Consider the following 55,714-nt stretch of genomic DNA (forward strand, 5'->3'; position numbering starts at 1 on the left):
GCCGATGACTTCGGCACGCTGTTCGGCACGCGATTCTTCTAGGATGGCGCGGCGCGAGACAACGATGTTGCCGCGGCGGCGGTCCATCTTCAGGATCTGGAACGGCTGCTTCAGACCCATCAGCGGGCCGGCGTCGCGCACGGGGCGCACGTCGACCTGCGAACCGGGCAGGAACGCAACAGCGCCGCCCAGGTCGACAGTGAAGCCGCCTTTGACGCGGCCGAAGATCGCGCCTTCGACGCGCTGATCGTCTGCGTATGCTTTTTCCAGGCGGTCCCAGGCTTCTTCACGGCGGGCCATCTCACGCGAGATAACGGCTTCGCCGCGGGCGTTTTCAGCCGAGCGCAGGAAGACTTCCACTTCGTCGCCGACAGCGATTTCAGCAGCTTCACCGGGATTTGCGAATTCTTTCAGATCAACGCGGCCTTCCATTTTGTAGCCGACGTCGATGATGGCCTGACCGGCTTCGATTGCCAGTACTTTGCCTTTGACAACCGAACCCTCGTCCGGAGTGTCCATTTCGAAGCTTTCATTCAGGAGGGCTTCGAAGTCCTCCATTGATACGTTTTGAGCCATGAGGTCTCAGATTTCCTTTTCATACGGTTTTTCTGGCCATGCGGTTGTCTCCGCCGGTCTTGGTTCAGCCGCACAGGACGTGGCCCGAATCACATCTGATCAAACAAACACAAAGGGCCGAGGTGTGCCTCAGCCCTGCTCAGATGTGTCATCCGGACGTTGACCGCCCTTGTACCGACAGCGCGCGTATAGGCGGATTCCCGGTTACGTGCAAGGGGAAGCTGATCAGAGCTGCGGCAAGCGGCCTGGATTGCCGTTTGCCGCAGTGTTCACGCCTCAGGCGATCTCGGTCACGATGCTGTCGCGGGATTTGCGGACCTTTTTCATCGGCAAGAGCCAGTCGCCCTGTTCTTCCCGGGTGCCGAGCGGCAACAGCAGGACCGAGCGCAGGCCACGGTCCTTGAGACCCAGGATTTCATCGATTTTTTCCGGCGTGAAACCTTCCATCGGGGTGCTGTCGACCTCCAGTTCGGCGGCGGCGGCAAGGGCGAAGCCCACCGCGATATAGGCCTGGCGGGCAGCGTGGTCGTGGTTGGTGCGCTCTTCACGCGGCAGATAGGTCGCCTTGAGGTTATCATAGTACTGGTTCAGCATCGGAATCTCGCCGCGCTCTTCGGTCATCTGGCGGGTGACCGCGTCGATGCGGTCTTCCGAGTAGTTGTCCCAGGCGGCAAAAACCAAAAGATGCGAACCGTCGGTGATCTGGGCCTGATCCCAGGCATGCGGGCGGATCTGCGCGCGGATTTCAGGGTTGGTGATGACAAACACCTCAAACGGCTGGGTGCCGGAGGAGGTCGGCGCCATGCGGATCGCCTCGATAATCTGCTCGACTTTTTCCTGCGGCACCGGTTTTGCCGGGTCCATCTTCTTGGTTGCGTAGCGCCAGTTCAGTTTCTCGATCAGGGTGCTTTTGCTCATGTCTTGGATCCTTTCTCGGCAGGCTGCCAGGGGTGGTATATATTTGTGACTGGCTATTTAAGGGGTACCGGAAGGGGCGCAAGAAGGCACAGGTTTGAGCCCCGGTAACACGGAAGGAACCGCCATGGCAGACGCCGCCAAATGCCCGGACTGCAGCCGCATAAACGAGGTGCTGTCGCGGGTCGGGGACCGCTGGAGCGTGCTGGTGGTGATCTCGCTGGCGCAATACGGGGTGCTGCGGTTCAACGAGCTGAAGCGGAACCTGGGGATTTCCCAGCGGATGCTGAGCCTGACCCTGCGCAGCCTGGAACGCGACGGGCTGGTCAGCCGCACCTATTACCCGACGATCCCGCCCAAGGTGGAATACGCGCTGTCCCCGCTGGGAGAATCGTTCCGCGAGCCATTGCGCGCGCTGGGGCTTTGGGCACTGGAGCATTTGCCGGTGATCGATGCCGCACGGGCCGAGTTCGATGCGGCTGCGGAGGCGGAAAAGAAATCCGCCTGATGGCACTGAATGGCAGGGTGCCCGGATCAGTGCCAACCGCGAGGGCTTGCTATTTGCGGATGTTCCAGACCCCGGCATCGCGCCGCATTAGGGACTGTTCCGCGGCGTTCAGCCGGGTCGCGGCGGCACCGGGATCCTTGCTGCCGCCCGCATTGTTCCAGATCTTCAGGGCCGATGCCGGACTCCAAGGCAGGCAGGCAGAGGCCAGCCAGCGCCGCAGCCCGGGCGGCAGTGCGTCATAGGCCTGCATCGGGTCCCCTGCCCGGCGCCGGCGTTTCAAGCGGGAGTTCAGATTCCGGCCTGCCTTGCCGTCAGCCATTGCGGCGCCAGCCAGGGAAGGGATCGTCCAGCGCGTTCCAGGCGGGATCAAAGCCGCCCGGTGCCTCCGGCATCAGACAGCCATCCAGACAGGCGGTGATCGCGTCTTTATCCAGCCCCGCCCCGATAAACACCAGCTCCTGGCGGCGGTCACCCCAGGTTTCATCCCAGTTCTGCAGGAACTCGCGCCGGGCCTCGGGGTGGGCGGGCCAACGTTCTGTTGGCACTGCAGCCCACCACAGGCCCAGCGGGCGGACCGAGGAGATTGCCCCGGCCAACGAAAACTCCGCAGCCCATTCAGGGCGGGTTGCCAGCCAGAAATGCCCCTTGGCCCGGATCACGCCGGGCAGATCGCCGTTCAGCGCCGCATGGATCTGGGCGGGATCAAAGGGTCGCCGGGCGCGGTAGACAAAGGAGGAAATGCCGTATTCCTCTGTCTCCGGCACGTGGTGTTCAAACCCGTAAAGCTCCTTGGCCCAGAGAGGGTGCTCATGGGCGCGGTCGAAATCGAAACGGCCGGTGTTAAAGATCCTGTTGCCGTCCACCTTGGAATGATCCGCGTGGATAACTTCGGCATCCGGGTTCAGCGCCTTGATGACGGCCATGGCTGCGGCTGTCTGATCCGGCCCTGCGTCCGACACTTTGTTCAGGATGATAACATTGGCGAACTCGATCTGGTCGGTCAGCAGGTTGACCAATGTGCGGTCATCTTCCTCGCCCAGGCTTTCGCCGCGGTCGCTGAGGAAATCGTGGCTGCTGAAGTCCTGCAATAGGTTGACCGCATCGACCACCGTCACCATCGTATCCAGCCGGGCAACATCCGACAGGCTGGCGCCTTCGGCATCCCGGAAATCGAACGTTGCGGCCACCGGCAAGGGTTCGGCAATTCCGGTGCTTTCGATCAACAGATAGTCAAAGCGCCCCTCCCCCGCGAGGCGGCGCACTTCTTGCAGCAGGTCATCGCGCAGGGTGCAGCAGATGCAACCGTTGGTCATCTCAACCAGTTTTTCGTCCTGCCGCGACAGTTCGGACTCGCCGCGCACCAGGTCTGCGTCGATGTTCACTTCGCTCATGTCATTGACGATCACCGCAACCTTGCGGCCCGCGCGATTGTTTAGGACGTGGTTCAAGAGCGTGGTCTTGCCCGCCCCAAGAAAGCCGGACAGGACCGTAACCGGCAGCCTCTTATCTGTCATGCGGAATCTCCATATGTTATATCATAACAAAATTACGAACTGGGTAGCAGCCTGTATCGCAACCCGCAACCCTGGAACCAGCAGACGGGCTATGGCCTATGGGTGCATTCTGCTTTCCGGATAACGCAAAACGGCATTCAGCTGCTGTGTTTCGCTTGCAGTCTGGACCGGCAGTCAAGAGCAGGGGCACTATGAGCCAGCAACTGAATTTCCTTGCCATCATCTCCGGCGAGCACCGCAAGGATGCGATGGGTTGTGCTGGCCATCCGATTGTGAAAACCCGAACCCGGATGCGCTGGCCGCACGGCTTATGCGTTCAACCACACGCCGACGCCCGGCGAGCATGACCAGAAGCGCGAAGGATCGCCGCTGTAGTTCTTGCTGACGATCCGGCCTTTCCCTAGGCTTGTGAACGGGAGGGTCTGCAATGACACTGAACGAAGCGATCGCAAGCCAGCCGCTCTGGGTGCAAATCTGGGTCAACATTCTGTTCCTGGGTGCTTTTGTCCTGCCGCTGGCGCTGCTGATCTGGAAGCCCAGCCGGGTGGCCGGGCTGGCCACCGTGGTGGCCAGTGTATTGGCGGGGGCTGGAGTTTACTGGTTATACGGGCAGCTTGGATATGTACGCCTCTTGGGACTGCCGCATGTGGTCCTGTGGACACCTCTGCTGATCTGGCTGTGGCGGCAGCGGGCACAGCCTGGAATGCCCGTTTGGCCGCGGCGGATCATCCTGGCTGTCTGCACAGTGATCGCAATTTCGCTGGTCTTTGATTATGTGGATGCGGCGCGGTATCTGCTGGGAGAGCGGCAGCCGTATTGACCGCTGCCGCACACAAAAGTTTTGAAAAAACTTTTGTGTGCGCATAGAAGTCGATATCCTGCTCGCTGTCCGGTTCGCCGGCGCGAGACATTGGTCCGAGATATGCAGATACACTTTTTCAACCCAGGGCACGGCCTGCAGGTCCTCAAAAAAACCTGCGTTTGTCTTTTCCGAACATGAGCAGCGGAATTCAAAGTATTTACCCAAGGCCTGCAGGCGATGCGCCATGGCCCATAAAATAAGAATTGGCGGCATCCTTGGCCAGCGCGAAGTGGTTGATGGGCTTGGAGTTGAGCACCACCCAGCCTTCCTCGAAGATCCGGCGCATGAGCTTGGAGCCACCGCTGCCAATGGCTTCGCACAGCACCGCGATCAAGAGCGGTTGCGGCACACCACCGTCCATCACCGAATGCACCCGCGCGGTATGGCCGAGATTGCGCACGTAATTGCCGTATTGGCGGCCTCCTGCAGGCCCTTACCGAGACAACCGAACAGGGAGCGGGCGAACGGGCTGGCGCATTCTGGCACCCGGGCGGCGTTCGCCTCGTTGATATAGGTGGCGGGATCCGCCACGCGTTTCAGGGTCTCGAACGGGTGCGCGCCATCCATGAAGCGGCGCCTGGCGCAGGGGTCGCGGGTGGCGGCGCTTTTGGCGTGAGCGCCAAGGCCCAGCCGGTGTTTGCGGCCCGGCGTCTGACCCATTGTCTGGCCCGGCGCCCACAAGCAGGCCCGCTGTTCCTGCGCGTCCGCCCGTGCCCTTCCCGGCGGCTTCGGGGCGGCGGAAAGACGTCCGGGACAGCGGCCGCAGCCTGTCCAGATCCGCAAGTGCTGCCAGGAGCGTCAGGGTGTCCATCGGATAGGCGCCCAGATGCACAGGCCGGTTGCAGTAGGAAAACAGTTCGCCCAGGAATTGCCGCTGATGTGTTGCAGCTTGGCGACGATGCACGGCCCGGCCAGCAGCAGTTTGGCGGCGGTCAGACGCAGCGCTGCCAGTTCCTGCGCGGTCAGCTTGGTCTCGAAATGGGCGGCGTTTTCCTGCGCAACCGGCAAGACCGCTTGCAGCGCCGCCTGCCCCGGCGAGGCCATGCTCATCCGGTAGCCCAGGGAGTTGCGGACCTGGGAGCGCCGGTCCGTCACGTTAATTGACATTGCCACCTATATTGCCGAAAAAGGCCAGCTGTATTTCTGCGCGTGTGCCTGCGGGCCTTGTTCGGCCGGGCAACAGATCCGGCCGCACCGGCTGTTAAGCCGGTTATCACGCTTTCCTGCCCGGACATTATGTGTATATATATTGTCATTAAATTTTTTTAATCGAATTGGGAATCCGAATGCCAGCCCCCCGCGAAAACATGAGCTACAGGGACATCAAGCAGGTCGTTCTGGACCGGATCCAAAACAAGATCTGGGCGCCGGACAGTCTGCTGCCCAGCGAAACGGACCTGGCTGTTGAATTCTCAAGCACGCGCACCACTGTGAACCGGGCGCTGCGGGAGCTGGCCGAAGAAGGCTATCTGGAACGCAAACGGAAGGCCGGGACGCGGGTTTTGAATTCACCGGTCCGCAAAGCCCAGTTTTCCATCCCCCTGGTGCGGGATGAAATCGCTGAAACCGGCGCCGCCTACCGGTATTCCCTGGTGGAAAGCCGTATCATGCCCGCCCCGGCATGGCTGTCAGCCCGGCTTGATATCCCTCAAAAGCAGGAGGTTCTGCATATCAGATGCATGCATTATGCCGGCAATGCGCCGTTCCAGTATGAAGTGCGCTGGGTTGTGACAGACAGCATCCCCGACGTTCTGGAGGCGGATTTCACCCAATCCGGTCCGAATGACTGGCTGGTGCAAAAAGTACCCTTCACAAATCTTGAGCTGAGCTTCATGGCGACCAAGGCCGATCAGACAGTGTCCGAGTTTCTGGACGCCCCATTGGGGGATCCGTTGTTCACTGCGGAAAGGATTACTTGGCTGCGCACCAAGCCTGTAACGCTGGCAAAGCTGTTTTTTGCTCCCGGATATAAAATGACGACTCATCTGTAAGGTTTGCGCCGGCACGCTTGGCGGCCTGCGGTGCTGGCGCCAGGTTCGGAATTGGAAATGCCCAGCGCCTGCAACCGGCATCTTAAGGCCGCCAGACAGCATCCTGGCCTACACGGGTGATACTGGCGGACAGGGTCTTGAACTCGCTCCGGATATAGCCCGCGAACCGCTTGACGGAGGGCCGCATTGGCTGGGCTTCATAGCGTAAAATGCCCAAATGCCGGTCCGGATCGCCAATGCGGACCGGCAGGGCGCTGATTGATTTCTGGCGCCGCATCATGAACACCACGGAAAACGGCAGCACCGTCAGAGCGTCGGACCCCGTAAGGATACTGACCACCGCGCTGAGGGAGCCGCCGGAGAAACTGACCTTGAAGTCCTTCACTCCGATCCCTTCAAGCACCGCGCGCAGGTCATGGTAAAGCGGGCTGTCCGCCGGTGGCGCAATCCAGGAATACTGCGCAATTTCCGGCAGCTTCACTGCCCCGCGCCGGACCAGCGGATGCCCTGCCCGGCAGGCGATGACGTTGCGCCCGGGCAGGATCTGGTCAAAGGAAAACCCCTCAGGAATTGACGCCTGCCGCATCGGCAGAATGGCCAGGTCAAGGGTTCCCTCCTTCAGCTTCGGCATCAGATCGCCGGGGTAGCCATAACTCTGGTCGATGCGCACGTCCGGGTAGCCCATCTGAAACTCGGCGATCATGGGCGAGATCACCCCGTCGAGGAACACCGGCGTGCCGGCAACCCGCACTGCGCCGCTTTTGCCGCGCTGGAACTGTTCCAGAACCGCACCGCTGCGGCGCACTGCCAGAAAGACCTTTCTGCCCTCCTCTGCCAGGGCGAGGCCCAATTCGGTTGGCTGCAGCGGGCGCCTGCCCGGCTCAAACAAGGGGGCGCCGACGCGCTCCTCCAGCATCGCAAGCGATCGCGAAAGGCTTGGCTGCGACTTGCCAAGCAGCTCTGCCCCTTCGGTCAACCCGCCACGATCAACGATGGCAAACAGCATTTCAAGATGACGGGGATCCAGCTTCATATCACAAGGGTATATTAATGCCTTCAAGTTCGATCAAGTTCGAAAAATTATCCATCATACTGGTGTCACACCCGGTTTGGAGGCACCCGGCATGTTCGACACTGCAAAATACGGATCAGATCAGACCGTCATCTTTGAGGCGGGGCTGCACCGTACCCTGGACCGTCATGTTTCTGCGCTGGATGCCAACCGCGTTCTGGTGCTGACCACACCGCATCAATCGGATCTCGGACTTGAGCTGGCGGCGCAGCTGGGCGCCAAGGCGGCAGGTGTGTTCTGCCGCGCCGCAATGCATACGCCGGTCGAGGTGACCGAGGAAGCCCTGGCCCATCTGCAGGATGTCGGCGCGGACACTGTGCTGGCGGCCGGCGGCGGTTCGACCATCGGGCTTGGCAAGGCACTGGCCCTGCGCAGCGGCGTCACCCAGATTGCCCTGCCCACGACCTATGCCGGCAGCGAATGCACGCCGATCCTCGGCCAGACTGAAAACGGGGTGAAAACCACGGTAAATGAAAGCAATCTGCGCCCGGCCACCGTGCTTTATGACCCGGAACTGGTGGCAACCCTTCCGGTACCGATGACCGTGACAAGCACGCTCAATGCCATGGCCCATGCCGTCGAGGCGCTCTATGCGCAGGACCGCAATCCACGGTCGACTGAACTGGCGCTGACCGGGCTGCGTATCTTTGCCGGCGCCCTGCCGCGGGTGCTGGAGGATCCGGCCGGGCTGGAAGCGCGCCTTGCCACGCAGCAGGCTGCCTGGGCCTGCGGTACGGTACTGGGCCAGGTGGGCATGGCGCTGCATCACAAGCTTTGCCACACACTTGGCGGCAGCTTCGGTCTGCCGCACGCCGAAACCCATGCCATCGTGCTGCCGCATGCCGCCGCCTATAACGCTGCTGCCGTGCCCGGCCTGCTGGCCCCCGTTGGCGGAATCTTTGGAAGTTCCGATCCGGCGGCCGCTCTTTGGCAATTCGCCAAGGATCACGGCGCCCCGATGGCCCTGCGCGATCTGGGGCTGGCGGAGGCGGATCTGGACCGCGCTGCCGCTCTTGCAGTGCAGAACCCCTATTGGAACCCAAAGGAAATCACCCGGTCCGGCATTCGGGACCTGCTGGCGCGCGCCTGGGGAGGAGACGCGCCGGGAAACTGAACCATGAGCTGTCATCAGGAAGGAGACCCCATGATCAACCGCCGAACATTGCTGAAAACAGGCACCGCTGCCGGGCTGCTGAGCACAAGCGGACTCGCCGCGCCCGCCTTGGCACGGGGTGCAAAAATCAAGCTGGGCTACATCAGTCCGCAATCCGGCCCGCTCGCGGCCTTTTCCGAGGCGGACCGGTTCATCCTGGACGGCTTTGCTGCAACCGACGCGGGCCGGAATTTTGAGGTCATCGTCAAAGACAGCCAATCGAACCCGAACCGCGCTGCGGATGTGGCGCGCGAGCTGATCGTGGATGACGGCATCGACCTGATGCTTGTCGCCTCCACGCCGGAAACAACCAACCCGGTTGCCACAACCTGCGAGGCTGAGGAAATCCCCTGCATCTCCACCGTTGCCCCCTGGCAGCCCTGGTTCGCCGGGCAGCAGGGCAATTCCGGCGATCCGGGGTCGTGGGAGCGGTTTCACTATGCCTATCACTTCTTCTGGGGGCTGGAGGACATCATCGCGGTCTTCAATGCCATGTGGAGCCAGCTGGACACCAACAAATCTGTCGGCGCGCTGTACCCCAATGATGGCGACGGCAATGCCTGGGGCGACCCGGTGCTGGGCTTCCCGCCGGCACTGGAGCAGAGCGGCTACAGGCTGACCGACCCTGGGCGCTACCAGAACCTGACGGATGATTTCTCTGCCCAGATCAACGCCTTCAAACAGGCCGAAGCGGAGATCGTGACAGGCGTGCCGGTCCCGCCTGATTTCACCACATTCTGGACCCAGGCCAAACAGCAGGGCTTTGCGCCCAAGGCTGCCACCATCGGCAAGGCGGTCCTGTTTCCGCAGGCTGTCGAAACCCTGGGGGATGCAGGCCACAACCTCAGCTCTGAAGTCTGGTGGTCCCCGAACCATCCGTTCAGCTCCTCACTGACGGGCCAGTCCGCAGCCGGTCTGGCCCACGGCTTCACCGCCGCAACCGGGCGGCAGTGGACCCAGCCTATCGGCTTTGCCCATGCGCTGTTCGAGATGGCCGCTGATGTGATGGCCCGCGTGGATGATGCCGGTGATGCGGATACCGTGTCCGAAGCAATCGCCGCCACCGAGCTTGCTTCCATCGTCGGGCGCATCGCCTTTGACGGCACAGGCCTGCCGCCTTTTGCACAGGCAAACGTGGCCAAGACACCGCTGGTGGGCGGTCAATGGCGGCTGACGGAAAACGGCGGCTATGACCTTGTAATCGTTGACAGTTCCACCGCGCCCGAAGTGCCGGCGGGCGGTGTGATGGAACCCATTTCATGATGCTGAATGGAACCCGGATTTGCCCCATCGCTGCAATGGGATGGCCGGAGCCGCTGACATGACCCTTCTCTCATTGCAGAACGTGTCGAAAAGCTTTGGCCAGCTGAAAGTGGCTGATGACGTCACCTTGGAGGTTCCGGCGGGCCAGGCACTTGGCATCATCGGACCAAATGGCGCGGGGAAATCAACGCTTTTCAACCTCATCACCGGCAATCTGCGCAGCGACGTAGGATCCATCCGCTTTGACGGGCGCGACGTGACGGCGGCCCCCGCCATGCAGCGCTGTTTCGCGGGTGTCGGCCGCTCCTTCCAGGTGCCGCAGCCCTTCGGCAACATGACCGTCTTCGAGAACCTGCTGGTGGCCGCCACCCATGGCCGCAAGGCCTCCGAACGGGATGTGCAGGCCGATTGCGCCCGCATTCTAAGCCAATGCGGACTGCTGCAGGCGGCCAACCAACCGGCGGGCGGCCTCGCGCTTTTGCAACGCAAGCGGCTGGAAATGGCGCGTGCGCTGGCAACGGATCCCAAGCTGCTTTTGCTGGACGAAATCGCCGGCGGGTTGACCGAGGGCGAATGCCTGTCCCTCATCGATACCATCCGCAGCATCCATGCCCGCGGCGTTACCATTATCTGGATCGAACATGTTCTGCATGCGCTCACCTCGGTGGTTGAGCGGCTCCTGGTGCTGAATTTCGGCAAGGTGATCGGCCTTGGCACACCGGATGACATCATGAACCGGGCCGAGGTCCGCGACATCTATCTGGGGGCCGGTGTCTGATGCCCATTTTGGAAACACGCGGCCTTACCGCCCGTTACGGTGACTTTCAGGCGCTGTTCGGCGTCGACTTGCGGCTGGACGAAGGGGAAACCCTTGCCATCATCGGCGCCAATGGCGCGGGAAAAACAACCCTGATGCGGGCGCTGGCAGGTGTACTGCCATCGGCCCCCGGCATGGTGCATCTGGCGGGCCGGCCCGTAGGGGGCCTGAGTGCGGATCAGATCATGCCGCTGGGCCTTGCGATGGTGCCGGAGGGGCGCAAACTGTTCCCTTCTCTCTCGGTCGAGGAGAACCTTCTGATCGGCACCTACGGGCGCAAGGTCCAAGGGTACTGGAGCCTGGAGGCGATCTACGACTTGTTCCCGATCCTTGCAGAACGGCGGCACCATCCGGGCACTGCGCTTTCGGGCGGGCAGCAGCAGATGGTGGCCATCGGCCGCGCGCTGATGTCGAACCCCAAGGTCCTGTTGTGTGATGAAATCAGCCTTGGCCTGGCGCCTGTGGTGATCCGGGACATCTATGCCGCCGTGCCGAAAATCCAGGCCAGCGGCGCCAGCCTGATCGTGGTGGAACAGGATATCGGCCAGGCGATGAAAGCCGCCGACCGGGTCTGCTGCATGATGGAGGGCCGCATCACCCTTGAAGGGCGTCCCGAAGATCTGCGCCGCGAGGATATTCACGCAGCCTATTTCGGAGCCGCCGCATGACCTGGATCGACACAATACTGCAGGGCATCCTGCTGGGCGGGCTTTACGCGCTGTTCGCGGCCGGTCTCAGCCTCGTTTTCGGGATTATGCGGCTGGTGAATCTGGCCCATGGCGACTTGATTGTATGCACGGCCTACCTGATCCTTGTCCTGGTAACGCTTCTGGGACTGCCGCCGTTTGCGGCGGCGCTGGTGGCCGCGCCGGTGATGTTCGCTGCCGGCTGGCTGCTGCAATTGCACCTGCTGAACCGCACGCTGGGGACGGATATCCTGCCGCCGCTGCTGGTGACGTTCGGCCTGTCGATCGCGCTGCAGAACGCCCTGCTTGAGGGTTTCAGCGCTGACAGCCAGCGCCTGCCGGCCGGTGCGATCGCCACCGCTTCAATCAAGCTGGGCGATCTCAGCCTCGGGCTGCTGCCGCTTCTGACCTTTGCCTCCGCCGTTCTTGTGATCCTGGGGCTGAACCAGCTGTTTTACCGCACCGGGCTGGGCCGTGCCTTCCGTGCCACCTCGGATGATGCGGTCACGGCGAGTTTGATGGGCATCCGCCCCGGGCGCATTTTTGCCACGGCTACGGCAATTGCCATGCTAGTGGTGACGCTGGCGGCGCTCTACCTTGGGATGCGGGCGAATTTTGATCCGGCAATCGGGCCTGCCCGTCTGATTTATGCCTTTGAGGCTGTGATCATCGGCGGCCTTGGCAGCCTGTGGGGCACGCTGGCGGGCGGTATCATCATCGGCGTCGCACAGACGCTGGGCGCCGCGGTCAATCCCGAATGGCAAATTCTGGCCGGGCACCTGGCCTTCCTGCTCGTGCTGCTGGTGAAGCCGCGCGGACTGTTTCCAAGGGCGGTGGACTGATGGCTGATCTTACACATTCTGCGGTACTTGCTGCGGCGGCACCGTTCCGCGTGACGACCCGCACAAAGGCGTCCAATCTGTTCGGCCTGCTGGCCTGCGGCGCGGTCCTTCTGTTGGCGGTTTTGCCCTTCTTTGCCGGGCGCGGGCTGATCCAGGATCTGTTTTTCATCCTGACCATGCTGGTGCTGGCACAGCTTTGGAACCTGCTTGCAGGCTACGGCGGTCTGGTCAGCATCGGCCAGCAGGCCTTTGTCGGCGCCGGCGCCTATGCGATGTTCGGCGGCGTCATCATCGCAGGCATCGATCCGATTGCTGCAATCCTGCTGGGCGGGCTGGCGGCGGCGGTCCTTGCAGTGCCGATGGGTTATTTCGCCTTCCGCCTTGCCGGCGCCTATTTCGCCATTGGCACCTGGGTCATGGCCGAAGTCGCGCGGCTGCTCCTTGCGCAGGTTAAAACACTTGGCGGCGGCACCGGCACCTCCCTGCCCCGCACCGCCACCCGCGGGATGTGGGCGACCGACTGGATCAAATCCGCACTGGATGTAAAAACCGCCGCCGCGCGCGATATCCTGACCTATTGGCTGGCACTGCTGCTGGCGGTGGTGGTGATCGCAGCGATCTACGCGCTTTTGCGCTCGCGGCGCGGGCTGGCGCTGTCGGCTGTGCGCGACAACCCGGAAGCCGCGAAATCCGTCGGCGTCGATGCTGGCCGGATCAAATGGCTGGTGTTCCTGGCGGCCAGCTTTGGCACCGGGCTGGCTGGGGCGCTTATCTATGTGCAGAAAGCCCGCATCAGCCCCGATGCCGCCTTCAGCGTCACCGATTGGACGGCTTACGTGATTTTCATCGTGGTGATCGGCGGCATCGGCACCATCGAGGGCCCGATCCTGGGTGTTCTCATCTTCTTCGCATTGCAATCGCTGCTGGCCGACTTTGGCAGCTGGTATCTGTTCACGCTTGGTCTTATCGGAATCGCGGTCATGCTCCTGGCGCCGCGCGGCCTATGGGGGGGGTTCTCCGACCGGACCGGCATTCAGCTTTTTCCCGTTCAGCGGCGTCTGAACGGCGGCACACTCAAGGAGGATTAATCATGGCTGAGATCGAAACCGACGTGCTTATCATCGGCACCGGGCCTGCGGGCTCTGCAACGGCGGCGCTTCTGTCAAGTTACGGCATCGCGAATATGGCGATCAACCGCTACGGCTGGCTGGCCAGCACCCCCCGCGCCCATATCACCAATCAGCGCACGATGGAGGTGCTGCGCGATCTGGGGCAGGATGTCGAAGCGGAGGCCTATATGCATGCGGCCCACCAGGACCTGATGGGCGAGAATGTCTTTTGCGAAAGCCTTGCGGGGGAAGAAATCGGCCGTATGAAAAGCTGGGGCAACCATCCCCTGTCAAAGGCCGAGCATCTGCTGTCCAGCCCGACAATGATGAACGACCTGCCGCAAACCTTCATGGAGCCGATCCTGTTCTCCACCGCCTGCAAACGCGGCACCCAGGCCCGGATGAGCACCGAATACCTGAGCCACACGCAGGACGCGGAGGGCGTGACCACCACCTGCCGCGACCGCCTGTCGGGCCGCGAATTCACGGTCCGGTCAAAATACCTTGTCGGTGCTGATGGCGGCAACTCGCTGGTGGCGCAGAACGAAAACCTTGCGATCGAAGGCAAGATGGGCGTCGGCGGGTCGATGAACATCCTGTTCCGCGCGGACCTGTCGAAATACGTCGCTCACCGGCCCAGCGTGCTGTACTGGGTCATGCAGCCCGGCGCCGACGTCGGCGGCATCGGCATGGGGCTGGTGCGCATGGTGCGGCCGTGGAACGAATGGCTGATCGTCTGGGGCTATGACATCAACGAACCCGCACCCGTTGTGGACGAGGCGATGGCAACACAGGTCGCGCGGCAGCTGGTCGGCGACCCGGAGCTGGAAATCGAGCTGATCTCGGCCAATACATGGACCGTGAACAACGCCTATGCCCCCCGGATGCACAATGGCCGCGTCTTTATCATGGGCGATGCGGCACACCGGCACCCGCCCTCGAACGGGCTTGGCTCCAATACTTCGATCCAGGACAGCTTCAACCTCGCTTGGAAACTGGCCGCGGTGCTGAATGGCCAGGCTGCCCCCGGACTGCTGGACAGCTACACCGCCGAGCGCGCACCGGTTGCCAAGCAGATCGTGACCCGCGCCAACCAGTCGATCAGCGAATTCGGCCCGATCTTTGAAACCCTCGGCATGACCGGCGGCACCAGCCTTGAGGAGATCCGCTCCAGTGTGGCGGCCCGCTGTGAAACCACGCCAGAGGCGGAAAAACAGCGCGCCGCAATCCGCGAGGCGATTGCCTTCAAAAAGTACGAGTTCGACGCCCATGGGGTGGAAATGAACCAGCGCTACAAATCCGATGCGGTGGTCACCGACGGGCAGATGGAACCGGCATTCGAGCTGGACGCGGAACTGCACTACCAGCCCACCACCTGGCCGGGCGCGCGGCTGCCGCATGTCTGGGTGTTCGACCCTGAAACCGGAGAAAAGCTTTCGACCCTGGATCTATGCGGCAAGGGGGCCTTTACCCTGCTGACCGGCATCGGCGGCGAGGCCTGGGAAGAGGCGGCAGAGGCCGTGGGGGCAGAGTTCGGTCTGCCGCTGACGGTGCGTCTGATCGGGCCGCGGCGTAAATTCGCAGACCATACCGGCGATTGGGCGCGGGCTTCGGAAATTGCTGATTCCGGCTGCATCCTGGTCCGTCCCGACCACCACGTCTGCTGGCGCGCCGAGGAAATGGCCTCGGATCCCAAGGGCGAACTGCGCCGGGTGTTTTCCCATATTTTCGGCCGCGGCGCGGCGGCCTCCATGGCAGCGGAGTAACGATATGTTTGATGAACACGGAAAAGGTTATTTCACAGAAGATACCAGCGCCGAGGTTGTTGCCGCCCGCAATGCCAAGGCCGAAAACGAGCGGCTGCGCGACTGCGTCAATATCCTGGTGAAACACATCCACGCCGCGATTAAGGAAATGGAGCCCAGCCAGGAAGAGTGGTTCAGGACCATCATGTTCCTGACGGAAACCGGCCATACCTGCGATGACTGGCGGCAGGAGTTCATCCTGCTGTCGGACATCATGGGCGTTTCCATGCTGGTGGATGCGATCAACAACCGCAAACCCTCCGGCGCCTCCGAAAGCACGGTGCTTGGCCCCTTCCACGTGGCCGAGGCACCGGAGCTGCCGATGGGTTCCAACATCTGCCTTGATGGCAAGGGCGAGCCAATGCTGGTCAGGGGCCGGATCCTCGACACCGATGGCAACCCGGTCGCGGGCGCCAAGATCGACGTCTGGCAGGCCAATGACGAGGGGTTTTACGATGTGCAGCAAAAGGGTATCCAGCCCGATTTCAACCTGCGCGGCGTGTTTCGTACCGGTGCCGATGGCAGCTACAGCTTTCGCGCCGTAAAGCCGAAATTCTACCCGATCCCGGATGATGGCCCGGTGGGCAAGCTGCTGCGCGACCTTGGGCGCCACCCGTACCGGCCCGCGCATTTCCACTACATCCTCGAGGCTGATGGGTTTGAGAGCCTGACCACCCACATCTTCGACCCGGATGACCCCTACATCAACTCCGACGCGGTCTTTGGTGTGAAGGAAAGCCTGATGGCCAAATTCGACCTGATCGAGGATCCGGCAGCGCTGCAGGAAGCCGGATTCGATGAGGCCTTCTATCTGGTGGAGCACGACTTTGTTCTGGCAAAGGGCTGACGGCATGAGCAAACCCTGCATCATCTGCGTCGCGATCACCGGCTCCCTGCCGCGCAAGGCGCACAACCCGGCAGTGCCGGTCACGGTCGAAGAACAGATCGAGAGCACCCATGCCGCGTTTGAGGCCGGGGCCAGCATCTGCCACGCCCATGTGCGCAATGAGGACGAGACCCCCTCATCGGATCCGGAGAAGTTCGCGCGTCTCAAGGAAGGGCTGGAAAAGCACTGCCCCGGAATGGTGGTCCAGTTCTCCACCGGCGGACGTTCGGGCGCGGGCAAGGCCCGGGGCGGCATGCTGCATCTTCGGCCGGACATGGCATCGCTTTCGGTGGGGTCGAATAACTTCCCCGCCCGCGTCTACCAGAATCCGCCGGATCTGGTGGACTGGCTGGCGGCAGAGATGATTACCCACGGTGTGAAACCCGAGATCGAGGCCTTTGACCTCAGCCACATTCACCAGGCTGCACGGATGCAGGCGGACGGGCGTTTGAAGGGGCCATTGTACATTCAGTTTGTGATGGGGGTGAAAAACGCCATGCCCGCCGACCGCGACGTCTTTGACTACTACGTGAAGACCGTAAACCGCCTGTTGCCCGGTGCAGAATGGTGCGCTGCGGGGATCGGCCGGGACCAGCTGACCCTGAACGAATGGTGCGTCGCCAATGGCGGCCACGCGCGGACAGGACTGGAGGACAACATCCGGCTCGGCAAAGACCGGCTCGCTTCGTCCAACGCCGAACTGGTGGCAAGGGTGACAGAGATCTGCCACCGGCACGGCCGCCCGGTCGCCACGCCGGCCCAGGCGCGGAAAATTCTCGGCTTGGCCTGACACTGGAATTCGGCCTGGACCTGCGGCGGGTCAATATTGGAGCAGCAACATCAACTGAGCAGACCGGAGCGCGGAAATGCAGGTTCCTGGCATGCCACCCGGGGCACTTCAGGGCTGGGCCCGGGGGCCGTCAGGCGGCGTGCAGGTGTTGCAGCTGTTGCAGGTTGCGCCGCTTAAGCGCCTGGCGGGCCAGGTCGCCGTAAGCCCTGCGGACCAGCCCGCGCCCGTGCTCGCCAACCAATCCATGAACGGCAGCCAGTTCAGGGAAGAGACCGAACAGTTCCCGCCGGTCTGCAGCGCACAACCCGCGGATGGCTTCGGGGCCGGGCCAGAATGTCTCAGTTGCGATACCTTCTGCGAAAATCACCTCATGCCGCTCGGTCATGAGGTGCACATAGGTGACCGGACTGGCTGCCCCGGCCTGTTGTGTGCAGTTTTCGTCAACTGCTGCCAGCAGTTTCGCCGAGAGAAAACTTTCGCCAAGCTGCGTGTCTTGTCCAAATGCTTTGGGGCCGGCTAACAGACGGTGCTGGGGGGACAGCAGCATCGGCCGCTCCGGGGACAGCAAACCGCCCGGGCGGAGGCAATACGGCCTCAGATGCGGGTGCTGCGCCAGCTCTGCCGGGCTCAGCGTTCGTTTGCCGACCCAGATAACGGGCTGAAACCCATTGTCGGCGGTTTGCAGCATATCGCCCACCCGGATCCGGCCCGCAGGCACTGCACCGCGTCTGGTGGCAAGAAGAACATCCGGTGTAAAACAGGGGATGCCTGCAGAAATGAGCTGTGCAGTGGTTGTGATCTGTGACGGGGCCACCCCCTCCAGAACAAGCTTTTCGCCCCCTGGAAACGTGAGCAGCGCATTGCCGGATCCATCGTCGGTCACCGAGATATCGCTGGTACGGACGGCCCCGTCGGGTCCGGTGCCGCCGGTCAGATCGGAAACGTCAAGCTGGTCATTGAAGAAACCGTCGCTGTCATCATCGGCGATGCTGAAGTCGCTGACAGTGTCAATGCCGCCCGCCCCGGTCAGGATCAGCTCATCATAGCCGGCCCCGGTGGTAATGGAATCGTCACCTGCGCCAAGCGTGACCGTGTCATCGCCCGCGCCGGCGTCAATCGACACCCCGGCGCTGTCAGCCGAAGCATCCACCACATCACCCTGATCCGTCAGCTTAAGCGCCTCGATCTCGGAAAAGGTGATCGTGTCGGAGCCATCGGTGATCGTGCCGGCCTCATCGCCAGTGTAGGTGACCGTGACCCCGGTGGTAACTGCCGAGACGTCGACCGTATCGTAGTCGTTTCCCGCCACGCCGCCGGTCAGGGTGTCATTGCCGAACCCGTCGGACATCCGGAACGTATCAGCATCAGCCTCGCCGTGCATTTGATCGTCGCCGCTGCCGCCGACCAGCAGATCATCGTCATTGCCGCCGTACATAGTATCGGCGCCGTCGCCACCTTCGAGGGTGTCATTGCCGTCGGTTGCGACGATGCTGTCGTCACCGGCGCCGCCTACCAGGCTGTCATCACCGGCAGAGTTCCGCAGCGTGTCATTGCCCGCACCGCCGATCAGCGTGTCATTGCCAAGACCGGTGGTCAGGCTGTCGTCGCCATCGCCGCCTTCGATGTAGTCGTCGCCATCGCCCCCGGCGATCGTGTCGGCACCGATACCCCCGATCAGAGTGTCGTTGCCGAGGCCGCCGTCCATGACATCATCGCCGCCGCCGCCCTCCAGGCTGTCATGGCCTGACTCGCCGTACATCAGATCGTTATCGTTGCCGCCAACCAGCAGGTCGTCATCGTTGCCGCCGTACATGGTGTCGGCGCCATCCCCCCCGATCAGCGTGTCGTTGCCGTCGGTTGCCACAATGCTGTCGTTGCCCACGCCGCCGACCAGGCTGTCATCACCGGCGGAGTTCATCAGCGTGTCGTCGCCTTCGCCGCCGATCAGCGTGTCATTGCCAAGACCGGTGGTCAGGCTGTCGTTGCCTGCGCCGCCTTCGATGTAATCGTCGCCTTCACCGCCAGAGAGTGTGTCGCCTCCGGCCCCGCCGATCAGGGTATCCGCACCGGTGCCGCCATCCAGAACGTCGTCGCCATCGCCGCCATCCAGGCTGTCATCGCCAGCCTCGCCGAACAGGGAGTCATCCCCCCCCTGGCCATAGACCACGTCACTTCCATCACCGGCCAGAACGGTATCGGCCCCTTGCTCGATGCCAGTGGTGACCGGGTCGTCGATGGTACTGCCCGAAAGGGTAAATCCCGCCCAGCCCTCGCGTGTTTGCAGCGTGAATTCAATCGACGATTTATCTTCGAAACCAGCAGAAAACCAGGCGTCCTGATCGGTGTAATCATTGTAATCGGACCCGGTGGCGGTCACAATACTGCCGTCAACCGCAGTACCAAGCGACGAGTCCGAGGACACCCCGAATGAAGTGAAGCTGTTGCCGTCGATTATGACAGCCTCGGCATCGCCATAGCCGCTGTTGTCATCCACATCATTGAAGGTTGCCATGGAATTCAGATAGACCGGTTCACCGGTGTCCGGATCAAAAAACTCAAGCCGGAAGGTCGCCTGGTCACCCGGATCGTCACCGCCCAGCAGGATTTCCGCGCCGGCTGTGTAGCCGAATTGCACCGTCATGTCCGGGTTGGATTTCTCCACCAGCACCAGCCTGCCCCAGACTTTGGTTCCGTCCTCCAAGGTGGCAACGTCGCTGAAAACGGCATTATTGCCTGCAGATCCTAACGAGCCGTCGTGGGAAATGCTCTGGATGTTGTTGATATCCAGCACCAGCGGCGTGGCGTCCAGCCCCTGCTCGAACCCAACGCCCATGTCGCCGTAAACGGTATCGTTGCCCTCGCCGGCGTCAATCAGGTCGCTGCCTTCTTCACCCGCAACGGTATCCTCGCCTGCACCGGCGTCGATCGTGTCGTCGCCGGTGGTTCCATCCATTTTGTCACCAGCATCCGTGCCGGTTTTGGAAGCTACGAGGTCACGGACCCAATCTGGTATCGGCATAGTATTTTTTCGCTTTCGAATTCACTGCGCAGGAAGCACAGTCGAAATTCTCCGGATCCCGGCTGCCTGACGATGCTTGTCGCATGTATCACAAAGAGCTTTACGCCAGAGCAGGAAAGAATCCGTAAACTCGTGGAAGACGGTGCGCGTGGCCTGCCTCCAGGGAATCTGGTTCTGCGTTGCGGGCAATCCCAGCTCGGCAAATGGGCACATTGGAACAAGGCAGAGCCGGTCTTCCAGCGGCCAAGAAAGCCAATGGGCCACCAATAGATCAATGCCCATAGTCACTGATGCAAGTGCTTTCAGCTGGGTCGTTCGGCGCGATACCGACGCTGTGTTCCTGCGTGCAGGCTCCAATTCCCCCGTGCTAGGTAAATCACGCGGTTCCGCAGCCGGTGTGATGCACGGTGACGGTGCTTTTTGTTCCCGAAGCAGATGCTGCGCCACAGCGCCGGCGCCGGCCTGAGGCAGGCTTCAACCACCAGCAGAAACTCCCGGCTGGTCATCAGCGCGCTGCCATCTTCTGCTTGCGTGCTGACATAAGCCCAGGCGGGTAATCACCCGCAACGGCTTGAGTTTGCCCGGTGAAGAAGAAGGAGGTGATGGGCTCGATCGGGGCCCGCGTGACCCAGGATATCATGCCGCCGTCGCACGCGTGTATCGCTTCGATCTCCTGCGGGAACAGGCAGGCGGCGAAAGCAGTGCAAATCTTGGGGATGTATCCCGCATTTCCCGCCTGTCCGGCCTGGTTCCAATAGGTGATCCATTACCGTGGAAAACCGAAGACAATCTGTCCGTCGGCAGAGTTTTTGGGCCCAAAGGCGGCTTAAAATCAGAGAGTGTTCAGCTCATCTGGCTGGCTTGATGATGCGGCGTGTTTGCGGTGATGCAATCGTCGCGCATCGAATGTCTTTCGTTTGATCCTTTCTCGCTGTTGTAGAATGGCTTTGTCACATCCGAAGTAAACCCCGGTTGGCGTGTCGTTGTTCAAGCTCTCGTGATTTCTCTGGTGATTGTTGCGATCCACGAAGGCTTCTATCTGGGCTTTGAGATCGCCGGGCAGGAAGTGGTTTTTCAGCAGGATAATGTTCTTCAGGGTCTGGTGCCGGCGCTCAATCTTGCCCTGTGTCTGGGAATGTTGCATGCCCTTGTCTTCCAGCCATTCAGCCAGATTTCCCGAGGCGTAACTGGACCCATTGTCACTCAACAGCCGCGATTTGTGAACGACGTGAACCTGATCCCAGCCTCACGCCTATGGCTCTTGCAAGAACCGGCACTGCCCGAAGTGCCAGGGGCCGGCGGCGCGCGGCTGGTTGGCAACGCGGGCCGAAGACCTGCTGCCCGTGGCAGTACTTCCATATGGTCTTCACCCTGCCATCGGCGCGCTTTCCCCATAGACTGATCCCAGGCCCGCGCGGCGTCCACCTTGGAAGGGTTTTCCAACGCAGGCCGAGGTCGCGCCAGGCCCCGCCCTAATACCACGGCCTGCATCGAAAAACCTTCACCAATGCTGATAGTGCTGCATGCCAATGCGAAGATCCGCTATAGTGATCAGCACTTCTGCTGATCGGAGAGAGGAGCATGTTTTGCGACGCAACGAGCTGACGGAACGATTCCGCGCCCTTCACGTCCCGGGCAAGCCGGTGGTGATGCCAAACCCTTGGGATATCGGATCAGCAAAGGTAATGGCGCAGCTGGGTGCGCAGGCGCTGGCGACGACCTCTTCAGGGTATGGCTTCACGCTGGGTCTGGCTGATGGCGGCCAGATCACGCGCGACATCGCCCTGCAGCACGCTGCCAGTATCTGCGCAGCGGTCGACGTGCCTGTGAACGGCGATTTCGAAAACGGCTTCGGAGACGATCCCGAAACTGTCGCCGAGACTGTAAGACTGGCAGCTGAGGCCGGCCTGTCGGGGGTTTCGGTGGAGGACACGGCTGTCCCCGGAACAAGTTCCTATCCGTTTGACCTGGCGCTGGCCCGGATAGAGGCGGCCGTCGATGCAGCCCGGTCTGCGGGGATCGTGCTCACTGCCCGCGCGGATGGCTGGCTTATGAATAACTATGAACAAGCAGAGGCGCTGCGCCGTTGCCAGGCGTTCGCCCAAGCAGGTTCAGATGTGATATACGCCCCGCTGACCGATGCCGGAACCACCCGCGCGCTTGCCGCAACTGGCACACCTGTCAATCTGCTGGCCGCGGGTGCGATGCGCGATCTCACAACAGATGAAATCGGCGCATTGGGTGCCGCCCGGATCTCCATCGGCGGGGGGCTGGCCCGTGTCACCCAGCAGGTGATCCTGGATGGCACCCGCGCAATGCTGGAACGGGGCGATTTCACGATACTGAAAGGGGCCGCAAGCACGGCAGAAGTTGAGGCGATGCTGGCAAGGTGAGCCGCTAACCTGCCCAGCCAGCCTTTGCGTCCAGGATCCTTTCCAGCACAGCCGGACAGGCGCTGGCTGGCGGTCATCCGGGCACTTCAACCCTTGATCCGGTGGCCGCCCCCGCGCAAGACAGTCATTTGCTGCAGCTGGACGCAGTGCGGAACAGTGGACCTCAATCACTAAAAAAGGCCGCTCCAACCGGAGCGGCCTTTCCTGAATTTGGAACTCTCCGGCGCCTTAGGCTGCCAGCGCGTCCTGTGCCTGGCGCACGATGGCACCAAAAGCTTCGGGTTCGTGCACGGCCAGGTCGGCCAGAACCTTACGGTCCACTTCGATGCCGGCCAGGGTCAGGCCGTTGATGAAGCGGGAATAGGTCAGCGCTTCGTCGTGCGAACGCACAGCAGCGTTGATCCGCTGGATCCACAGCGCGCGGAAGTTGCGCTTGCGGTTCTTGCGGTCGCGGGTTGCATACTGGTTCGCCTTGTCGACGGCCTGACGGGCGACTTTGAAGGTATTCTTGCGGCGGCCGTAATAACCTTTGGCTGCCTTGATAACCTTCTTGTGACGGGCGTGAGTGACGGTACCACCTTTAACGCGGGACATATCTCAATCTCCTCTTAGCGGTCGTAGGGCATGAAGCCCTTGACGATCTTAGCGTCGGGTGCCGACAGGGTTGTGGTGCCGCGGGCATCGCGGATGAACTTGCGGGTCCGTTTGATCATACCGTGGCGTTTGCCGGCCTGACCTGCCATGACCTTGCCGGTCGCAGTCACCTTAAAGCGCTTTTTGGCGCTCGACTTTGTCTTCATCTTGGGCATTTCCGTCTCCTTCAATGCGGGTTCGCTAGACGCGCGACTCGGCATGCCTAAGAAAGGCCGGCCACGCGGAACAGAGCTGCCCAATACGCAATGCCTGCCCGATGGGCAAGCCGATTCTCTACAGAAGGCGTCCCAGAACTCGGAAAAACGCATCCGGGATCTCGTCGATGCGGTAGCCGCCGGGTTTCATTATCACCGCATAGGCGATCAGACCGATGGCAATCAGAATGGTTGCAACGGATGCCCGCGGCGGCCGCTGTTCGCTGAAGGCCGACAGAATCGACGGCACCGAAAACCCGGCAATCACCAAACCCGCTATCAGCGGCAAATCGGTCCCCATAAACCACGTCCCCCATCACGGCCTGACACAAGGAAATGGTAGGCGAGGGGGCGGTGTTTTCAAATTTCGCTGCCGGCCTGCAGACAGGCAGCTCCCCGTTATTCCGGATCGGTGCTGTAAATCAATCGCTCATCACAGGGGGCAATGCGCAGGATATTGGTGGTGCCCGGCACGTTGAAGGGCACGCCGGCAGTGACCACGATCTGATCGGTATCCCCGGCATAGCCGCCGGAGCGCGCCGCCCGCGCCGCACTCACCACCGCGCCCTTGAAACGGTCCAGTTCCGGCGTCATCACGCATTTGCAACCCCAGCTGAGGCACAGCCGCCGCGCGGTGGCGCTGACCGGGGTCATGGCAATGATCGGCACACCGGGGCGCTCTCGGGCGGTCAGCAGTGCTGTGGTGCCCGACTGGGTAAAACAGCAGATCGCCTTGATCTCGGTCTTTTCCGCAATCTCGCGCGCGGCCGCCACAATACCATCGGCCACGGTGGTGCCCTTGGCCGAGCGCGAGGCGGCGATGATCTGGGTATAGGTGGGGTCTGCCTCGACCTCGACCGCGACCTTGTCCATGGTCTGCACCGCCTCGATCGGATACTGGCCTGCCGCGCTTTCAGCGCTCAGCATGATCGCGTCGGTGCCCTCGTAAATCGCCGTGGCGACATCCGAGACTTCGGCCCGGGTCGGCATCGGGCTTTCGATCATGCTTTCCAGCATCTGGGTCGCCACGATCACCGGCTTGGCCGCCGCGCGGCATTTGCGCACCAGCCGTTTCTGAATCGGCGGCACCGCCGCCACCGGCAGCTCAACACCCAGATCGCCGCGCGCCACCATGATCCCGTCCGAGGCATCCAGGATGGCCTCGAAATCCTCCACCGCCTGCGGTTTTTCAATTTTTGACAGCACCGCGGCGCGGCCATCGGCCAGCCCGCGGGCCTCGAACACGTCTTTGGCCCGCTGCACAAACGACAGCGCCAGCCAATCGACACCCAAGGCGCAGACAAATTCCAGATCCGCGCGGTCCTTCTCCGACAGCGCCGCCAGCGGCAGCACCACGTCGGGCACGTTCACCCCCTTGCGGTTCGAAATGGTGCCACCGATTTCCACTGTGCAATTGGCAAAATCCGCTCCGCAGTCATCCACTGCCAGACGGATCTTGCCGTCATTGACCAAGAGATGCGCACCGGGTTCCAGCGCCTGAAAAATCTCCGGATGCGGCAGGCAAACGCGGGTTGTGTCGCCCTCGGCCTCATCCAGATCAAGACGGAAGCTGGCGCCTTCCACCAGATCCTCGGCGCCATTGGCAAACACACCCACCCGAAGTTTCGGCCCTTGCAGATCGGCCAGGATCGCAATCGGGCTGTCCAGGTCCTGCTCCACCTGGCGGATGATCCTGTGCTTTTCGGCAATCTCCGGATGGCTGCCATGCGACATGTTCAGCCGGAACACATCGGCGCCGGCCTCATGCAGGGCGCGGATCGTTTCATAGGTCTCCGAAGCCGGCCCCAGGGTGGCGACAATCTTCACATTGCGCGAACGTTTCATAGGGGTCTTCTCCTTCGGACCTGACTTATGTTACCGCAAACAGCGTTCAGGGTGCTTATCCCCCAATTCCCATTCTGCCGCAACTCCCGTAAACAGCTTGCGGCAAAACATATCAGGCTCATGACATACACACCCTATTTTGTTCACGGCGCAGACCGTCCCGCCCGCTGGCTGATCACCTGCGACCACGCAACCAACCATGTGCCGGAGTTCGCCGGCGGCGGCGATCTGGGCCTGCCGCGTGCGGATATGGAACGCCACATCGCCTATGACATCGGCGCCTATGAGGTGGCCAAGCTGCTGGGCGGGATGCTGGACGCGCCGGTGGTGGCCTCGAACTTCTCGCGGCTGGTGATCGACCCCAACCGCGGCGAGGATGACCCGACCCTTCTGATGAAGCTTTACGACGGCACCATAATCCCCGCCAACCGCCACGCGGGCGCGGCAGAACTGAAGGAGCGGCTGGAGGCCTGCTACCGCCCTTACCACCGCGCCCTGGCCCGGCTGGCCGAACGCCCCGGCACCGTGGTTGTCTCGGTCCACAGTTTCACCCGCCAGCTGCGCGGGCGCGAACCGCGCCCCTGGGAGATCGGCATCCTGTTTCCCGAAGGCGAGCGGTTTTCGCCCTTTGTGATCGAGGAATTAAAGGCCGGGGACGGCCTGTGTGTCGGCATCAACGAGCCCTACACCGGCCATCTGCCCGGCGATGCGATTGAGACCCACGCCACGCATGCAGGCCGTCCCAATACGCTGATCGAACTCAGAAACGACCTGATTGCCGAGCACGATGGCCAGTGCAAATGGGCGGAACGCCTGGCAAAGGTTCTGCCTCAAGCCCTCGAAAACTCAGGCCTCTGATCTGCGGCACGCTACCGCATGATCTTGCAGCGGTGCCCGGCGCCCCCCACATCAGGATTGGAAACGCGGTACAGCAACGGGAAAGGAGCCATCATGGCCCAGGAAACCCTCTCCGCCTTCTTCGGCTGGCTGACCATCTTGCACATCGGCCTGTTCACCCTGTCCGCCATCCTCTTGATGCTGCTGCAGGACTGGGTGGCGCGCCTGCACGCCCGGATGTTCGGTCTGGCGCCGGCCGATGTCAGCCTCACCGTCTACCGCTGGCTTGGCACCTACAAGATTGTGATCCTGGCCACCGCGCTGGGGCCGTGGCTGGCGCTGCAGCTTGCCTGATCCCGCCCGCCCGCGCCCATTGCCCGCCCCCGTCCCGGCTGCTAGGCCTGCGGCGACGCAAGACAACTCCGGAGCCACCGCCATGGACAAGCAAACCGAAATCGAAATCCAGGCCGCCGCCTTCCGCCGCCTGCAAAAGCACCTGATGGAAGACCGCACCGATGTACAGAACATCGATCTGATGAACATGGCCGGCTTTTGCCGCAACTGCCTGGCACGCTGGTATCAGGAAGCCGCAAACGAGCGCGGCATCGACATGGACAAGACCGAAGCGCGCGAGGCCTATTACGGTATGACCATGGCTGAGTGGAAAGCCAATCACCAGACCGAGGCCAGCGCCGAAAAGCAGGCGGACTTCGCGGTCGCGTTCAAGGAAAACGTGACAGACCGGCAATAGGCTGGTCAGCAGGCATTTTCAGGCGACCGCGGGCGGGGGTACGGTTTTCGCGGCCAAAGAACGGCTGTGAATATCACTGCCCCGCCCAGAACCGTTGCCACGCCCGGACCTTCCGCCAGGATCAAATTCGCCAGCGTGACCCCCGCTGCGGCCCCCCCGCCAGAAGATGATGATCCAGGCTGCCGCGGTGACGGAGCGGGTGAAAATCCCTGCCAAGCTGAAGATCGCGGCAGAGACCGCAATCAGGGCTATTCCCGCCATACGCTAAGAGACATTGAATGATACCAAGGCCCGGCCTCCGGCTCCGGGGCCTGCCTGCCACTGCGCTGCCGACAGCTGCGCAGTGGCTTTTCACGCTGGCGCGCTGCGTAAACACACCGGTGCCGTTTCATCCCGGCAGCCAATCCCGCCCGCAAGGCGGGAAAAGTCTTGCGTGGCTTACACCATGGGTAAATACACGTGGCACAGAGCAGTATTGGAAGACTGAGAATGAAGACTTTGATACCAGCGTTGGCCCTTGCAGGCGCTCTTTTGTCCCCTGCGGCCCCGTTCGCCAGCACGCTGGAGCCGGCAGGTTTCGTTCGGCAAGACATTGTAATGCATGGCGGAGGCTGCCGGAAAAGCTCTCCTCCGGGCCAGTGCTGCCATATGGAAACGGCAACCGGCACAGTCCATTGCCATTGAAAAGCAAAGTGGCCGCCAGTCAGGGGCGGCCTTGTCATTTCTGTTGCGGGACCGTGCCGGGACTAGTCCTTTGAGTGATCCGGCACCGCAGGGTGCTGCATGCAGGACAGGGCGGTGATGCTTAGCCGCGGAACCGGCCAAGCAACCGCGCTGCAAGCGAACTTGTGACTGAAGGCTCAGACACCCGCGCTTGGCCTGCGAACCAGCCGCGCTTGGCAGCCGATTGCGCAATCTCCGGGTCAATGGCCTCTTCTGCCGTCAGCACTCTGCGCACGGCCGCCAGGATTTCTGCTTCGCTGCCCTCGGCTGACGGGCATTCCACAACGGCTGCGAACTCCGGCTGAAAGGTCTGATCCATTGGGCAACTCCCTAACGTGAAACTCTGGCATCCCCCCGGTTATGCGGGCAGTGCTTTCTATGTCTCCACCCTATCCTAAATCGTCCGGAACTGGCCCATTTTGTGTAAAATTAGTTAAAATCCCGCCGCAATCAGTCCCGGGCAAGGACATTCACCCGGCGCGCGTGTGATTGTTGACTCCCGGGCACCAATGACAGCCAATTCTCACCCGGCTGAAACCATGTAAAAGCCTCGTCATCCGCAAAAAATGCAGAAAGGCCGCCCCATTGGGACGGCCTTCATCAATCCGGGCATCAGCAATCCAGGCCGCGTGTTTCAGACTGCTTTTTTGCGGCTTTCTTCCAAATAGATCTCGCGCAGGCGCTTGGCGATCGGGCCGGGGGTGCCATCACCAAGGGTCACACCGTCGATCTCTACCACCGGCATCACAAAAGCACTGGCAGAGGTGGTGAAGGCCTCATCCGCCTCTTTCGCCTCATCAATGGTGAACAGGCGCTCCTCGATCTCCATCTGTGCCTCGGACGCCAGGCGCAGCACCGCAGCGCGGGTGATGCCGTGCAGGATGTCATTGGACAGCGGCCGGGTCACGATCTTGCCGTTCTTCACATAATAGGCATTGTTCGACGTGCCCTCGGTCACATAGCCGTCCTCAATCAGCCAGGCATCGTCGCAGCCCGCCTTCTTGGCCATCATCTTGCCCATCGACGGATACAGCAGCTGCACGGTCTTGATGTCGCGGCGGCCCCAGCGGATGTCCTCGATCGAAATGATCTTGGCGCCTTTCTGCGCGGCCGGGCTGTCAGCCAGGCCAGGCTTGTTCTGGGTGAACAGCACCAACGACGGCGGGGTATCGGCGGAGGGGAACACAAAGTCACGGTCGCCGTCGGAGCCGCGGGAGACCTGCAGGTACACCAGGCCTTCCTCAATGCCGTTCAGCTCCACCAGCTTGCGGTGGATTTCCAGCAGCTCGTCCTTGGTACAGGGCGAGGCCATGTCCAGCTCTTTCAGCGAGCGGTCCAGGCGCACGGCGTGGCCGTCAAAATCAATCAGCTTGCCGTCCAGAACCGAGGTCACTTCATAAACCGCATCGGCAAACAGAAAGCCGCGGTCAAAGATTGAAACCTTGGCTTCCCCCTCAGGCAGGTATTCGCCATTCACATAAACGGTACGGGTCATGGTATTCTCCTCAGCCCCAGAGTGCAGCCACAGGCGGGTGCACGCCTTCGGCATCAAATGTCAAAGGTTCCTCGCGGTCTTCGGCCAGCAAGAGCGGCCCGTCAAGATCCGTAACCGCCGCACCCTGCGCCACAAGCGTCGCGGGCGCCATCGCCAATGAGGATCCGACCATGCAGCCGACCATCACCTGATATCCTTCGGCCAGCGCCTGATCACGCAGCTTCAGCGCTTCGGTCAAGCCGCCGGTCTTGTCCAGCTTGATATTGACCACATCGTATTTGCCCTTGAGCTTCGGCAGGCTCTCGCGGTCATGGCAGCTCTCATCGGCGCAAACAGGAACCGGGCGCTCCATGCCAATGAGGGCCGCGTCCTCGCCCGCAGGCAGCGGCTGCTCCACCAGCTCCACGCCCAGCCGTACCAGATGCGGCGCCAGTTCAGCGTAGACTTCGGCTGACCAGCCCTCATTGGCATCAATGATGATCTTGGCATCCGGCGCTCCGGCGCGCACCGCTTCCAGCCGCGGCATGTCATCGGGCGTGCCCAGCTTGATCTTCAACAGAGGGCGGAAGGCGTTCTCTGCCGCCTGCGCCTGCATCTTTTCAGGTGTGTCAAGCGACAGCGTGTAGGCGGTGATCTCCGGCCCAGGCGCAGGCAGGCCTGCCAGTTCCCAGACGCGCTTACCTGCCTGTTTCGCCTCCAGGTCCCACAGCGCGCAATCGACCGCATTGCGGGCAGCACCGGCGGGCAGAAGCGATTGCAGTTCTGCGCGGGTGAAATCAGCAGGCAGCCGTTCAATCTCGGCGGCCACGCTTTCCAGCGTCTCATTGTAACGGGCATAAGGCACGCATTCGCCCCAGCCGGTGACACCGTCCTTCTCCACCCGCACGGTCAGCACTTTGGCTTCGGTGCGCGAACCGCGCGAGATGGTGAAAACCTGCGCCAGTTTAAAGACGTCCGGGGTGACGGTGATGTTCATGAAACTGCCCTTTCCTGCGGCCCAGCGCGCCGCAGCGGCGGGCCTTGGCGCGATGCCCGGCGTTCCTGGCACCTGCCTTTTCATCTTTCAAAAAATACTCCCGCCGGAGGCACCTGCCCTGACGGCAAGCACCTCCGGCGGGGCTGTTAGATCAGACCGCAGCCAGCGCGTCCACCAGGCGGCCTGCACCGTGGCGGTACGGGTCGACGGCGGGCAGGCCCATCCGCTCTTCAACTTCGGCCAGATACTTGACCGCTTCATCCTCGGACAGGTGCTGGGTGTTCACCGAGATGCCGACAACCTTGCAGGCCGGGTTGGCGCGCTGTGCCAGCGGCAGGGCCACGGCTTTCAGCTCTTCCAGGCTCGGCACGTCATAATCAGGCAGGCCGCGCATGTGGGTGCGGGTCGGCTCGTGGCACAGGATCAGCGCATCCGGCTGGCCACCGTGCACCAGCGCCATGGTGACGCCTGAGTAAGACACGTGAAACAGCGAACCCTGGCCTTCGATCAAGTCCCAGTGGTCGTCGTCATTGTCCGGGGTCAGATATTCGATCGAACCCGCCATAAAGTCGGCGATAACCGCGTCCAGCGGCACGCCGTGACCGGTGATCAGGATGCCGGTCTGGCCGGTGGCGCGGAAAGTCGACTTCATGCCGCGCTCCTGCATGTCCGCGTCCATTGCCAGGGCGGTGTACATCTTGCCGACCGAACAATCGGTGCCGACTGCCAGGCAGCGCTTGCCCTTGCGCTTGACACCATTGGCAATCGGATAGCCGACAGTGGGAACACGCACGTCGTGCAGGGTACCGCCATGGGTCTGGGCCGCGGCCACCAGGTCGCCCTCGTCGCGCAGCAGATTGTGCAGGCCCGATGCGATGTCATAGCCCATTTCCAGCGCCGCGATCAGCACTTCTTTCCATGCCGGAGAGATCACGCCGCCGCGGTTGGCCACGCCGATGACCAGCGTCTTGGCGCCGGCTTCCTTGGCTTCCGCCAGGGACATCTCAGTCAGGCCCAGGTCGGCGCCGCAGCCCGGCAGGCGGATCTGGCCAACGGCGTGATCCGGACGCCAGTCGCGGATACCGATGGCAACCTTGGCGGCCAGCATGTCAGGCGCGTCGCCCAGGAACAGCAGATAAGGGGTCTCGATCATCGCGCTCATCCTTCGAGTTAAATTGGTCGCGCTAAAATCGGGCTAATTTCGCGCAAAGTCCTCTCGAAATCGCGCAGGAACGCCCTCCCTGCACGATTTTCTTCGATAAATATACTAAACAGTAGAAGATTCTTCGCAAGCACGACTGCTTACAGACGTTTCCTCCTCCTCTGCCCATGATTCCGCCTGCAGCACCCCCGGCTGCGCCACGCCGATCACACCCATAGCCTGGAATTCGCCGGTGTCCTCGGGCGCCTCTGACGTCGCGCGCCGCGCAATGGCAATCAGCACCACGGTCACGCCGACCCCGATCAACAGGTATTGCAGCCCCCGCCCGTCCGCGACGCTGATCATGTTCGGCCCGATCAGGATGCCGAAAAACTGCCCCAGCTGCAGCAGGAACGCCATTGTGCCGCTGGCCGGCACCACCTGCCCCGGCTGCAGCTGGTCGTTGGCGTGGGCCGCCAGGATCGAATAGATCGGCAGCGTGGTTGCAGCGATAACCGAAAACCCGACCACAATGCGCGACGGTGCCGTGTCTACCGCCATCCACAGCGCAACCAGCGCCGAGATCCCCGACAGCGCAATCACCACATAACGCCGGTCAGTGCGGTCCGACAGCCAGCCGACCGGGTATTGCACCAGCGCCGAGGCGATCAGCGCAATCACCAGCGCGCCCGAGGCCTGCGCCTCGCTGAAACCGTTTTGCAGTGCATAAAGCGGCAGGCTGATGTACCAGGCCACCACCCCCGCCCCCATGATAACGATGCCCAGAACCGTCATCGGCGACACTTTGTACAGCCGCGTGACCGGCATCCGGTCCGGCGCTGAGTAGTCCGGCGCCCGGATGTTGGACAGCAAAAGCGGCACAATAGCCACCGACAACAGGATCGAAGTGACACCGAACAGCAGGTTGCCGCTGGGATCCGGCAGGCCGACCATCGCGGTGCCCAGCGCCGGCCCCGCCGTCTGGATGATGAAATAGACCGACAGCACCTGCGCCCGGATCCGGTTTTCCGACTTGGCGTTGAGCCAGCTTTCGGTGATCACGTAAAGGCCCGGAAAACAAAAGCCCGCCAGCAGCCGCATCGCCGCCCAGCTGACCGGGTCCGAGGTCAGCAGATGGGCAATCGCCGCGACCGAAACCATCGACGCCAGCGCCGAAAACACCCGGATATGGCCGACCTTCTCGATCAGCCTCGGGGTCAGCATTGTTCCTGCCAGCGCCCCCAGCGGATAACAGGCCTGCATGACGGAAATCTCAAGATCCGTGAACCCCAGCGTCGAGCCGCGGATCGTCAGCAGCGTGACCAGCAGCCCGTTGCCGACCATCAGCAGCAGCATGCCCAGAAACAGGGCCCAGTTGTCGATCAATGCGCGTTTCATGAAACTCCTTTTCCGCACGGATCTGCGCCCGTGTCATTTCTTGCGCAATGCAGCATGCCGGTGGCAGTTTCGCGCGGATTTGCGACGCAAAAGGCGCAAACGGGATTGCCGCAACGCGGCGTTTCGTGCCGCAAGTGCAAAATCCGCTTGCAAGAAGGTGCGCAACTTAATAACCAGAACAGCGAAAATTCTGCAATTTCCTTACTCAGGAGGTTTCCGCATGTCCTTCCGCATCCAGCCCGCCGCTCCGGCGCGTCCCAACCGCTGCCAGCTGTTCGGCCCCGGCTCCAAAGTCAAACTGTTCGAGAAGATGGCCGCTTCGGCGGCTGACGTGATCAACCTCGATCTTGAGGATTCGGTGGCCCCCTCCGACAAGGACCAGGCCCGCGCCAATGTGATCGAGGCGATCAATGGCGTCGACTGGGGCAGCAAGTATCTGTCGGTGCGGATCAACGGGCTCGACACCCCCTATTGGTACCGCGATGTGGTGGACATCCTGGAACAGGCTGGTGACCGGCTGGATCAGATCATGATCCCCAAGGTGGGCTGCGCCGAAGACGTCTATGCGGTGGACGCGCTGGTCACCGCGGTTGAGCGCGCCAAAGGCCGGTCCAAACCGGTTTCCTTCGAGGTGATCATCGAGTCGGCGGCAGGCATTGCCCATGCCGAGGATATCGCCAAATCCTCGCCCCGGCTGCAGGCGATGTCGCTGGGTGCTGCGGATTTTGCCGCCTCGATGGGGATGCAGACCACCGGTATCGGCGGGACGCAGGAAAACTACTATATGATCCGCGAGGGCGAAAAGCATTGGTCCGACCCCTGGCACTGGGCGCAGGCTGCAATTGTCGCCGCCTGCCGCACCCATGGCATCCTGCCGGTTGACGGGCCGTTCGGCGATTTCTCGGACGAGGATGGCTATATCGCCCAGGCGAAACGGTCCGCGACCCTGGGCATGGTTGGCAAATGGGCGATCCATCCCAGCCAAATCGCGCTGGCCAATCAGGTCTTCACCCCGTCCGATGAAGCTGTGACGGAAGCCCGCGAGATCCTGGCAGCGATGGAAGAGGCCAAGGCGTCGGGTGCCGGCGCGACCGTATATAAGGGCCGCCTTGTCGATATCGCCTCGATCAAGCAGGCTGAGGTGATTGTCGCCCAGGCCGAACTGATTGCGAACAGCTGACGCCGGTTCGCATAGACAGAGTGCAGAGGCGTCCCGATGGGGCGCCTTTTCCGTATGGAGAGTTTGATGACAGAATTGACTTTGCTGCATACGGCAGAGGTGCATGCGAGGACGTTCCGGGCGTTGGCACCCGAAGCGGATCTGAACCAGCAAGTGCGCAGCGATTGGCTGGCACGGGCGCGGGATGGCATTGGCGCGGATCTGAAGGCAGAGATTGCTGCGGCAATCAGCGCGGTTGACGGCCCGGTGCTGTGCACCTGCACCACCCTTGGCCCGGCAGCAGAGGAGGCAGGCGCCATCCGCATCGACTGGCCGATGATGCAGGAAGCGGCGCGGATCGGCGGGCCGGTGCTGATGGCCTATTGCCTGGACAGCACTGCGGCCCCATCAGAAGCGCTGCTGCGGCGGGCCTTTGGCGGCTGTGATCCGCAACTGGTCCCGGTGTTTCTAGGGCAGCACTGGCCGTTGTTTGAAACGGGCGCCGGCGCGGATTTTTCTGCTGCCATAGCAGAAAGCATTGCAATGGCGCTGAAGGATGGCGCCTTTGGCTGCGTTGTGCTGGCGCAGGCCTCAATGGCCGGGGCGGCAGCAGTGCTGCGGGCGCAGACCCAGGTGCCGGTGCTGGCCTCGCCGGAGATTGCCATGCGGGTTTTGCTGGCACAGCGCTAAAGCAGTTGCCCCCGGCCACGAGTTTTGCCCGGCCAGGCCCCATGCCCCGCCGGTTGTTCTTCTGTTCTAATTCATGTTCCCAGTGCCGTATTAGCGTGGCTGTTAAGGATTGGCGGCGCCGCCAATAAGGCAGAGGCGGACGGGCGTATCCGCCCGCATGCTAAACGTTGTCTCTGCATGACCCCGCTGCCAGGCGGGAGCCCTGTTCCATATCTGCCGGAGAGCCAAGCCCCGGCGGGTGATTGCAATCGAGGGAAAGACTGCCATGAAATGCCCAAAACCGTGCAAACGGGGCGTGCGCAGGTCACGCAACACCCCTGGCCGCTGTCTTTGCAGCAGGCGCTTCGCAGTGAGTATTTAGGAGAAAGATGAAGAGGCTCTTAGTTTCACCTTTTTACAAATACGCAAAATCCAAAGCCGGCAAGGGATCATGCCCGCAAGTCTTTGGGCGAGCCCATTACCACATAGGTGGTGATTGCTGTGACATAAGGAGACGTGCCCAGGATATCAGTATGGAATTTCTTGTAGCTGGGCAGATCGGCGCATTCGACGCGCAGGAGGTATTCAATGGTGCCGGTGATGTTGTGGCATTCAACCACCTCGGGCGCGGCCTGCATGGCATGTTCAAAAGCCTCCTGCGCGTCCTTGGTGTGCTCACCCAGGCCGACGCCGATATAGGTGGCAAAGCCTATCCCCAGCTTTTGCCGGTCCAGCACGGCGCGGTAACCGGTAATGACACCGGCGCGCTCCAGCTCCTGCACCCGGCGAAGACAGGCCGAGGGCGAAAGGCCCGCACGCTCAGCCAGTTCCAGGTTGCTGATCCGGCCGTCCCGGGTGAGCTCCTGCAATATTCGTTGGTTTATCTTATCATTCTTCGCCATTAATTGTGAAATTACGCAGCAAACGCTGCAAGACGCAATTTCATTTGGCAATCATTGCGCAATCTTCTTGCCCATGACCTATGAACTCCTCTTTGCGCTGGCCGGTTTTGTCTTTGGCACGGTCTTCACGCCCGGCCCGAACAATCTGATGCTGATGGCCTCGGGGGCCAATTTCGGCTTTCACCGGACGATTCCGCATTTGCTGGGAGTGGCGGTCGGCTTTCCGCTGATGATCCTGCCGGTCGGGCTGGGGGTGATGCACCTGTTTGATGCCTTCCCGGTGCTAACCCCGGTGATGACGGTGATGTCAGTGGCCTATATGCTGTGGCTGGCCTGGAAGATCGCCAATGCCGCGCCGCCGCGGGAGGGGGCAGCCGAGGGCAGGCCTTTGAGCTTTGTGCAGGCCTGCGCCTTTCAATGGGTCAATCCCAAGGCCTGGGCGATGGCGCTGGGGGCAATCACGCTTTATGCGGCCAGCCGCGACCTGAGTGCCATTCTGTGGGTCTCCGGAACCTACCTGCTGATCGGCTGTTTTTCGGCCTCAACCTGGACAATGCTGGGCCAGCAGCTGCGGCGGCTGCTGACCCGGCCCGCGCAGCTGCGGGCGTTCAACTGGACTATGGCCGCGCTGCTGCTGGCGTCTCTGGCGGCAATCCTGCTGCAGGCGTAGGGCTACTTCAGCGGCAGGCAGATTTCGGTCAGCAGATCCTCGGGCGCGGTGTCGCGCGGATTGTTGAGGTAGATCTCGTAGCAGGGCTGATCGGCCGGCTCTTCACCCGATTGCGGCAGCCAATTGCCGAACAGGCTGTGATAGGCGGCATGCAGGCCCGAATACGGCCCCTTGTAGGTCAGCACCGCAGTTTTGCCGCCGGGGAGGCTGGCTTCCTCCATCCCTTCGGGCAGTGCTCCGCCGGTAAGCTCCGCCCCGGCAAAGCTGCGCAGATCGGCTTCGGGCACCGCGTCCGGGCTGTCGAAATAGACCCCGGTGACGGCGCCCAGCTGCGGCCAAAGCCCGCGGCTTTCGCAGATCGCGCCGAAAGCCTCAAAGCTTTTGCCGATTTCCATATAGTCGCCCTTGTGCGGCAAGCCGGCCAGGCGGCGGGCAGGGTCGGTGCGGGTGATCACGTCATACATCGGGTAACTTCCTGTTCTGAGAGTTGGGTTCGGCAGCCGGAATTGGCCCGCCCGGCGGAAGGCCGCCGGGCTGCTGCCGTAGGAGTCAGAGAACGCGCGGGAGAAGCTGTTCTGATTGGGGTAGCCGGCGCGGGCCGCAACCTGCGCGATGGGCATGTCCCCCTGCACCAGCCAGCCCGCGGCGCGGTGCAGCCGGATGCGGCGCACCGCATGGGCGCAGGTTTCGCCCGTCAGGGCGCGGAACACACGATGCCAGTGAAACCGCGACATCGCCGCCACATCGGCCAGCCTGTCCAGCGACAGATCGCCCTCGGTGTTGCCGTGGATATAGGCCAGAACCCGCAGGATCCGGTCTTCGTAACTGGCGGCCATAAGCGGTGCCTCCCTTGCGCTCTCTGCTCTTCCCTCATGCCATGGCAGCAGATCACAAATCTTGCTGAGTTGCATCTTGGCGCTGCTAAGGCCATATAACGGCAAACCCGCTGAGCAGAGGCGACATGACCCAGTATCTGGAATTCGAAAAACCGCTGGCCGAAATCGAAGGCAAGGCGGAGGAACTGCGGGCGCTGGCGCGCGCGAATGAGGAAATGGACGTGGCGGATGAGGCCAAGGCGCTGGACGCCAAGGCGGCTCAGCTGCTGAAAGACCTCTACAAGGAGCTGACGCCCTGGCGCAAATGCCAGGTGGCACGGCACCCCGACCGCCCCCATTGCCAGGATTACATCAAGGCGCTGTTCACCGAATACACGCCGCTGGCCGGCGACCGGAACTTTGCCGACGATCTGGCCGTGATGGGCGGCCTTGCCCGGTTCAATGATCAGCCGGTGGTGGTGATCGGCCATGAGAAAGGCAGCGACACTAAATCACGGATCGAGCGTAACTTTGGCATGGCCCGCCCGGAGGGCTACCGCAAGGCGATCCGCCTGATGGAGATGGCCGGCCGCTTCAAGCTGCCGGTGATCACTTTGGTCGACACGGCCGGCGCCTATCCCGGCAAAGGCGCCGAGGAACGCGGCCAGTCGGAAGCAATTGCGCGTTCGACCGAGATGTGCCTGAAGATCGGCGTGCCGCTGATCTCGGTCATCATCGGTGAAGGCGGCTCCGGCGGTGCGGTGGCCTTTGCCTCGGCCAACCGGGTGGCGATGCTGGAGCATTCGGTTTACTCGGTGATCAGCCCTGAAGGCTGCGCCTCGATCCTGTGGAAGGATGCCGAGAAGATGCGCGAAGCGGCAGAAGCGCTGCGTTTGACTGCACAGGACCTGCAGAAGCTGGGTGTCAATGACCGGATCATCCCGGAACCGCTGGGCGGCGCGCATCGTGATGCCAAGGCGGCAATGGCCTCGGTCAACGGCGCGATCCAGGATATGCTGGACGAGCTGAAGGGTAAAACCGCAGACGAGCTGATCAAGGACAGGCGCCAGAAGTTCCTGGACATCGGCTCCAAAGGGCTGGCGGCCTAAGGCAGCTTACCTGCGCGGATCCGGGTGATAACGCCGTCCCGGTCCGCCTGCACTTTGTCACTGAAGCCGGTCATCGCATGGCCGGCTTTGTTGTATCTGGCGCTCCACAGAGCGATATCTGCCAGTACCGGCGCCAGATCCCGGCCCTTTGGCGTGAGTGTATAAATGTAGCTGCGGCCGTTTTCCGGATCCTTGCTTTTGCTCAGGATCCCCGCCTCTTCCAGCTGCTTCATCCGCTGCGCCAGGATGTTGGTTGAGATCCCCTCCCCGCCGTTCAGCAGCTCGCCATAGGTGCGCGCGCCTTTGACCGCCATGTCGCGGATCACCAGAAGGCTCCAGCGGTCGCCGAAGATATCAAGGGCATAGGCCACCGGGCAGCCGGACCCGTATTTGCTGTGCTTATCAGTCATGAACTCTTGGTAGTTTTTATACTTGCAAAACACAAGTTGTCATGCGAACCCTTATTAACTTGCAAAACGCAAGCTATTAAACCGGAGCCAACATGACCCACAATCAAAACAACGCGGCCTTCCGCGACCGATCCCGGCTGTCCCGCCGCCAGCTGCTTGCAGCCTCAGCCGGGGCGATGCTGCTGCCTTCACTTGCCAAAACACAGGAAACTGCCATGACCCCGAAAGCCTTTGCCTATACCGAAGTCGCCATCTCGGTCCCGTTCGACCAGGTGCCGCTGCAGAAAATCAACGCCTCGATCCGGCAGCAGCCAGGGTTTCTGAACAAGACCTGGCTGTCCGGCCATGGCAATAACTCCATTGGCGGCTTTTATGCCTTTGACAGCGTTGAAAACGCCCGCAGCTTTGTGACTGGCTATTTCCCGAGCGAGCCGCGCAGTTTTGGCGTCGCCCACAACACGCGGGTGTTTGACGCCGAGGCCACCGCCACGGCCAGCCGCGATATGGGTGCGGCGCATTACAACAGCGGGGCTGCGGCTCCAGGGGCGTTTGTGTACACCGAACTGCAACTGTCGGTGCCGTTTGAAGAAGCCCCCTGGCAAGCGCGCAACGCGGCGCTGAAAATGCTGCCAGGTCTGCAGAACAAGGTTTGGCTGAGCGGGCTGCAGACCCGGACTCTGGGCGGGTTCGACGCCTTTGACACGCTGGACACTGCATTGGATTTTGCGCTGAACCTGTTCCCGGAAACTGCGGCAGAACTGGGCTGCGCCTTTTACACGCGGGTCTTTGATGCCTCAATCACCGAGGCGGCCAGCCGGGCAATGAACTCACCTTACTACACCGGCAGCGGGGCCTGATCAGGCGCACCGGATCAAAAGGGCGCAGGCGGCGGAGCCCCTCCCGCGCCCGCGCACCGCCGGCTGACGCCGCCGCCGCTGGCGGCCTTTGGCCCGGCCCGGTGCCATGGCACCGGGCCGGGCCCAACTGCAAGGGTCTGCCTGACAGGCAGGCCTGCGCAGGCGGGAGCCGCCCGCCGGGAGCCATCTGCGCAGGTCAGCGCTGTTCAAATCCGCAGATCGCTCACCGGCAAATGACTGGACGACTTCAGCTCCCTCAAGGACAGGCTGGACTTAATCCCCGACACCCCCGGCAAACGGCGCAGCACGGCTTCAACGAAGCGGCTGTAATCATCCAGGTCGCGCGCCACCACCTGCAGCAGAAAATCCGCGTCCCCGGTGGTATTGTGGCAGGCCAGCACATTCGGGCTGGCCTTGATGGCGCGCTGGAAGTCTGCTGTCGTGGCCGCGTCATGCTCGGTGCAGGTAAGCTGGACAAAGGCCATCACTCCGAACCCTAGCGCCCGGCGGTTCAGGACCGCCTGGTACCCCTCGATCACGCCGGTCTCGCTCAGCCGTTTCAACCGCCGCCAGCAGGGCGTTTCACTGAGCGACAGCCGTTCCGCCAGCTTGGCATTGGACAGCCTGCCATCGCGCTGAAGACAATCCAGGATACGGGCATCTATCTCGTCAATCTGCTCCACAGCGAAAGACTCCTGCTCAATAGTGGCATTTCCGGAAAGACTACACCGGACTTTTCCAAAACTGTAGAGGCATCAGAAATGCCCTCCCCGGCAGCTGCCTGCTAAAAAGCCTTATCTCTTGCAAACGTCAAAGGAACCTGTCCCGATGAAAGCTGTGCTCTATGAACGCTTTGGTGAAGCACCTGAAGTGGTTTCACTGCCGGATCCGTCTCCGGCGCCCCACGGCGTGGTGATCAAGGTTGAGGCAACCGGCGTGTGCCGCAGCGACTGGCACGGCTGGATGGGGCATGATGCGGATATCACCCTGCCGCATGTGCCGGGCCACGAGCTGGCAGGCACGGTTGCCGCGGTTGGCAAAGATGTCAGTAAATGGCGGCGCGGCGGCCGGGTCACGGTGCCGTTCGTTGGCGGCTGCGGCAGCTGCCCGGAGTGCCACGCCGGCCACCAGCAGGTCTGCCACAGCCAGTTCCAGCCCGGCTTTACCCATTGGGGATCTTTTGCCGAATATGTATCCATCCATCATGCGGATTTGAACCTGGTAGCGCTGCCGGAAACCATGGGGTTTGCCACTGCCGCCAGCCTTGGCTGCCGCTTTGCCACATCCTTCCGCGCTGTGGCGGATCAAGGCCGGGTTTCAGGCGGGCAATGGGTGGCGGTGCATGGCTGCGGCGGCGTTGGGCTGTCCGCGGTGATGATCGCCACCGCACTTGGCGCCAATGTGATCGCTGTCGATATATCCGGGGAGAAGCTGGCGCTGGCCCGCAGCCTGGGCGCGGTTGCCGGGGTCGATGCCAGCACCGTCGCAGATGCGGCGGAGGCGGTGCGGGAGATCTCCCGCGGCGGGGCGCATGTGTCGCTGGACGCTCTGGGGCACCCGGACACCTGCTTCAATTCGGTCAATTGCCTGCGCAAGCGCGGCAAGCATGTGCAGGTGGGGCTGATGCTGGCGGATCACAGCACGCCGCAAGTTCCGATGGCGCGGGTGATCGCGGATGAACTGGAGATCCTTGGCAGCCACGGCATGCAGGCCCATCGCTATGGTGCAATGCTGGACATGGTGCAATCCGGCAAGCTGGCACCCGGCCGGCTGGTCGGCCAGGAAATCAGCTTGGAGCAATCGGTGGCTTCACTGATGGAAATGGACCGGTTCCAATCCGTAGGCGCCACCGTAATCACCCGGTTTTGAGGCGGCTGGGCGAGGTTTGCACAGCCTCAATGCAAAGCGGATGAAGTGGATGGCTCCTGCTCCATCGGCGTCGTGACGCGCCAGAATGCAGTTGTCATGAACTGCTAGGAAAGGAGCCATCCAATGACAGTTAAAACCGTAGGTCTCGATCTGGCCAAGGAGGTTTTTCAAGTTCATGGTATTTCCGAGACGGGCCGCAAGGTTTTCAACCGCAAGAAAAAGCACGCCAAACTACTGGCATTTTTTGAGAGCTTGCCGTTATGCATAGCCGGCATGGAGGCCTGCGGCTCGGCTCATCATTGGGCCGTCAACTTCGCAAGCGGGGGCACGAAGTCCGTTTGATGCCAGCGATTTACGTCAAGCCATATGTGAAGCGTGGAAAGACGGACGCAGTCAATGCGGAGGCAATCTGCGAAGCTGTGCGCCGCCCGGCGATGAGATTTGCCGGGATAAAGACTGAGGACCAGCAGGCCCTGTTGGCAGTCCACCGCACTCGCGACCTTGTTGTCCGTCAGAGAACCCAGGCCGCGAACATGATCCGCGGCTTGCGTCCGTTGCCATGGCGAACAAGGCGGCTTGTGCAATCTGGATAATGCTGACGCGACTGGAAGACTACCGGCAGCCGGTCGCTTGACCGGACAACCTGCCAGAGATGCAAGGCAAATGACGTGATGATGCGGAATCAAGTCAACCAAGAGCCAGAAAACTCCGGGAATGTCCGTGGCACAATGAGGCCGTAGAGCCGATTGGAACCTCGCTTGCGGAAATCATCAGGGCCATTGGCAGACCGCCACGAAAACAGGCCGGACAGACGATGTACTGACAAAAACGCCGCTGAAACCACCCAAAAATGTCTTGCAATGCAGGAGCCACCCACAGAGGACATTCAGAACTTGGCAACTTCGGTTCACACAGACCCTCCCGCGCCCGCGCGGCACCGGCTTTGCCAGTGCCGCTGGCAGCCTTGGGCGTGGCCCGGCGCCATGACGCCGGGCCACGCCCAACTGTGAGGGCAATTTCCAAATTGACCCGAACAGGCGGGAGTGCCTCCGCCCCCGTACATGCCAGCAGGATTGGGATACAGAGCTACCCGGCCAGGAGCCGCAGACCCTGCGTCACGTCAGAGCGCACTGCCAAACGCAAGCCCGGTTCATCCCCGGCCTTCAGCGCTGCGATGATCAGGCGGTGGTTTTGCGGCGGATCGGTGCGGCGCAACCGGCCGTAAAGCGCCCGCATGGTGGGGCCAAGCTGCAGCCAGACGGTCTCGGCCATCGCCAGCATGGCCGGCGCCTGGGCGCGCAGATACAGGGTGCGGTGGAACTCCAGATTGGTCCGGATATAGCCGACCGCGTCACGCTTGGTGACCATCTCGGCCACCGTTCCGTTGATCATCTGCAGCCGGTCGATCAGGGCCATATGCGCGCGCGGCAAGGCACGGCTGGACAGCTCCACCTCCAGCAGCGCACGCAGGGCCGCCAGCTCCTCAATCCGTTCATTTGTCAGTTCCGGCGTTGATACCCGCCCCGAAGAAGACAGGAACAACGCGCCCTCGGCGGCCAGCCGCCGAACAGCCTCGCGCGCAGGCGTCATCGAGACGCCGAACTCGCGGCCGATACCGCGCAGCGTCAGCGCGGCACCGGGGGTGATTTCACCATGCATGATACGGGTGCGCAAAGCACGGTAGACGCGGTCGTGGGCCGGGGCGGCAGCGTCCTGGGGAGAGCGGGCAGTCAGGTTCATCCCCTCAAGTGATCACAAATTGTGCCGCGGTCAAGCGGACAGATCCGCGCGTGTGATCACGGCCAGCGGAAACAGGCGCGGATCACGGCCCCCAGGTCCGGGGCAGCACGTCACGGGCGGCCAGGCAGCCCTGCCAGGCTGAACCCAGTGCGCAGCCGTTGCAGCGCACTGCCGGGCCCGGCCCCGGCACCATAGGGAAAGGCGCCCGCTGCCTGATCCAGTGTCAGCCCTGCGGCCTGCAGCTGCGCGCAGGCGCTGCCAGCCTCTTCAAAGCGGCCAAGCGTGGCCAATCCCGCGCAGCGCACCGCCTGGGCCAGCTGCGCCTGGGAGTCCAGCGCCAGCGCCGCACTGGCAGTGTCAACGGCAGCCTCCTCTTGCCCCGCATCAAACAGCATCGACGCGCGCAGGCTGTGATAAAGCGCAGACGGCACCGGGTTGAGCCGCAAAGCAGTGGCATAGGCGGCCTCGGCGGCGGCTCCCTGCCCCTCCACCTGCAAGAGCCAGGCCCGCAGCAGATGGCCATCTGCATCGTTCGGGAAAGAGCGTTCCAGCGCCAGCGCATGGGTCAAGGCGGCGTCCGGCGCACCGCTGAACTGCGCTGCAAGGGCGCGGATGCGCAAGGTTCCGGGTGTTTCGGGCAGCCCCTCGAGCAGCCGCGCAGCCGATGCCGCGCGCTGCGGCAGGCCAGCCAGCGGGCCGGTCAGAATATCCAGGTCAAGCTCTGCCTGCAGCACAAGTGCCTCTGCCAGCCCAGGGGCGAGTTGCAAGGTCTGATGCACGGCTTGCCTGGCCTCTTGCTGGCGTCCAGCCGCCAATTCGCTGCGTGCCGCTAGCAGCTGTATCAGCGCCTGATCCGGAACCGGCGCCGCCGCAACCCTGCCCACTGGCAGACTGAAGGCGCCGAGAATTTCTGCCGCCACCGCAAGTGCCAGCCCGGACAGGCTGGATTGCGGGCGGGGCGGCAGGGCTGCCTGTCCGGACGGGCTGCGGATATCCAGCCGGATCCCCTGTAACGGAGCAGCAGGCAAGTGGCCGCTGACCAGGAACTCTGTTCCCAGTAGTTTCGCAGCCTGGTCCGGCGGCAGTCCGGCCGCCGCCCGGCTGCTGGCCGGGGCCACCACTGCCAGGCTGGGAACCGCGGCAAGCGCGCGGATCACCTCGCCGGTGAGCGCCTGCGCCAGTTCAGGAGATGCCGAGGCCGCCGTGAAGGGCATCACGGCAACCAGCGGCCGCGTCTGCTCCGCCCCGCTGGCCGTCTGCCCCGCCCCTTGCAGACCCGGCATGCCCGCGGCCCACCAGCCGCCGCCCGCCGCAGCCAGGACCGCAAACGCAGCCAGCGCCAGCCACACAGGCCGCCCTGCCCGCCGGCGCGGTGGCGAAGCTGCCTGGACCGCTTCCTTTGGTGCGGCCACAGGGTGCAGACTGGGCAGCGAGGTCAGCTCGTCGCCGAGCACATAGACCTGCACAGGCTCGGGAATGTTCTTGACCTCATGCAGGCCCAGGTCCTCGAACGCATAAGGAATACGGCCCCGCACCTGGCCATATGCTTCAGCCGACAAGGCCACCCCGCCAAGCGGTGCCAAAGCCTCCAGCCGGGCGGCGATATTGACATCGTCGCCATAGATATCGCCCTGGGCAATCAGCACTTCACCCAGAGTGATACCGATCCGAAGCTGCAAATGCCGGTTGCGGGCGGCGGCGGCCTGGATCCCGGCTGCCGCCTCTACTGCCGAGATCACGCTGGGAAAAACCGCCAGCACCCCGTCGCCCATCAGCTTGATGATCCGGCCCTCATGGCTGCGGATCGCCGGGGCAATCAGGCTTTGCTGCTGCGCCAGAACCTGGTTCAGCGTTCCGGCCTCATCTTCGGCCATCAAGCGGCTGAAGCCGGAGACATCCAGCACAAAAATGGCGGCAAGGCGTCGTTGCGGTTTGTCTGACACGGGCAAGCCTCAAGAACCGGGGAAACTGGAAACAGGTACCTGCCAAGAGGTTAGCCCGCGCATCCGCAGGGTCAAAGCCTTGCCGCTATTCGCCGAACCGGTACCGGTGCAGGCCGGCGCCGTTTTCGCGCAGCCAGCCGCGCGGCGGCTCGTATTGGCCATAGAGGCGTTCCACCACCGCCCAGAAGGCAGACGAATGGTTCATCTCCTGCAAATGCGCCACCTCGTGGGCGGCGACATAACGCAGCACTGCGGGCGGCGCCAGGATCAGCCGCCAGGAATACATCAGCCCGCCATCGGCGGTGCAAGACCCCCAACGCGACCGGGTATCGCGCAAGGTCAGGCGGCTGTAGCCCTTGCCCAGCCGGGCGGCATAGAAATCCGACGCCTCGGCCAGCCGGTTGCGCGCCAGCTCCTTCAGGTAACGCTGCAAGACCCGCCCCGGACTGTCCCCCGGCACCGCAATACGGCCCGCATCAAGCTGGATGCGCCGCCCTGGCGCGCGCTCAACCACCCGATTCTGGCCATCAACCGGCAACACCGTGCCAAACCCCGCTTCCACCGCCTCGGGATGCTTTTCCAGATGCGACCGGATCCAATCCGCCTTTTCCTCGGCAAAGGCCAGTGCGGCCCGTTCCGGCAGGCTTTTGGGCAGCGTCAGTGTCACCCGCCCGTCCAGCGAGGAAATCCGCAGGCTGATCCGCCGCGCCCGCGCCGACCGCCGCAGCGTCAGCGGCACCGGCGGGTTTCCGGGCAGGTGGTGTTCGGCCATAGGCGCCCCTTTCCAGGCTTTGGCTTTGACAGTCCCCCCCTCATATGGCAAGGCACCTGAATCGTCGATACGACTCACCAGTTAATCAAGGGGATCCACATGCCCAAGGAAGAATGGGGTGTAAAGCGCATCTGCCCCACCACTGGCAAGCGCTTTTATGACCTGAACAAGAACCCGATCGTCAGCCCCTACACGGGCGAGGCCGTCGCGCTGGACACCGGCAAAACCCGGATGATCGAGGCTGATGCCGAAGATGCGGCAACCCTGAAGGCCAAAGAGAACCTCGAAGGCGATAGCCCGGTTCTGGAAGATGATGATGACGTCGATGTTGATCTGGGCGATGATGTCCTGGACGATGACGATGACGAGGACAACGTTCCGCTGGACGAGATTGCCGACATGTCGACCCCCGAGGACGATTCCTAAGGCATTTCCAGCTGCCCGGGGAAGCGCCTCGCCTTCCCCGGGCAGCCCTCCGGCAGCGCCGGAAAAAAGTTTGGAACCCGGCGCATTTTACGCTTGCAGCCTGCGCCGCCGTCCCTTAAATGACGCTCACACCGCAAGACGGACCGCACCGGAGACGGAACGGACACTGGAAAGCGGACAGGTTTGGGGCCTTAGCTCAGCTGGGAGAGCGCCTGCATGGCATGCAGGAGGTCAGGAGTTCGATCCTCCTAGGCTCCACCAAATCTTCATTGTGAAAAGTACCAGATAGTTCAGCCTTTTTCGCCAGAGGATTTGCCTCTGTCGCGCAGACAGGTGCTATTTCCCCTACGATAATCCATGCTGCTTTGATCCGCGCCTTTTCGGCGTGTTGATCGCTTCGCGGCCCTCCCCTTTGTCAAAACCGAGGATGGCCCATGAGCGACCATTTCTTCGTCGTGACGGGCGGCCCCGGTGCGGGCAAGACCAGCCTCATCACCGAGCTTGCCTGCCGCGGCTTCCACACTGTGCCCGAATCCGGCCGCGCGATCATCCGCGAGGAGATGCAGAGCGGTGGAGACACCCTCCCTTGGGCGGATCGTATGTCCTACGCCGAAAGGACCTGCGCGCCTACAGCGCCGTGCAGGCGCTCTCAGGTCCCGTAATCTTCGACCGCGGCACCCCCGGCATTCTGGGCTACTTTAAGCTCTGCGGCCTCCCCGTACCGCCCCACGTCGCCGCAGCAGCCAAGGCAGCCCGCTACAACCGTTGCGTCTTCCTGGCGCCGTTCTGGGATGAGATCTTCACGCAGGACACCGAACGCAAGCAGACTCGCGCCGAAGCCGAAGCGACCTGTGCCGTCATGCGCGAGACCTACACCGCCCTCGGATACGAAATCACGGAGCTGCCGCGCGCCGACATTGTAACACGCGCCGACTTTGTCTGTAAGCAACTGGCTAATTGACCGTCATCTCTAGATGCCGTGGCGAAACTGCTGAAGCAGACAAACCGCATGGTCCATCCGGCCTCCCGCTGCCTGACACTCACGGCCCATGGACGAAGCCGCTCCGCGGCATTGGCGCGGGTGGCTGATGTTCAGCGATGATCTGACAGTGGTGCATTTGGGGAACGGCATTTCTGCCTGACGATTGAGCCCTTCTCAATCATCAGACAGGAGGCTCCCATGACAGAGGAGAGATCAACCCCGCTTCGAGAGCGGATGATCGAGGACATGCGCATCCGCGGGATGGGCGACAAGGCGCAGAAAGCGCATATCCGGGCGGTCAAGGATTTCGCCATTTTCCTCGGGCACCCGCCGGATACCGCCTCACCGGAGGAACTCCGCGCCTATCAACTGCACATGACGGATACAGGGGTCACGCCGGCGACTTTCAACGCCAGGATCGTGGCGCTCAGATTCTTCTTCGGCATGACCTGCGGGCGCGAGGAGATGAAGCGCTACATGCAGTTCCGCACCCAGCCCAGGAGGTTGCCTGTAGTCTTCAGCGTTGAAGAGGTATCGGACATCCTGATGGCGGCGCCGGGGCCCGGGCTCAAATACCGTGCCGCGCTCAGCATTTCCTACGGCGCGGGGCTGCGGGCCGCCGAGGTCTGTAACCTCAAGATCGGCGATATCGACAGCAACCGGATGCTGATCCATGTCGAACAGGGCAAAGGGCGGAAGGACCGGAAGGTGATGCTGTCACCCGGGCTTCTGAGCTTGCTGCGCGACTACTGGCGCGAGGCGCGGCCGGAGGGCTGGCTGTTCCCCGGCAAGCCGAAGATCAACCCGCTGTCGCCACGGCAGCTGAACCGCGCCTTCACGTCAGCGAAGAACATGGCCGGCATCAAAAAGGCCGCCACTCTGCATACCCTGCGGCACAGCTTTGCGACGCATCTGCTGGAGGCCAACACCGATGTCCGGGTCATCCAGGTGCTGCTCGGCCATGCCAAGCTGAGCACGACGGCCCAATACACCCATGTCGCCACCAAGACGATCCGTGACACGGTCAGCCCCTACGAGATGCTGGAGCAGTTGCAGGATCAGACAATCAAGCGAAGCCTGAAGTGACGGGGCACTGGGGTGTCCCGCCCGGGGCTGGAGATTGCTGATATATTCCGTGCCCATGGTGCCGCGTGGCGGCGGGCCAATGCAGGGCATGTCAGCCTGACCCAGCTCAAGGTGATGTCGGCAATCGAAGCCTGCCGGACCGAAGCGCTCGGCGGGCATGTGGCCGGGTGCGCCAAATGCGGCCATCGCCACATCGCCTACAATTCCTGCAAGAACCGGCACTGCCCGAAGTGCCAAGGGCCAGCGGCGCGCGACTGGATGGAAGCCCGCGCCGAGGACCTGCTGCCCGTGGAGTATTTCCACGTGGTCTTCACCCTGCCCGCAGAGATCGCCCGGATCGCCTCCTGGAACAAGCGGGCGGTCTACGGTCTGCTGTTCCGGGCGTCGGCACAAACGGTCATGACCATCGCAGCGGACTCCAAGCGCCTTGGTGCTCGGGTGGGCATGACCAGCGTGCTGCATACCTGGGGATCGGCGCTGACCCATCACCCCCACATCCATATGATCGTTCCCGGTGGCGGCCTGTCTCTGGACGGCGCGAGATGGATTGCCTGCAAGCCCGGGTTCTTCCTGCATGTGCGGGTCCTGTCGCGCTTGTTCCGGCGGCTGTTTCTGGAGGGGCTGATGGCGCTTCACCGCGCCGGGGAGCTGGCCTTCTTCGGCGACCTGGAACCGCTGGCGCAGGCCGATGCCTTCGCAGAGTGGCTGGCTCCTTTGCGCAAGTCCGAATGGGTGGTCTATGCCAAACCGCCCTTCGGAGGCCCGGAAGCCGTTCTCGCCTATCTCAGCCGGTACACCCACCGGGTGGCCATCTCGAACGCACGCCTCGTCAGCGCCGACGCAGGCACCGTGGCATTCCGTTGGAAGGACTACAGGATCAAGCGCGGCGACAGGCAGAAAGTCATGCGTTTGGCCACGCCCGAGTTCATCCGCCGCTTCCTGATCCACGTCCTGCCCGCTGGTTTCCACCGCATCCGGCACTACGGCTTGCTCGCCTCAGCGCAGCGCAAGGCCAACATCGCCCGGTGCCGTGCCCTGCTCGGGACAAGGTGCCCGGCTCAAGAACCGCCAGAAGCCGCCGAGGTTCTCCCGCTCACCCTGCGTGAGCCATGCCCGTGCTGTGGCGGAACAATGCATATCATCGAGATCTTCCGGCGCGGGCAAAAACCCCGGTCGCGCGCGCCACCGCGGAAGGAGGCGGCATGACGAAACGCCCGTCATTCCGGTATTGTGAACACCGGGCATCCGCAGCCGCCCGGCTGTCTCCATTTACGCCTGTACTCTCCTGCAAGCTCAGAACCACGCCGAAACGCCGCTTTCGTCGCAGCAATTGTCCGGAGGCCCCCGTTAAGAGCATCCCAACCGGCATCGGAATGCCTCCGGCTTGGCCGCTGGCTCCAACCGCAGACCCCGCCGTCTGCGCTCTTTCCCCATAGACAGCCCCAAGAGTCCCGCGGCTTCCACCTTGGGAGGTTTTCCAACGCGGGCCGATGTCGCGCCAAGCCGCACCCTCACACCGCGGCCCGCATCAGAAAACCTTCACCATTGAAGACCTTCGTCCACAGCTCAGGATGTTGCAACTCGGCCCGACGAAGCCGCTACTCGTCGCAGCGTGGACCGCTACCCTCGGAACTAAGGCGGCTTGGCGCGTGTGGAAGTTTTTTGAGCGATCCCATATACACAGGGTTGCTCGTGTTACTCGCTGTTTTTTCCGCCAGCCCTAGGTCATGTTGACAAATGTCGGAGCCAAAGGCGGATAGATGTGATGTCGATGAAGCCCAGGAAGCTTTCAGCAGTCTTGTCATAGCGGGTTGCGACACGCCGGGCATTCTTGAGTTTGTTGAAGCATCGCTCAACCATGTTGCGCAGCCGGTAAAGTCTGTGATCCACACCCACGCGCATCTTGCGGGTCTTGCGCATTGGAATTTGAGTGAGGATGTCGCGTTCATCCATGGTTTTCCAAATACGGTCAGCGTCATAACCCCGATCTGCCAGCAGCACCTTGGGCTCCGGCAAGTTGTCGGCCATGACCAGGTCGAAACCGAGATAACCCGACGTTTGGCCCGGCGTGATTTCCGTTCTCATTGGCAGGCCATGCGCGTTGACGCGGAGGTGGATCTTGGTCGTGAACCCACCTCTTGAACGGCCAAAACCCTGTCGAGGAGTCCCCCTTTAGCGCCCGCTGCCTCCCTCTCGGGACATTGCCTGCGCAATGCCCTGCCGGGCAGTGGATGATGGGCGCGAATGACAGTGCTATCGACCATTTGCAGGGCGTCTGGGACGGTCCCGCTCTGGTTGAGGGCATCCAGAATGTCCTCCCAAAGCCCAGTCAAGGTCCATCGGCGAAACTGGCGGTAAACACTTGACCACTTTCCGAACTCCTCCGGCAGGTCACGCCAAGGGGATCCTGTCCGGGCGATCCAGAAAACCCCATCCAGAACAAGGCGATGGTTGGCCGGTTTGCGCCCGTTCGGGGCGCGGGTAGCGAGGATGAAATGTTCGAAAAACGCCCACTCCTCATCCGTCATCAAGTCTCGTGCCAAGCTGGTCGCCATAGCAGATACCAGCTTGAATCACGCCAACGGGCCGTTGTGAATCCCTTTTGTCAACACAACCTAGTGTAGGGCATAGGCTCAAACGACCGCCGTTGACCTTGCCCTCGGAGAATCTTTGCAACTCCCGCAAAGTTACCTATATTTAATGGATATGGGTGATCATACACCACCCGAGGATGCTATGAACGTTAGAGTGAACACATAACCGCAGCTACGCCAGCTATGCTGGAACCGTCCCAACAATGCTGTTGTGGACGTTGAAACTGCGCTCGCTCTCTATGAGCGCAACTGGCGTTTCGTTAATCAAGATGCAATCACACCACGCGAACAGAAACTCTTGGACCGCCTTGTTGCTGAGTACGGCAACGGGCAATTGCTGGCCGCGTGAAGACTGAGCCGCAGGGTGCGGACTGAACCGCACCGGGTTTGCCGGAGGCTTCAACTCCTGAGTAGGATGAAGTCACAATGAGCAAGACAACCAACAAGTATTCTCCTGAGGTCGGCGAGCGTGCGGTGCGCCTGGTGCTGGACAAGTGAGCCATTGAAGGCGCCATTGGTTCGAGCCCAATGGCAAACGGCCAGCACAGTTCCCGCTGGCAGGCAATCATGCCGGTCTCTGCGAAGATCGGCTGTTCGGCGCACACGCTGAATGAGTGGGTGAAGAAGGCGGAAGCCGACAGCGGCAAGCGGGCGGGTGTTCCAACTGATGTCGCCGGCAGTGCGGGTCGTTCGCGCAGCGATCAAACGAAGGCGCTTGAGCGGGAGAACCGCGAGCTGCGCCAGGCGAACGAGATTCTCCGCAAGGCATCGGCGTTGACCTTGTCACTCGGACCAGTGGCGTTCCTACGGTCAACTTTGCGATGGCGGAGCTCGGCCGCCGGTTGAAGGGATGGTGTCATTCATCCGCTGCCCGGCAGCGCATGCCAGCATGCGCGAGAGGGGACATGCATCGCGGTGAGCATGGGGTCGAGCCGATCTGCATTCGCCATTGCCGCTCGGACCAATGGCGCGACATGGCTCATTCCTGCCGATTGCCCCTTCCACGTATTACGAGCATCTGGCGCAGCGGGCCGATCCGGCCCGGTTGCCGGACCGTGCCCGGCGTGACGCGGCATTGCGGCCCGGGATCCTGCGTGTTTTCGAAGAGAACTGGCGGGTCTATGGCGTGCGGAAGATCTGGCGGCAATTGCAGCGGGAGGGTTTCACTGTTGCCCGCTGCACGGTCGCCCGGCTGATGAAGAGCATGGGTATTCAAGGCGCTCGCCATTGTCCTCGGACCAATGGCGGACAAAAGCTCGCTCCGGGGCAAGCCGCACAAAACCACGATGCCCGGCAAAAAGGCCCCGTGCCCGCTCTCGCACATGCTGCGCATGTGCTGCCGGGCAGTGGATGGACAAGGTGAACCGGCAATTCCGTGTACCCGCGCCCAACATGCTCTGGGTCAGCGATTTCACCTATGTTGCCACCTGGAAGGGGTTCACCTATGTCGCCGCTCGCCATTGTCCTCGGACCAATGGCGCCTTCAATGGCTCGCTTATCGATGCCTATGCCCGCAAGATCGTTGGCCCCCTCTCGGCAGATTTGGCTTTGCCAAATCGCCTGCCGGTCAATGGGTCGTGTCAGCACCTCGGCGCATGCCGGGTTCGTTCTCCCCTCTCGCACATGCTTCGCATGCGCCTGCCGGGCAATGGATGCTCTGGAGCAGGCTGTTCACGAGCGGCGGCCGACAAAGGCGATGGGGCTTGTTCATCACTCCGGCCGCCGTTCTCGGCGATGCTGGCATCGCCTGTCACGCAGTGGGTCAGCCAATACCTTCGATCAAATACACAGAGCGGTTGGGCGAAGCCGGTATCGAGCCCTCTGCGGGCAGCGTTGGAGACAGCTATGAGTTCAAGCAGATCCGCGCAGCGGATCAAATGATCCGGGGGATCATTTGAAGGCGCAGAACGCCCTGGCCGAGACGATCAACGGTTTGTTCAAAGCCGAGGTCATTCACCGCCGCGGCCCTTGGCGCAACTTCGAAGACGTGGAATACGCAACGCTCGAATGGGTGGTTTGGTTCAACAACCGCCGCCTGCTTGAACCCATTGGGAACATCCCGCCGGCAGAAGCAGAGGCCCATTTCTACGCCGCTCTGGAAACTGAGGACATTGCCGCGTAACTAACTGAAATCAGTCTCCGGCAAACCCGGTGCGATTCAGGTCTTAACCGCGACATTCTCGATTTGTCGATGATGATTTCACGTTGGGGGCCGATCCCTGAGGAAGCGTGGGCTATCGCCGAAGGTGCCTACGGAGACACCGCGTGCAAAGCGTACGGTGAAGCAATCGCACGCATCCGCGACACTGACTGGCTACAAAAATGCATGACCGACATGGGTATGGAGCCTGATCTTGAAGATGAGATACTTGCCCTTCATGGCGGCCCCTTGGACAAGGAAACGTGATGAATTCTTGAGTGCATCATTGCACTCGTGGCTGAGTTGGTCCCATTGTCTATCTTCAAGCAAATTGAGGTTCGCTTCGAGTTGGCGTGGACGGCAGGTTCGCGTCTGCGGCCAAGGTGTGCAAACCGCCCTCACTTCGGGACGGCTCTAGTGCTGCGGCTGCACCAGTCATGTCCGCTTGGGGCTGCCTGCCGTCATTCACACCTGGTGCGGCGAATGCCCAGTCAGAGCCCATTGTACCGATTGCTGCGTCTTGTTTGAACTATCGCGAAGCTCGCAATACTGACGTTGGCCATGGCAAGATTGGCCCTTTGCGGTCACTCACTGGTTTCCCTGGGCGCCGCTGTGCAGCCCTCCGTTGGAGGCTTTCACTGCAGTCGCGAAACTGTTTGCAGCGTGACCTCATGCTTAGCCAATGAAAGTGAATTACACACTCATGGTTGACTAAAATTCAACATAGCCTTTGAACGGCCAACTGCCGCCATTCTACTAGTTTTCGCAAAGCGGTGAGTCAGCGCGCAGCGAGAGCCCTTAGCTGGATGATTGGAAACAAGCGTTGTGCCGCAAAACTGTATCAGGAGCATGCAGAGCCGGGTTGCTCAAAATAACGGCAATCATCAAACCTCGAAAGTGATCTGACCGCCGCAGATTGTCAGTGCCGCCCGTGCCAAGCTGAGCTGGTCCGCCCGCTGCGCCGCAAGATCGCGGTCCATGACAACCACATCTGCCATCATGCCCGCACGCAGCTTGCCCTTGCGGTGCTCGTTGAACTCGGCCCAAGCACCGTCACAGGTATAGGCCGCCAGGGCATCGCGCAGGCTGTGGCTTTGTTCTTGCCAACTGCCCGGCAGCGGCTGGCGCGCCACCGCGCCCTGGATGGTGGGCATCACATCCACAGGAACAACCGGCCAGTCCGTTGAGAAAATGACCTTGGCGCCGCTTTCGCGCAGCGTCCGTGACGGAAACGCGGTTGGGATCTGGTGGCCGTGCAGCAAGGGTTCAAGCTCCGGGATCGCTTCGGGGCATGTATGCGGCGCATGGAGGGGCTGCATGGACGCAATGACGCCAAGCTCCCGGAACCGGGAGATATCATCGGCGCTGATGGTTTCGATATGTTCTATCCTGTGGCGGCTGTCGCGGGCGCCATTGGCACGCCGGGCGGCCTCAAACGCATCCAGGGTCCGCCGCACGCCCGCATCGCCGCAGGCGTGAACAGAGATCTGCAGCCCCATGGCATCGGCGCGGATGCAGGCCTCATTGAAATGGGCAGCGGAAAACAGCGGTGCGCCGCAGCCGCCGGTTTCCGGATAGGGCTGGAGCATGAAGGCGGTCCTGTTCTCGATCACCCCGTCGATAAACATCTTGACCCGGGCCGACCAAAGATGGCTGCTGGTGTAGGTCCGGCGCATGTATGCCGCTTCTTCCAGCCGTTCCAGCGGGTCGGTGTGTTTGAGGTGCAGCGGCACTTCGGTCCGGCACAGCAGTTTGCCCTCCGCCTCCAGTTCCGAGAGCAGCTCCAGCTGATAGAGATTGCCATCCATGTTGTGCAGACCAGTGATCCCGAAGGACGCGCAGTGTTTCAATCCCTGTTCAAGCACTGCCTTGTCGATCGCGCGCTGTGCCGGTGTTGGCGCCGGCACCGGATCGGCGCCGGTCAGGGACCCTTCCATATCGCGCCCGCCCAGTGGTGTGAATTTCATCACCGGAGCCATGGCGGCCGCCTCGCGCAGTTCGCCTGTAGCGGTGCCATCCGGCCCCATGACGATTTCCGAGCCTTCGTCCACTTCCCGGCCCTTCAGAATCCCCGCCGATTCCAGTGCCGAGGTGTTCGCCCAGGCGGTGTGGCCGTCCGGCGCCAGGCAGGCAAACGGACGGTCCGGCAGAACGGCATCCAGATCATGGCGGGTCAGCGACCGGTCCCCCATCGCGTGATAGCTGGCCGCATAAGCATAAAGCAGAACGTCATCCGGCCGCTGTGCCGCATAGGAGCGGATCGCTTGGGTCAGGGCGTCCAGCCCAGTGATGCCGGTCAGGTCAAGATATTCCAGTTCTGCTGCGCCCTGAAACAGGTGGACATGGCTGTCGATGAACCCGGGCAGGACCGTATTACCTTGGGCGTCAAACACCTGGGCCGACCCGGCGATGGCCCGGATTTCGGCATTCGTCCCCACTGCGGTGATGAGGCCGTCCTTGATCGCCAGGGCCTCGGCATCTGGGCCGTTGAAGGTTAGAACTTTGCCGTTCAGGATTACCAGGTCGGTCATTGCTGCCTCTCATTTTGCAAGAATAGCCGGGCCGGGAGAGGTGTTTTCTCCCGGAGGCTTCAGTTTGGGTGTTAAAGGGTTGCGCTTGGCGGGGCGCTGCTACAGAGCTGGCCGCCGCGCGGCTTGATCCAGCCAGGGCATCTTCTCTTGCAAAACCGAGGCCACATGGAACGCCCTTGGATCATCAAAGGCACGCGCCACGATCTGCACCCCAACCGGCCGCCCATTGGCGCCAAGCCCGGCAGGCACGGCCAGCGCCGGCAGGCGCGACAGCATGTTGAACGGAGCCAGGGTGTTCAGGTCGTATTCGCTGTCAAAGTCGCGATCGCCGATGGTGATGCGGTCCCAAGGCTTTTGCTCGGCAAACATTTCGTAGCTGGCAAAGGCAGGGCAGATGAAAGCGTAGTAGTCGTTTTCCATCATCGGACCGAACCGGCTGTAGATATCCGCCGCAACATCGAATGAGGTCAGAAACCCGTCCGCTGTGGTCTTGGCGGCGCATTCGGCAAAGTACTTGGTATAGTCGCAGACCAGATCCGGGTGCGCCTCCACTTCACGGATCAGCGCGGCGCCCATCAGGTGGTTCAGGTAGCTGGCGCAGCCGTCGCGCACTTCCTGCCCCCAGCCCAGCTTCACCTCCTCGATGATCGCCCCGGCATCCGACAACGCATCAAGCACCTTATAGGTCTGATCGGCGACGTCCTTGGTCACCACTTCGTTGCTGATATCCAGGCTGTAGCCGATACGCTTGCCCTTGAGGCTGCCGTATTCAAACGGGATCGTCATTTTTTCCCGCACGGTGGCAATGTCCTGCGGGTGGTGGCC

The 55,714-nt window shown here is 62.2% G+C and carries 54 protein-coding genes, 1 tRNA gene and 6 pseudogenes (2 of these 61 cut by a window edge); 32 read left to right on the top strand and 29 right to left on the bottom strand.

The genetic code is table 11. The annotated features are described in order from the left end of the window. Window positions 1–576 carry the 5' end (the start) of a 30S ribosomal protein S1 gene (gene rpsA, locus K3555_RS16355; RefSeq protein ID WP_259987267.1) on the bottom strand. Its footprint begins 1,107 nt before the window's first position, so only the first 576 of its 1,683 coding nucleotides appear in the window; its start codon is at window positions 574–576; its stop codon lies beyond the left edge, outside the window. Between the two features lie 276 nt (window positions 577–852). Beyond that, on the bottom strand, window positions 853–1,494 hold the full coding sequence (locus K3555_RS16360) for an NAD(P)H-dependent oxidoreductase (protein WP_260006288.1): 642 nt from the start codon (window positions 1,492–1,494) through the stop codon (window positions 853–855). A 124-nt stretch (window positions 1,495–1,618) separates the two neighbouring features. Between K3555_RS16360 and K3555_RS16365 the strand changes: the two genes are divergently transcribed. Beyond that, window positions 1,619–1,999, top strand: coding sequence for a helix-turn-helix domain-containing protein (locus tag K3555_RS16365; RefSeq protein WP_260006289.1), 381 nt, complete (start codon window positions 1,619–1,621; stop codon window positions 1,997–1,999). A gap of 49 nt (window positions 2,000–2,048) precedes the next feature. On the opposite strand, the gene K3555_RS16370 is transcribed toward K3555_RS16365, so the two are convergent. Then, a complete protein-coding gene (locus K3555_RS16370) occupies window positions 2,049–2,318 on the bottom strand; it encodes a DUF6525 family protein (RefSeq protein WP_259997359.1) in 270 nt (89 codons plus the stop codon). After that, entirely contained in the window at window positions 2,311–3,513 is a 1,203-nt protein-coding gene (locus K3555_RS16375) for a GTP-binding protein (RefSeq protein ID WP_260006290.1), read from the bottom strand. The genes K3555_RS16370 and K3555_RS16375 overlap by 8 nt, the downstream gene beginning before the upstream one ends. A 191-nt stretch (window positions 3,514–3,704) precedes the next feature. Here K3555_RS16375 and K3555_RS16380 point away from each other — a divergent pair, with 191 nt between their 5' ends. Further along, a complete protein-coding gene (locus K3555_RS16380; protein ID WP_259987276.1) occupies window positions 3,705–3,860 on the top strand; it encodes a hypothetical protein in 156 nt (51 codons plus the stop codon). An 80-nt stretch (window positions 3,861–3,940) separates the two neighbouring features. Then, on the top strand, window positions 3,941–4,333 hold the full coding sequence (locus K3555_RS16385) for a hypothetical protein (protein ID WP_260006291.1): 393 nt from the start codon (window positions 3,941–3,943) through the stop codon (window positions 4,331–4,333). 199 nt (window positions 4,334–4,532) lie between these two features. Here K3555_RS16385 and K3555_RS16390 read toward each other — a convergent pair whose 3' ends face one another. The 3 genes and pseudogenes from K3555_RS16390 to K3555_RS16395 all read right to left on the bottom strand — a co-directional run bounded on the left by K3555_RS16390 (window position 4,533) and on the right by K3555_RS16395 (window position 5,488). After that, on the bottom strand, window positions 4,533–4,775 hold the full coding sequence (locus K3555_RS16390; protein ID WP_260006292.1) for a hypothetical protein: 243 nt from the start codon (window positions 4,773–4,775) through the stop codon (window positions 4,533–4,535). A gap of 14 nt (window positions 4,776–4,789) precedes the next feature. Then, window positions 4,790–5,032: pseudogene (locus tag K3555_RS25020) on the bottom strand (hypothetical protein); the annotation flags it as partial. Window positions 5,033–5,173: 141 nt separating this feature from the next. Next, the gene (locus K3555_RS16395) at window positions 5,174–5,488 is read right to left on the bottom strand and encodes a hypothetical protein (RefSeq protein WP_260006293.1); all 315 of its coding nucleotides are present in this window, start codon (window positions 5,486–5,488) and stop codon (window positions 5,174–5,176) included. Between the two features lie 173 nt (window positions 5,489–5,661). Between K3555_RS16395 and K3555_RS16400 the strand changes: the two genes are divergently transcribed. After that, complete coding sequence (locus tag K3555_RS16400; RefSeq protein WP_260006294.1) at window positions 5,662–6,366, top strand: GntR family transcriptional regulator; 705 nt, start codon at window positions 5,662–5,664, stop codon at window positions 6,364–6,366. A gap of 82 nt (window positions 6,367–6,448) precedes the next feature. Here K3555_RS16400 and K3555_RS16405 read toward each other — a convergent pair whose 3' ends face one another. Continuing rightward, complete coding sequence (locus K3555_RS16405; protein ID WP_260006295.1) at window positions 6,449–7,399, bottom strand: LysR family transcriptional regulator; 951 nt, start codon at window positions 7,397–7,399, stop codon at window positions 6,449–6,451. Window positions 7,400–7,490: 91 nt separating this feature from the next. On the opposite strand from K3555_RS16405, the gene K3555_RS16410 reads away from it, so the two are divergent. Genes K3555_RS16410 through K3555_RS16450 form a run of 9 tightly spaced genes read left to right on the top strand, consistent with a single transcriptional unit; the run spans window position 7,491 to window position 16,789 of the window. Continuing rightward, window positions 7,491–8,552 (top strand): maleylacetate reductase, encoded by a 1,062-nt coding sequence (locus K3555_RS16410; RefSeq protein ID WP_260006296.1) that lies wholly within the window; start codon window positions 7,491–7,493, stop codon window positions 8,550–8,552. A gap of 30 nt (window positions 8,553–8,582) precedes the next feature. Further along, a complete protein-coding gene (locus K3555_RS16415) occupies window positions 8,583–9,854 on the top strand; it encodes an ABC transporter substrate-binding protein (protein ID WP_260006297.1) in 1,272 nt (423 codons plus the stop codon). A 58-nt stretch (window positions 9,855–9,912) separates the two neighbouring features. Then, window positions 9,913–10,632, top strand: a complete 720-nt coding sequence (locus K3555_RS16420; protein WP_260006298.1) for an ABC transporter ATP-binding protein — start codon at window positions 9,913–9,915, stop codon at window positions 10,630–10,632. Continuing rightward, window positions 10,632–11,339, top strand: a complete 708-nt coding sequence (locus K3555_RS16425; protein WP_260006299.1) for an ABC transporter ATP-binding protein — start codon at window positions 10,632–10,634, stop codon at window positions 11,337–11,339. The genes K3555_RS16420 and K3555_RS16425 overlap by 1 nt, the downstream gene beginning before the upstream one ends. Next, a complete protein-coding gene (locus K3555_RS16430; protein ID WP_260006300.1) occupies window positions 11,336–12,199 on the top strand; it encodes a branched-chain amino acid ABC transporter permease in 864 nt (287 codons plus the stop codon). Before K3555_RS16425 ends, K3555_RS16430 begins: the two co-directional genes overlap by 4 nt. After that, the gene (locus K3555_RS16435; protein WP_260006301.1) at window positions 12,199–13,287 is read left to right on the top strand and encodes a branched-chain amino acid ABC transporter permease; all 1,089 of its coding nucleotides are present in this window, start codon (window positions 12,199–12,201) and stop codon (window positions 13,285–13,287) included. Before K3555_RS16430 ends, K3555_RS16435 begins: the two co-directional genes overlap by 1 nt. A 2-nt stretch (window positions 13,288–13,289) precedes the next feature. Further along, window positions 13,290–15,074 (top strand): FAD-dependent monooxygenase, encoded by a 1,785-nt coding sequence (locus tag K3555_RS16440; RefSeq protein ID WP_260006302.1) that lies wholly within the window; start codon window positions 13,290–13,292, stop codon window positions 15,072–15,074. A gap of 4 nt (window positions 15,075–15,078) precedes the next feature. After that, window positions 15,079–15,960 (top strand): intradiol ring-cleavage dioxygenase, encoded by an 882-nt coding sequence (locus K3555_RS16445; RefSeq protein ID WP_260006303.1) that lies wholly within the window; start codon window positions 15,079–15,081, stop codon window positions 15,958–15,960. Window positions 15,961–15,964: 4 nt separating this feature from the next. After that, entirely contained in the window at window positions 15,965–16,789 is an 825-nt protein-coding gene (locus K3555_RS16450) for a 3-keto-5-aminohexanoate cleavage protein (RefSeq protein ID WP_260006304.1), read from the top strand. A 130-nt stretch (window positions 16,790–16,919) separates the two neighbouring features. On the opposite strand, the gene K3555_RS16455 is transcribed toward K3555_RS16450, so the two are convergent. Both K3555_RS16455 and K3555_RS16460 read right to left on the bottom strand, forming a co-directional pair. After that, window positions 16,920–19,808 carry a Hint domain-containing protein gene (locus K3555_RS16455; RefSeq protein WP_260006305.1) on the bottom strand — a complete coding sequence of 963 codons (2,889 nt, stop codon included), beginning with the start codon at window positions 19,806–19,808 and terminating at the stop codon, window positions 16,920–16,922. Window positions 19,809–20,640: 832 nt separating this feature from the next. Next, window positions 20,641–21,054 (bottom strand): annotated as a pseudogene (locus K3555_RS16460) (integrase core domain-containing protein); the annotation flags it as partial. A 4-nt stretch (window positions 21,055–21,058) separates the two neighbouring features. Here K3555_RS16460 and K3555_RS16465 point away from each other — a divergent pair. Both K3555_RS16465 and K3555_RS16470 read left to right on the top strand, forming a co-directional pair. Further along, a pseudogene (locus K3555_RS16465) lies at window positions 21,059–21,188 on the top strand (transposase zinc-binding domain-containing protein); the annotation flags it as partial. 206 nt (window positions 21,189–21,394) lie between these two features. Continuing rightward, entirely contained in the window at window positions 21,395–22,201 is an 807-nt protein-coding gene (locus tag K3555_RS16470) for an oxaloacetate decarboxylase (protein WP_259997334.1), read from the top strand. Window positions 22,202–22,429: 228 nt separating this feature from the next. On the opposite strand, the gene rplT is transcribed toward K3555_RS16470, so the two are convergent. The 4 genes from rplT to pyk all read right to left on the bottom strand — a co-directional run bounded on the left by rplT (window position 22,430) and on the right by pyk (window position 24,894). Next, window positions 22,430–22,795, bottom strand: a complete 366-nt coding sequence (gene rplT, locus K3555_RS16475) for a 50S ribosomal protein L20 (protein WP_024088794.1) — start codon at window positions 22,793–22,795, stop codon at window positions 22,430–22,432. Between the two features lie 14 nt (window positions 22,796–22,809). Next, window positions 22,810–23,010 carry a 50S ribosomal protein L35 gene (gene rpmI, locus K3555_RS16480; protein WP_027263382.1) on the bottom strand — a complete coding sequence of 67 codons (201 nt, stop codon included), beginning with the start codon at window positions 23,008–23,010 and terminating at the stop codon, window positions 22,810–22,812. A gap of 118 nt (window positions 23,011–23,128) precedes the next feature. Continuing rightward, window positions 23,129–23,350: a hypothetical protein gene (locus K3555_RS16485; protein WP_259987316.1), complete on the bottom strand. Its 222-nt coding sequence runs from the start codon at window positions 23,348–23,350 to the stop codon at window positions 23,129–23,131. Between the two features lie 98 nt (window positions 23,351–23,448). Beyond that, a complete protein-coding gene (gene pyk / locus K3555_RS16490; RefSeq protein WP_259987318.1) occupies window positions 23,449–24,894 on the bottom strand; it encodes a pyruvate kinase in 1,446 nt (481 codons plus the stop codon). A gap of 120 nt (window positions 24,895–25,014) precedes the next feature. On the opposite strand from pyk, the gene K3555_RS16495 reads away from it, so the two are divergent. The 3 genes from K3555_RS16495 (at window position 25,015) to K3555_RS16505 (ending at window position 26,482) form a co-directional block, all read left to right on the top strand. Further along, entirely contained in the window at window positions 25,015–25,752 is a 738-nt protein-coding gene (locus K3555_RS16495; protein WP_260006306.1) for an N-formylglutamate amidohydrolase, read from the top strand. A 93-nt stretch (window positions 25,753–25,845) separates the two neighbouring features. Next, on the top strand, window positions 25,846–26,085 hold the full coding sequence (locus K3555_RS16500; RefSeq protein ID WP_129369702.1) for a DUF6868 family protein: 240 nt from the start codon (window positions 25,846–25,848) through the stop codon (window positions 26,083–26,085). Window positions 26,086–26,167: 82 nt separating this feature from the next. Next, complete coding sequence (locus K3555_RS16505; RefSeq protein WP_260006307.1) at window positions 26,168–26,482, top strand: DUF1244 domain-containing protein; 315 nt, start codon at window positions 26,168–26,170, stop codon at window positions 26,480–26,482. An 805-nt stretch (window positions 26,483–27,287) separates the two neighbouring features. Here the strand turns inward: K3555_RS16505 and K3555_RS16510 are convergent. The 5 genes from K3555_RS16510 to K3555_RS16530 all read right to left on the bottom strand — a co-directional run bounded on the left by K3555_RS16510 (window position 27,288) and on the right by K3555_RS16530 (window position 32,215). Further along, complete coding sequence (locus K3555_RS16510) at window positions 27,288–27,524, bottom strand: hypothetical protein (protein WP_260006308.1); 237 nt, start codon at window positions 27,522–27,524, stop codon at window positions 27,288–27,290. Between the two features lie 315 nt (window positions 27,525–27,839). After that, complete coding sequence (locus K3555_RS16515; protein WP_260006309.1) at window positions 27,840–28,700, bottom strand: D-amino-acid transaminase; 861 nt, start codon at window positions 28,698–28,700, stop codon at window positions 27,840–27,842. A 10-nt stretch (window positions 28,701–28,710) separates the two neighbouring features. Then, window positions 28,711–29,676 (bottom strand): N-acetyl-D-Glu racemase DgcA, encoded by a 966-nt coding sequence (gene dgcA / locus K3555_RS16520; protein WP_260006310.1) that lies wholly within the window; start codon window positions 29,674–29,676, stop codon window positions 28,711–28,713. A 151-nt stretch (window positions 29,677–29,827) separates the two neighbouring features. Further along, on the bottom strand, window positions 29,828–30,829 hold the full coding sequence (gene dgcN, locus K3555_RS16525; RefSeq protein ID WP_259987331.1) for an N-acetyltransferase DgcN: 1,002 nt from the start codon (window positions 30,827–30,829) through the stop codon (window positions 29,828–29,830). 114 nt (window positions 30,830–30,943) lie between these two features. Then, window positions 30,944–32,215 carry an MFS transporter gene (locus K3555_RS16530; protein WP_260006311.1) on the bottom strand — a complete coding sequence of 424 codons (1,272 nt, stop codon included), beginning with the start codon at window positions 32,213–32,215 and terminating at the stop codon, window positions 30,944–30,946. Window positions 32,216–32,435: 220 nt separating this feature from the next. Here K3555_RS16530 and K3555_RS16535 point away from each other — a divergent pair, with 220 nt between their 5' ends. Both K3555_RS16535 and K3555_RS16540 read left to right on the top strand, forming a co-directional pair. Then, on the top strand, window positions 32,436–33,395 hold the full coding sequence (locus K3555_RS16535; protein WP_259997323.1) for an L-malyl-CoA/beta-methylmalyl-CoA lyase: 960 nt from the start codon (window positions 32,436–32,438) through the stop codon (window positions 33,393–33,395). A 66-nt stretch (window positions 33,396–33,461) separates the two neighbouring features. Then, window positions 33,462–34,064 (top strand): hypothetical protein, encoded by a 603-nt coding sequence (locus K3555_RS16540; RefSeq protein WP_260006312.1) that lies wholly within the window; start codon window positions 33,462–33,464, stop codon window positions 34,062–34,064. A 428-nt stretch (window positions 34,065–34,492) separates the two neighbouring features. Here the strand turns inward: K3555_RS16540 and K3555_RS16545 are convergent, their stop codons facing one another. Next, window positions 34,493–34,945 carry an Lrp/AsnC family transcriptional regulator gene (locus K3555_RS16545; RefSeq protein ID WP_259987338.1) on the bottom strand — a complete coding sequence of 151 codons (453 nt, stop codon included), beginning with the start codon at window positions 34,943–34,945 and terminating at the stop codon, window positions 34,493–34,495. A 73-nt stretch (window positions 34,946–35,018) separates the two neighbouring features. Here K3555_RS16545 and K3555_RS16550 point away from each other — a divergent pair, with 73 nt between their 5' ends. After that, on the top strand, window positions 35,019–35,615 hold the full coding sequence (locus K3555_RS16550) for a LysE family translocator (protein ID WP_259987340.1): 597 nt from the start codon (window positions 35,019–35,021) through the stop codon (window positions 35,613–35,615). Window positions 35,616–35,617: 2 nt separating this feature from the next. On the opposite strand, the gene K3555_RS16555 is transcribed toward K3555_RS16550, so the two are convergent. Beyond that, entirely contained in the window at window positions 35,618–36,451 is an 834-nt protein-coding gene (locus K3555_RS16555) for a GyrI-like domain-containing protein (protein WP_260006313.1), read from the bottom strand. A gap of 125 nt (window positions 36,452–36,576) precedes the next feature. Here K3555_RS16555 and K3555_RS16560 point away from each other — a divergent pair, with 125 nt between their 5' ends. Next, window positions 36,577–37,539 carry an acetyl-CoA carboxylase carboxyltransferase subunit alpha gene (locus tag K3555_RS16560; RefSeq protein ID WP_260006314.1) on the top strand — a complete coding sequence of 321 codons (963 nt, stop codon included), beginning with the start codon at window positions 36,577–36,579 and terminating at the stop codon, window positions 37,537–37,539. On the opposite strand, the gene K3555_RS16565 is transcribed toward K3555_RS16560, so the two are convergent. Further along, window positions 37,536–37,949: a helix-turn-helix domain-containing protein gene (locus K3555_RS16565; RefSeq protein WP_260006315.1), complete on the bottom strand. Its 414-nt coding sequence runs from the start codon at window positions 37,947–37,949 to the stop codon at window positions 37,536–37,538. The genes K3555_RS16560 and K3555_RS16565 overlap by 4 nt on opposite strands. Before the next feature lie 92 nt (window positions 37,950–38,041). On the opposite strand from K3555_RS16565, the gene K3555_RS16570 reads away from it, so the two are divergent. Next, entirely contained in the window at window positions 38,042–38,806 is a 765-nt protein-coding gene (locus K3555_RS16570) for a YdhR family protein (protein ID WP_260006316.1), read from the top strand. A gap of 206 nt (window positions 38,807–39,012) precedes the next feature. On the opposite strand, the gene K3555_RS16575 is transcribed toward K3555_RS16570, so the two are convergent. Continuing rightward, window positions 39,013–39,489 carry an Lrp/AsnC family transcriptional regulator gene (locus tag K3555_RS16575; protein WP_260006317.1) on the bottom strand — a complete coding sequence of 159 codons (477 nt, stop codon included), beginning with the start codon at window positions 39,487–39,489 and terminating at the stop codon, window positions 39,013–39,015. Window positions 39,490–39,634: 145 nt separating this feature from the next. Between K3555_RS16575 and K3555_RS16580 the strand changes: the two genes are divergently transcribed. After that, on the top strand, window positions 39,635–40,675 hold the full coding sequence (locus K3555_RS16580) for a zinc-dependent alcohol dehydrogenase family protein (RefSeq protein ID WP_260006318.1): 1,041 nt from the start codon (window positions 39,635–39,637) through the stop codon (window positions 40,673–40,675). A 123-nt stretch (window positions 40,676–40,798) separates the two neighbouring features. Beyond that, window positions 40,799–41,223, top strand: a pseudogene (locus K3555_RS16585) (IS110 family transposase); the annotation flags it as partial. Window positions 41,224–41,761: 538 nt separating this feature from the next. Here the strand turns inward: K3555_RS16585 and K3555_RS16590 are convergent. The 3 genes from K3555_RS16590 to K3555_RS16600 form a co-directional block, all read right to left on the bottom strand. Further along, window positions 41,762–42,415, bottom strand: coding sequence for a GntR family transcriptional regulator (locus K3555_RS16590; RefSeq protein ID WP_129369684.1), 654 nt, complete (start codon window positions 42,413–42,415; stop codon window positions 41,762–41,764). A gap of 110 nt (window positions 42,416–42,525) precedes the next feature. Further along, the gene (locus tag K3555_RS16595; protein ID WP_260006319.1) at window positions 42,526–44,358 is read right to left on the bottom strand and encodes an adenylate/guanylate cyclase domain-containing protein; all 1,833 of its coding nucleotides are present in this window, start codon (window positions 44,356–44,358) and stop codon (window positions 42,526–42,528) included. Between the two features lie 85 nt (window positions 44,359–44,443). Next, on the bottom strand, window positions 44,444–45,130 hold the full coding sequence (locus K3555_RS16600; protein WP_129369682.1) for a M48 family metallopeptidase: 687 nt from the start codon (window positions 45,128–45,130) through the stop codon (window positions 44,444–44,446). Between the two features lie 99 nt (window positions 45,131–45,229). On the opposite strand from K3555_RS16600, the gene K3555_RS16605 reads away from it, so the two are divergent. The 5 genes and pseudogenes from K3555_RS16605 to K3555_RS16630 all read left to right on the top strand — a co-directional run bounded on the left by K3555_RS16605 (window position 45,230) and on the right by K3555_RS16630 (window position 48,830). Further along, window positions 45,230–45,556, top strand: a complete 327-nt coding sequence (locus K3555_RS16605) for a TIGR02300 family protein (RefSeq protein ID WP_129369681.1) — start codon at window positions 45,230–45,232, stop codon at window positions 45,554–45,556. A 185-nt stretch (window positions 45,557–45,741) separates the two neighbouring features. After that, window positions 45,742–45,817 (top strand) — tRNA-Ala (locus tag K3555_RS16610). A gap of 173 nt (window positions 45,818–45,990) precedes the next feature. Then, window positions 45,991–46,517, top strand: a pseudogene (locus tag K3555_RS16620) (AAA family ATPase). 219 nt (window positions 46,518–46,736) lie between these two features. Further along, window positions 46,737–47,624, top strand: a complete 888-nt coding sequence (locus K3555_RS16625; protein ID WP_260005203.1) for a site-specific integrase — start codon at window positions 46,737–46,739, stop codon at window positions 47,622–47,624. A 12-nt stretch (window positions 47,625–47,636) separates the two neighbouring features. Next, the gene (locus K3555_RS16630; RefSeq protein WP_260005205.1) at window positions 47,637–48,830 is read left to right on the top strand and encodes an IS91 family transposase; all 1,194 of its coding nucleotides are present in this window, start codon (window positions 47,637–47,639) and stop codon (window positions 48,828–48,830) included. 519 nt (window positions 48,831–49,349) lie between these two features. On the opposite strand, the gene K3555_RS16635 is transcribed toward K3555_RS16630, so the two are convergent. Beyond that, window positions 49,350–50,179, bottom strand: a protein-coding gene (locus K3555_RS16635) for an IS5 family transposase (protein ID WP_260006322.1) whose coding sequence is annotated in 2 segments (ribosomal slippage) — window positions 49,350–49,798 and window positions 49,798–50,179 — 831 coding nt in all. Because the reading frame shifts where the segments join, the coding sequence is not laid out codon by codon here. 606 nt (window positions 50,180–50,785) lie between these two features. Between K3555_RS16635 and K3555_RS16645 the strand changes: the two are divergent. Together K3555_RS16645 and K3555_RS16650 are read left to right on the top strand one after the other, a co-directional pair. Beyond that, window positions 50,786–52,340, top strand: a pseudogene (locus tag K3555_RS16645) (IS3 family transposase). A gap of 69 nt (window positions 52,341–52,409) precedes the next feature. After that, entirely contained in the window at window positions 52,410–52,625 is a 216-nt protein-coding gene (locus K3555_RS16650) for a hypothetical protein (RefSeq protein ID WP_260006323.1), read from the top strand. Between the two features lie 617 nt (window positions 52,626–53,242). On the opposite strand, the gene K3555_RS16655 is transcribed toward K3555_RS16650, so the two are convergent. Together K3555_RS16655 and K3555_RS16660 are read right to left on the bottom strand one after the other, a co-directional pair. Further along, window positions 53,243–54,889, bottom strand: a complete 1,647-nt coding sequence (locus tag K3555_RS16655) for an amidohydrolase (protein ID WP_260006324.1) — start codon at window positions 54,887–54,889, stop codon at window positions 53,243–53,245. A 99-nt stretch (window positions 54,890–54,988) separates the two neighbouring features. After that, window positions 54,989–55,714 carry the 3' portion of an amidase gene (locus K3555_RS16660; RefSeq protein WP_260006325.1) on the bottom strand. Its footprint extends 702 nt past the window's final position, so only the last 726 of its 1,428 coding nucleotides appear in the window; its start codon lies off the right edge, out of view — the gene reads right to left on this strand; it ends in the stop codon at window positions 54,989–54,991.

Source organism: Leisingera sp. M527, from assembly GCF_025141525.1.
Classification (GTDB): Bacteria; Pseudomonadota; Alphaproteobacteria; order Rhodobacterales; family Rhodobacteraceae; genus Leisingera.

Bases quoted from the DNA above. Each gene is read 5' to 3' on its own strand.
- K3555_RS16600 (WP_129369682.1), bottom strand. From the start codon at position 45,130: ATGGCCGAACACCACCTGCCCGGAAACCCGCCGGTGCCGCTGACGCTG.
- K3555_RS16650 (WP_260006323.1), top strand. From the start codon at position 52,410: ATGATGATTTCACGTTGGGGGCCGATCCCTGAGGAAGCGTGGGCTATC.
- rpmI (WP_027263382.1), bottom strand. From the start codon at position 23,010: ATGCCCAAGATGAAGACAAAGTCGAGCGCCAAAAAGCGCTTTAAGGTG.
- K3555_RS16440 (WP_260006302.1), top strand. From the start codon at position 13,290: ATGGCTGAGATCGAAACCGACGTGCTTATCATCGGCACCGGGCCTGCG.
- K3555_RS16545 (WP_259987338.1), bottom strand. From the start codon at position 34,945: ATGGCGAAGAATGATAAGATAAACCAACGAATATTGCAGGAGCTCACC.
- pyk (WP_259987318.1), bottom strand. From the start codon at position 24,894: ATGAAACGTTCGCGCAATGTGAAGATTGTCGCCACCCTGGGGCCGGCT.
- K3555_RS16445 (WP_260006303.1), top strand. From the start codon at position 15,079: ATGTTTGATGAACACGGAAAAGGTTATTTCACAGAAGATACCAGCGCC.
- K3555_RS16590 (WP_129369684.1), bottom strand. From the start codon at position 42,415: ATGAACCTGACTGCCCGCTCTCCCCAGGACGCTGCCGCCCCGGCCCAC.
- K3555_RS16530 (WP_260006311.1), bottom strand. From the start codon at position 32,215: ATGAAACGCGCATTGATCGACAACTGGGCCCTGTTTCTGGGCATGCTG.
- K3555_RS16375 (WP_260006290.1), bottom strand. From the start codon at position 3,513: ATGACAGATAAGAGGCTGCCGGTTACGGTCCTGTCCGGCTTTCTTGGG.
- K3555_RS16435 (WP_260006301.1), top strand. From the start codon at position 12,199: ATGGCTGATCTTACACATTCTGCGGTACTTGCTGCGGCGGCACCGTTC.
- K3555_RS16535 (WP_259997323.1), top strand. From the start codon at position 32,436: ATGTCCTTCCGCATCCAGCCCGCCGCTCCGGCGCGTCCCAACCGCTGC.
- K3555_RS16570 (WP_260006316.1), top strand. From the start codon at position 38,042: ATGACCCACAATCAAAACAACGCGGCCTTCCGCGACCGATCCCGGCTG.
- K3555_RS16655 (WP_260006324.1), bottom strand. From the start codon at position 54,889: ATGACCGACCTGGTAATCCTGAACGGCAAAGTTCTAACCTTCAACGGC.
- K3555_RS16400 (WP_260006294.1), top strand. From the start codon at position 5,662: ATGCCAGCCCCCCGCGAAAACATGAGCTACAGGGACATCAAGCAGGTC.
- rplT (WP_024088794.1), bottom strand. From the start codon at position 22,795: ATGTCCCGCGTTAAAGGTGGTACCGTCACTCACGCCCGTCACAAGAAG.
- K3555_RS16360 (WP_260006288.1), bottom strand. From the start codon at position 1,494: ATGAGCAAAAGCACCCTGATCGAGAAACTGAACTGGCGCTACGCAACC.
- K3555_RS16450 (WP_260006304.1), top strand. From the start codon at position 15,965: ATGAGCAAACCCTGCATCATCTGCGTCGCGATCACCGGCTCCCTGCCG.
- K3555_RS16500 (WP_129369702.1), top strand. From the start codon at position 25,846: ATGGCCCAGGAAACCCTCTCCGCCTTCTTCGGCTGGCTGACCATCTTG.
- K3555_RS16410 (WP_260006296.1), top strand. From the start codon at position 7,491: ATGTTCGACACTGCAAAATACGGATCAGATCAGACCGTCATCTTTGAG.
- K3555_RS16365 (WP_260006289.1), top strand. From the start codon at position 1,619: ATGGCAGACGCCGCCAAATGCCCGGACTGCAGCCGCATAAACGAGGTG.
- K3555_RS16405 (WP_260006295.1), bottom strand. From the start codon at position 7,399: ATGAAGCTGGATCCCCGTCATCTTGAAATGCTGTTTGCCATCGTTGAT.
- K3555_RS16430 (WP_260006300.1), top strand. From the start codon at position 11,336: ATGACCTGGATCGACACAATACTGCAGGGCATCCTGCTGGGCGGGCTT.
- K3555_RS16505 (WP_260006307.1), top strand. From the start codon at position 26,168: ATGGACAAGCAAACCGAAATCGAAATCCAGGCCGCCGCCTTCCGCCGC.
- dgcA (WP_260006310.1), bottom strand. From the start codon at position 29,676: ATGAACATCACCGTCACCCCGGACGTCTTTAAACTGGCGCAGGTTTTC.
- K3555_RS16380 (WP_259987276.1), top strand. From the start codon at position 3,705: ATGAGCCAGCAACTGAATTTCCTTGCCATCATCTCCGGCGAGCACCGC.
- K3555_RS16420 (WP_260006298.1), top strand. From the start codon at position 9,913: ATGACCCTTCTCTCATTGCAGAACGTGTCGAAAAGCTTTGGCCAGCTG.
- K3555_RS16555 (WP_260006313.1), bottom strand. From the start codon at position 36,451: ATGGCCGCCAGTTACGAAGACCGGATCCTGCGGGTTCTGGCCTATATC.
- K3555_RS16415 (WP_260006297.1), top strand. From the start codon at position 8,583: ATGATCAACCGCCGAACATTGCTGAAAACAGGCACCGCTGCCGGGCTG.
- K3555_RS16580 (WP_260006318.1), top strand. From the start codon at position 39,635: ATGAAAGCTGTGCTCTATGAACGCTTTGGTGAAGCACCTGAAGTGGTT.
- K3555_RS16370 (WP_259997359.1), bottom strand. From the start codon at position 2,318: ATGGCTGACGGCAAGGCAGGCCGGAATCTGAACTCCCGCTTGAAACGC.
- K3555_RS16485 (WP_259987316.1), bottom strand. From the start codon at position 23,350: ATGGGGACCGATTTGCCGCTGATAGCGGGTTTGGTGATTGCCGGGTTT.
- dgcN (WP_259987331.1), bottom strand. From the start codon at position 30,829: ATGATCGAGACCCCTTATCTGCTGTTCCTGGGCGACGCGCCTGACATG.
- K3555_RS16385 (WP_260006291.1), top strand. From the start codon at position 3,941: ATGACACTGAACGAAGCGATCGCAAGCCAGCCGCTCTGGGTGCAAATC.
- K3555_RS16625 (WP_260005203.1), top strand. From the start codon at position 46,737: ATGACAGAGGAGAGATCAACCCCGCTTCGAGAGCGGATGATCGAGGAC.
- K3555_RS16560 (WP_260006314.1), top strand. From the start codon at position 36,577: ATGACCCAGTATCTGGAATTCGAAAAACCGCTGGCCGAAATCGAAGGC.
- K3555_RS16495 (WP_260006306.1), top strand. From the start codon at position 25,015: ATGACATACACACCCTATTTTGTTCACGGCGCAGACCGTCCCGCCCGC.
- K3555_RS16425 (WP_260006299.1), top strand. From the start codon at position 10,632: ATGCCCATTTTGGAAACACGCGGCCTTACCGCCCGTTACGGTGACTTT.
- K3555_RS16550 (WP_259987340.1), top strand. From the start codon at position 35,019: ATGACCTATGAACTCCTCTTTGCGCTGGCCGGTTTTGTCTTTGGCACG.
- K3555_RS16510 (WP_260006308.1), bottom strand. From the start codon at position 27,524: ATGGATCAGACCTTTCAGCCGGAGTTCGCAGCCGTTGTGGAATGCCCG.
- K3555_RS16540 (WP_260006312.1), top strand. From the start codon at position 33,462: ATGACAGAATTGACTTTGCTGCATACGGCAGAGGTGCATGCGAGGACG.
- K3555_RS16455 (WP_260006305.1), bottom strand. From the start codon at position 19,808: ATGCCGATACCAGATTGGGTCCGTGACCTCGTAGCTTCCAAAACCGGC.
- K3555_RS16565 (WP_260006315.1), bottom strand. From the start codon at position 37,949: ATGACTGATAAGCACAGCAAATACGGGTCCGGCTGCCCGGTGGCCTAT.
- K3555_RS16605 (WP_129369681.1), top strand. From the start codon at position 45,230: ATGCCCAAGGAAGAATGGGGTGTAAAGCGCATCTGCCCCACCACTGGC.
- K3555_RS16515 (WP_260006309.1), bottom strand. From the start codon at position 28,700: ATGACCCGTACCGTTTATGTGAATGGCGAATACCTGCCTGAGGGGGAA.